Source organism: Clostridioides sp. ES-S-0108-01 (assembly GCF_020662285.1).
Lineage (GTDB): Bacteria > Bacillota > Clostridia > Peptostreptococcales > Peptostreptococcaceae > Clostridioides.
The window spans coordinates 1-57671 of the sequence record NZ_JADGMN010000021.1 but is presented as its reverse complement, the minus strand read 5'-3'; the positions used below and the strand labels follow the sequence as shown (position 1 = coordinate 57671).

68 protein-coding genes and 1 riboswitch (1 of these 69 running past the window's edge) are annotated in these 57671 nt (G+C 25.2%); of the genes, 14 read left to right on the top strand and 54 right to left on the bottom strand.

Annotated features, from left to right (window positions below):
* From IR152_RS16100 to IR152_RS16055, 10 genes are all read left to right on the top strand, one after another.
* On the top strand, positions 1-306 hold the 3' portion of the coding sequence (locus tag IR152_RS16100) for a hypothetical protein (RefSeq protein WP_227452928.1). The gene continues 12 nt to the left of window position 1, outside the view; only the last 306 of its 318 coding nucleotides appear in the window; the start codon falls outside the window, past its left edge; it ends in the stop codon at positions 304-306.
* Positions 307-1001: 695 nt separating this feature from the next.
* Entirely contained in the window at positions 1002-2882 is a 1881-nt protein-coding gene (gene ltrA, locus IR152_RS16095; protein WP_227452927.1) for a group II intron reverse transcriptase/maturase, read from the top strand.
* Positions 2883-2973: 91 nt separating this feature from the next.
* Complete coding sequence (locus IR152_RS16090) at positions 2974-3582, top strand: forkhead box transcription factor (protein ID WP_227452926.1); 609 nt, start codon at positions 2974-2976, stop codon at positions 3580-3582.
* A 150-nt stretch (positions 3583-3732) separates the two neighbouring features.
* Complete coding sequence (locus tag IR152_RS16085; protein WP_227452925.1) at positions 3733-4083, top strand: helix-turn-helix domain-containing protein; 351 nt, start codon at positions 3733-3735, stop codon at positions 4081-4083.
* 307 nt (positions 4084-4390) lie between these two features.
* On the top strand, positions 4391-4723 hold the full coding sequence (locus tag IR152_RS16080; RefSeq protein ID WP_227452924.1) for a BlaI/MecI/CopY family transcriptional regulator: 333 nt from the start codon (positions 4391-4393) through the stop codon (positions 4721-4723).
* A 428-nt stretch (positions 4724-5151) separates the two neighbouring features.
* The gene (locus tag IR152_RS16075) at positions 5152-5673 is read left to right on the top strand and encodes a hypothetical protein (RefSeq protein ID WP_227452923.1); all 522 of its coding nucleotides are present in this window, start codon (positions 5152-5154) and stop codon (positions 5671-5673) included.
* A gap of 79 nt (positions 5674-5752) precedes the next feature.
* Complete coding sequence (locus IR152_RS16070) at positions 5753-6022, top strand: hypothetical protein (protein ID WP_227452922.1); 270 nt, start codon at positions 5753-5755, stop codon at positions 6020-6022.
* A gap of 50 nt (positions 6023-6072) precedes the next feature.
* Positions 6073-6309, top strand: coding sequence for a hypothetical protein (locus tag IR152_RS16065; RefSeq protein ID WP_227452921.1), 237 nt, complete (start codon positions 6073-6075; stop codon positions 6307-6309).
* An 86-nt stretch (positions 6310-6395) separates the two neighbouring features.
* The gene (locus tag IR152_RS16060; protein WP_227452920.1) at positions 6396-6563 is read left to right on the top strand and encodes a hypothetical protein; all 168 of its coding nucleotides are present in this window, start codon (positions 6396-6398) and stop codon (positions 6561-6563) included.
* Entirely contained in the window at positions 6563-6943 is a 381-nt protein-coding gene (locus IR152_RS16055) for a type II toxin-antitoxin system death-on-curing family toxin (protein ID WP_227452919.1), read from the top strand. Before IR152_RS16060 ends, IR152_RS16055 begins: the two co-directional genes overlap by 1 nt.
* A 67-nt stretch (positions 6944-7010) precedes the next feature.
* On the opposite strand, the gene IR152_RS16050 is transcribed toward IR152_RS16055, so the two are convergent.
* The 45 genes from IR152_RS16050 to IR152_RS15835 form a co-directional block, all read right to left on the bottom strand.
* Positions 7011-12332 carry a cell wall-binding repeat-containing protein gene (locus IR152_RS16050; RefSeq protein WP_227452918.1) on the bottom strand — a complete coding sequence of 1774 codons (5322 nt, stop codon included), beginning with the start codon at positions 12330-12332 and terminating at the stop codon, positions 7011-7013.
* A 42-nt stretch (positions 12333-12374) separates the two neighbouring features.
* On the bottom strand, positions 12375-13748 hold the full coding sequence (locus IR152_RS16045) for an ImmA/IrrE family metallo-endopeptidase (protein ID WP_227452917.1): 1374 nt from the start codon (positions 13746-13748) through the stop codon (positions 12375-12377).
* Positions 13735-14040 (bottom strand): hypothetical protein, encoded by a 306-nt coding sequence (locus IR152_RS16040; protein ID WP_227452916.1) that lies wholly within the window; start codon positions 14038-14040, stop codon positions 13735-13737. The genes IR152_RS16045 and IR152_RS16040 overlap by 14 nt, the downstream gene beginning before the upstream one ends.
* Before the next feature lie 121 nt (positions 14041-14161).
* Positions 14162-14365, bottom strand: coding sequence for a hypothetical protein (locus tag IR152_RS16035; RefSeq protein ID WP_227452915.1), 204 nt, complete (start codon positions 14363-14365; stop codon positions 14162-14164).
* A gap of 30 nt (positions 14366-14395) precedes the next feature.
* The gene (gene mobP2, locus IR152_RS16030; protein ID WP_095905019.1) at positions 14396-15550 is read right to left on the bottom strand and encodes a MobP2 family relaxase; all 1155 of its coding nucleotides are present in this window, start codon (positions 15548-15550) and stop codon (positions 14396-14398) included.
* Positions 15550-15942, bottom strand: a complete 393-nt coding sequence (locus IR152_RS16025) for a hypothetical protein (RefSeq protein ID WP_095905020.1) — start codon at positions 15940-15942, stop codon at positions 15550-15552. The genes mobP2 and IR152_RS16025 overlap by 1 nt, the downstream gene beginning before the upstream one ends.
* A gap of 9 nt (positions 15943-15951) precedes the next feature.
* Positions 15952-16227 carry a hypothetical protein gene (locus IR152_RS16020; protein WP_021424742.1) on the bottom strand — a complete coding sequence of 92 codons (276 nt, stop codon included), beginning with the start codon at positions 16225-16227 and terminating at the stop codon, positions 15952-15954.
* Between the two features lie 376 nt (positions 16228-16603).
* Positions 16604-17551 carry a hypothetical protein gene (locus IR152_RS16015; RefSeq protein WP_227452914.1) on the bottom strand — a complete coding sequence of 316 codons (948 nt, stop codon included), beginning with the start codon at positions 17549-17551 and terminating at the stop codon, positions 16604-16606.
* A 63-nt stretch (positions 17552-17614) separates the two neighbouring features.
* Positions 17615-18802 (bottom strand): DNA topoisomerase, encoded by a 1188-nt coding sequence (locus tag IR152_RS16010; protein WP_227452913.1) that lies wholly within the window; start codon positions 18800-18802, stop codon positions 17615-17617.
* Between the two features lie 63 nt (positions 18803-18865).
* Positions 18866-19222: a single-stranded DNA-binding protein gene (locus IR152_RS16005; protein ID WP_227452912.1), complete on the bottom strand. Its 357-nt coding sequence runs from the start codon at positions 19220-19222 to the stop codon at positions 18866-18868.
* Between the two features lie 62 nt (positions 19223-19284).
* The gene (locus IR152_RS16000; protein WP_227452911.1) at positions 19285-19896 is read right to left on the bottom strand and encodes a hypothetical protein; all 612 of its coding nucleotides are present in this window, start codon (positions 19894-19896) and stop codon (positions 19285-19287) included.
* A gap of 74 nt (positions 19897-19970) precedes the next feature.
* The gene (locus IR152_RS15995; protein ID WP_227452910.1) at positions 19971-20408 is read right to left on the bottom strand and encodes a hypothetical protein; all 438 of its coding nucleotides are present in this window, start codon (positions 20406-20408) and stop codon (positions 19971-19973) included.
* Positions 20409-20516: 108 nt separating this feature from the next.
* Positions 20517-20768 carry a hypothetical protein gene (locus IR152_RS15990; protein ID WP_227452909.1) on the bottom strand — a complete coding sequence of 84 codons (252 nt, stop codon included), beginning with the start codon at positions 20766-20768 and terminating at the stop codon, positions 20517-20519.
* Between the two features lie 61 nt (positions 20769-20829).
* Complete coding sequence (locus IR152_RS15985; protein ID WP_227452908.1) at positions 20830-21939, bottom strand: NlpC/P60 family protein; 1110 nt, start codon at positions 21937-21939, stop codon at positions 20830-20832.
* Between the two features lie 83 nt (positions 21940-22022).
* Positions 22023-22577, bottom strand: coding sequence for a hypothetical protein (locus tag IR152_RS15980; RefSeq protein WP_227452907.1), 555 nt, complete (start codon positions 22575-22577; stop codon positions 22023-22025).
* Between the two features lies 1 nt (position 22578).
* On the bottom strand, positions 22579-24519 hold the full coding sequence (locus IR152_RS15975) for a VirB4 family type IV secretion system protein (RefSeq protein WP_227452906.1): 1941 nt from the start codon (positions 24517-24519) through the stop codon (positions 22579-22581).
* Positions 24520-24542: 23 nt separating this feature from the next.
* Positions 24543-25139, bottom strand: a complete 597-nt coding sequence (locus IR152_RS15970; RefSeq protein WP_227452905.1) for a hypothetical protein — start codon at positions 25137-25139, stop codon at positions 24543-24545.
* A 36-nt stretch (positions 25140-25175) separates the two neighbouring features.
* Positions 25176-25457 (bottom strand): DUF5592 family protein, encoded by a 282-nt coding sequence (locus IR152_RS15965; RefSeq protein WP_227452904.1) that lies wholly within the window; start codon positions 25455-25457, stop codon positions 25176-25178.
* A gap of 37 nt (positions 25458-25494) precedes the next feature.
* On the bottom strand, positions 25495-27429 hold the full coding sequence (locus IR152_RS15960; protein ID WP_227452903.1) for a pLS20_p028 family conjugation system transmembrane protein: 1935 nt from the start codon (positions 27427-27429) through the stop codon (positions 25495-25497).
* 50 nt (positions 27430-27479) lie between these two features.
* Positions 27480-29669, bottom strand: coding sequence for a VirD4-like conjugal transfer protein, CD1115 family (locus IR152_RS15955; RefSeq protein ID WP_227452902.1), 2190 nt, complete (start codon positions 29667-29669; stop codon positions 27480-27482).
* A 168-nt stretch (positions 29670-29837) separates the two neighbouring features.
* Positions 29838-30074 (bottom strand): hypothetical protein, encoded by a 237-nt coding sequence (locus tag IR152_RS15950; RefSeq protein ID WP_227452901.1) that lies wholly within the window; start codon positions 30072-30074, stop codon positions 29838-29840.
* Positions 30074-30256, bottom strand: a complete 183-nt coding sequence (locus tag IR152_RS15945; RefSeq protein ID WP_227452900.1) for a hypothetical protein — start codon at positions 30254-30256, stop codon at positions 30074-30076. The genes IR152_RS15950 and IR152_RS15945 overlap by 1 nt, the downstream gene beginning before the upstream one ends.
* A gap of 459 nt (positions 30257-30715) precedes the next feature.
* On the bottom strand, positions 30716-31357 hold the full coding sequence (locus IR152_RS15940) for a hypothetical protein (RefSeq protein ID WP_095905031.1): 642 nt from the start codon (positions 31355-31357) through the stop codon (positions 30716-30718).
* Positions 31358-31370: 13 nt separating this feature from the next.
* Positions 31371-31532 (bottom strand): hypothetical protein, encoded by a 162-nt coding sequence (locus IR152_RS15935; RefSeq protein ID WP_158221808.1) that lies wholly within the window; start codon positions 31530-31532, stop codon positions 31371-31373.
* 6 nt (positions 31533-31538) lie between these two features.
* Entirely contained in the window at positions 31539-31820 is a 282-nt protein-coding gene (locus tag IR152_RS15930) for a hypothetical protein (RefSeq protein WP_021424723.1), read from the bottom strand.
* Positions 31821-31839: 19 nt separating this feature from the next.
* The gene (locus IR152_RS15925; RefSeq protein ID WP_227452899.1) at positions 31840-32004 is read right to left on the bottom strand and encodes a hypothetical protein; all 165 of its coding nucleotides are present in this window, start codon (positions 32002-32004) and stop codon (positions 31840-31842) included.
* Positions 32005-32052: 48 nt separating this feature from the next.
* A complete protein-coding gene (locus tag IR152_RS15920) occupies positions 32053-32241 on the bottom strand; it encodes a hypothetical protein (RefSeq protein WP_021424721.1) in 189 nt (62 codons plus the stop codon).
* Between the two features lie 92 nt (positions 32242-32333).
* Positions 32334-34130, bottom strand: a complete 1797-nt coding sequence (locus tag IR152_RS15915; RefSeq protein WP_227452898.1) for a hypothetical protein — start codon at positions 34128-34130, stop codon at positions 32334-32336.
* Between the two features lie 69 nt (positions 34131-34199).
* On the bottom strand, positions 34200-35234 hold the full coding sequence (locus IR152_RS15910) for a cell wall-binding repeat-containing protein (protein ID WP_227452897.1): 1035 nt from the start codon (positions 35232-35234) through the stop codon (positions 34200-34202).
* Between the two features lie 44 nt (positions 35235-35278).
* Entirely contained in the window at positions 35279-35800 is a 522-nt protein-coding gene (locus IR152_RS15905; RefSeq protein ID WP_102815139.1) for a hypothetical protein, read from the bottom strand.
* A 27-nt stretch (positions 35801-35827) separates the two neighbouring features.
* Entirely contained in the window at positions 35828-36076 is a 249-nt protein-coding gene (locus tag IR152_RS15900; protein WP_021424717.1) for a MerR family transcriptional regulator, read from the bottom strand.
* Positions 36077-36164: 88 nt separating this feature from the next.
* The gene (locus IR152_RS15895; RefSeq protein ID WP_227452896.1) at positions 36165-36710 is read right to left on the bottom strand and encodes a hypothetical protein; all 546 of its coding nucleotides are present in this window, start codon (positions 36708-36710) and stop codon (positions 36165-36167) included.
* On the bottom strand, positions 36701-37117 hold the full coding sequence (locus IR152_RS15890; RefSeq protein WP_227452895.1) for a DUF4320 family protein: 417 nt from the start codon (positions 37115-37117) through the stop codon (positions 36701-36703). The genes IR152_RS15895 and IR152_RS15890 overlap by 10 nt, the downstream gene beginning before the upstream one ends.
* A 10-nt stretch (positions 37118-37127) precedes the next feature.
* Positions 37128-37991: a secretion protein F gene (locus IR152_RS15885; protein WP_227452894.1), complete on the bottom strand. Its 864-nt coding sequence runs from the start codon at positions 37989-37991 to the stop codon at positions 37128-37130.
* 11 nt (positions 37992-38002) lie between these two features.
* Positions 38003-38950 carry a hypothetical protein gene (locus IR152_RS15880; RefSeq protein WP_227452893.1) on the bottom strand — a complete coding sequence of 316 codons (948 nt, stop codon included), beginning with the start codon at positions 38948-38950 and terminating at the stop codon, positions 38003-38005.
* A gap of 13 nt (positions 38951-38963) precedes the next feature.
* Positions 38964-40337 carry a CpaF/VirB11 family protein gene (locus IR152_RS15875; RefSeq protein WP_227452892.1) on the bottom strand — a complete coding sequence of 458 codons (1374 nt, stop codon included), beginning with the start codon at positions 40335-40337 and terminating at the stop codon, positions 38964-38966.
* A complete protein-coding gene (locus IR152_RS15870; RefSeq protein ID WP_227452891.1) occupies positions 40337-41122 on the bottom strand; it encodes an AAA family ATPase in 786 nt (261 codons plus the stop codon). The genes IR152_RS15875 and IR152_RS15870 overlap by 1 nt, the downstream gene beginning before the upstream one ends.
* A gap of 11 nt (positions 41123-41133) precedes the next feature.
* Positions 41134-41916: a Flp pilus assembly protein CpaB gene (locus IR152_RS15865; protein ID WP_227452890.1), complete on the bottom strand. Its 783-nt coding sequence runs from the start codon at positions 41914-41916 to the stop codon at positions 41134-41136.
* 16 nt (positions 41917-41932) lie between these two features.
* Positions 41933-42481: a prepilin peptidase gene (locus tag IR152_RS15860; RefSeq protein WP_227452889.1), complete on the bottom strand. Its 549-nt coding sequence runs from the start codon at positions 42479-42481 to the stop codon at positions 41933-41935.
* Positions 42482-42489: 8 nt separating this feature from the next.
* A complete protein-coding gene (locus tag IR152_RS15855; RefSeq protein WP_227452888.1) occupies positions 42490-42780 on the bottom strand; it encodes a hypothetical protein in 291 nt (96 codons plus the stop codon).
* Between the two features lie 905 nt (positions 42781-43685).
* A complete protein-coding gene (locus IR152_RS20115) occupies positions 43686-43814 on the bottom strand; it encodes a hypothetical protein (RefSeq protein WP_255624912.1) in 129 nt (42 codons plus the stop codon).
* A gap of 129 nt (positions 43815-43943) precedes the next feature.
* Positions 43944-44300, bottom strand: coding sequence for a hypothetical protein (locus tag IR152_RS15850; RefSeq protein ID WP_227452887.1), 357 nt, complete (start codon positions 44298-44300; stop codon positions 43944-43946).
* Positions 44301-44650: 350 nt separating this feature from the next.
* Positions 44651-45298: a hypothetical protein gene (locus IR152_RS15845; RefSeq protein WP_227452886.1), complete on the bottom strand. Its 648-nt coding sequence runs from the start codon at positions 45296-45298 to the stop codon at positions 44651-44653.
* Positions 45299-45471: 173 nt separating this feature from the next.
* Positions 45472-45556, bottom strand: a riboswitch (cyclic di-GMP riboswitch).
* Between the two features lie 4 nt (positions 45557-45560).
* Positions 45561-45770, bottom strand: a complete 210-nt coding sequence (locus IR152_RS15840; protein ID WP_021424700.1) for a helix-turn-helix transcriptional regulator — start codon at positions 45768-45770, stop codon at positions 45561-45563.
* 89 nt (positions 45771-45859) lie between these two features.
* Complete coding sequence (locus tag IR152_RS15835) at positions 45860-46042, bottom strand: hypothetical protein (protein ID WP_109277234.1); 183 nt, start codon at positions 46040-46042, stop codon at positions 45860-45862.
* A 181-nt stretch (positions 46043-46223) separates the two neighbouring features.
* Between IR152_RS15835 and IR152_RS15830 the strand changes: the two genes are divergently transcribed.
* Entirely contained in the window at positions 46224-46625 is a 402-nt protein-coding gene (locus tag IR152_RS15830; RefSeq protein ID WP_227452885.1) for a helix-turn-helix domain-containing protein, read from the top strand.
* 5 nt (positions 46626-46630) lie between these two features.
* Here the strand turns inward: IR152_RS15830 and IR152_RS20110 are convergent, their stop codons facing one another.
* The gene (locus IR152_RS20110; RefSeq protein WP_021424697.1) at positions 46631-46762 is read right to left on the bottom strand and encodes a hypothetical protein; all 132 of its coding nucleotides are present in this window, start codon (positions 46760-46762) and stop codon (positions 46631-46633) included.
* A 377-nt stretch (positions 46763-47139) separates the two neighbouring features.
* Here IR152_RS20110 and IR152_RS15825 point away from each other — a divergent pair, with 377 nt between their 5' ends.
* Positions 47140-47364 (top strand): helix-turn-helix domain-containing protein, encoded by a 225-nt coding sequence (locus IR152_RS15825; RefSeq protein WP_227452884.1) that lies wholly within the window; start codon positions 47140-47142, stop codon positions 47362-47364.
* 534 nt (positions 47365-47898) lie between these two features.
* Here IR152_RS15825 and IR152_RS15820 read toward each other — a convergent pair.
* Positions 47899-49104, bottom strand: a complete 1206-nt coding sequence (locus IR152_RS15820; RefSeq protein ID WP_227452883.1) for a hypothetical protein — start codon at positions 49102-49104, stop codon at positions 47899-47901.
* Positions 49105-50910: 1806 nt separating this feature from the next.
* Between IR152_RS15820 and IR152_RS15815 the strand changes: the two genes are divergently transcribed.
* A complete protein-coding gene (locus tag IR152_RS15815) occupies positions 50911-51156 on the top strand; it encodes a hypothetical protein (RefSeq protein WP_227452882.1) in 246 nt (81 codons plus the stop codon).
* A gap of 16 nt (positions 51157-51172) precedes the next feature.
* Positions 51173-51400: a hypothetical protein gene (locus IR152_RS15810; RefSeq protein ID WP_227452881.1), complete on the top strand. Its 228-nt coding sequence runs from the start codon at positions 51173-51175 to the stop codon at positions 51398-51400.
* A 282-nt stretch (positions 51401-51682) separates the two neighbouring features.
* Here IR152_RS15810 and IR152_RS15805 read toward each other — a convergent pair whose 3' ends face one another.
* The 7 genes from IR152_RS15805 to IR152_RS15775 form a co-directional block, all read right to left on the bottom strand.
* Positions 51683-52318 (bottom strand): recombinase family protein, encoded by a 636-nt coding sequence (locus IR152_RS15805; RefSeq protein WP_227452880.1) that lies wholly within the window; start codon positions 52316-52318, stop codon positions 51683-51685.
* A gap of 325 nt (positions 52319-52643) precedes the next feature.
* Positions 52644-53345, bottom strand: coding sequence for an ADP-ribosyltransferase (locus IR152_RS15800; RefSeq protein WP_227452879.1), 702 nt, complete (start codon positions 53343-53345; stop codon positions 52644-52646).
* A 44-nt stretch (positions 53346-53389) separates the two neighbouring features.
* The gene (locus tag IR152_RS15795; RefSeq protein WP_227452878.1) at positions 53390-54280 is read right to left on the bottom strand and encodes a Fic/DOC family protein; all 891 of its coding nucleotides are present in this window, start codon (positions 54278-54280) and stop codon (positions 53390-53392) included.
* A 3-nt stretch (positions 54281-54283) separates the two neighbouring features.
* The gene (locus IR152_RS15790) at positions 54284-54499 is read right to left on the bottom strand and encodes a hypothetical protein (RefSeq protein ID WP_227452877.1); all 216 of its coding nucleotides are present in this window, start codon (positions 54497-54499) and stop codon (positions 54284-54286) included.
* A 159-nt stretch (positions 54500-54658) separates the two neighbouring features.
* The gene (locus IR152_RS15785; RefSeq protein WP_227452876.1) at positions 54659-55201 is read right to left on the bottom strand and encodes a helix-turn-helix domain-containing protein; all 543 of its coding nucleotides are present in this window, start codon (positions 55199-55201) and stop codon (positions 54659-54661) included.
* Between the two features lie 63 nt (positions 55202-55264).
* A complete protein-coding gene (locus IR152_RS15780; RefSeq protein ID WP_227452875.1) occupies positions 55265-56632 on the bottom strand; it encodes a ParB/RepB/Spo0J family partition protein in 1368 nt (455 codons plus the stop codon).
* 18 nt (positions 56633-56650) lie between these two features.
* Positions 56651-57406, bottom strand: a complete 756-nt coding sequence (locus IR152_RS15775; RefSeq protein WP_227452874.1) for a ParA family protein — start codon at positions 57404-57406, stop codon at positions 56651-56653.
* Between the last annotated feature and the right edge of the window lie 265 nt (positions 57407-57671).

Here is a 57671-nt window from a genome sequence, read left to right as displayed (position 1 = left end):
GTAAATTATAAAGATAGAGGTTATTTTGGAAAAAGCAATTATAGAGGTAATACAAGTGGAAAAATTATTTTAGACTTACATAAAGTATATAAGTTTGATGAAGTTAGTGATTATATGTCTGGTTCTTTTACAACAAAAGATGTAGCAAAGTATTTAAATATATCATCAAATTGCTATGATTTAAATAGTGGATTTGATTTAATTGACAATGACATTAAAGAAAGAAATGAATTTATTTTCTGGCATCCCCCATATTGGGATATGTGCGTTTTGTTTCTGCACAACACTCTTGGAAACAAGAACTAAAAGCAGACATGAAATTCTTAGAATAGAAGTTCATGAACTCTATAATTGAGATTGCAGGTGAAAAACCTGAATGGTGTAAATGTAGGTACACTAGAACCTAATCCTCCGACATGCTGACCATTTCTATTAATAGTTGGTATGAAGCTCGGTGAAGTCACATAAAAATCGACCTGAGATGGTAGTTAGTAATGTGGGGTGCTATAAAATTACTATGTGTATTGGAGCTATCTGCTCGATAGCTAGGAAAAATCGTGGGAGGCACGCTTCGTAAAGTAGGGTAAATCGAACTGAAGATTTATAGTCCCAAAAGGGATTTCAGTCACAGTAAAGGCTTATGTTCTCCTTGTTACTGTTTATATCCAAAAAGGATATAAGTTCTTAATCCACCTACAGAGGATAAATGAATGGCTGACGGAGTAGACACGGACACTAAGGTAATATGCAAAGCTAGATTGTAGGGAACAAAAGAAGCCTGATAGATAATGTTAAACATAATAGAATGTGATGTATCTAAATAGTAGGAAATGACTATTGAAATTGGGTGGCAGCAGCCCGTAGTAGTCTGAGATGGGGAAAGCCTATTACATGGCGAAGGGGCATAGTCAATTTTATTATTTATCAATTAGTAAGTTTTGAGGAAGCCGTTGTGCGTACCTGACTAAAACCTAAACAAAAATCCGAAAGGAGGAATGTTTATGGCTCAAAAATTCAAAGCACCTGAAAATGAAACAGAATTAAAGAAAATTCAAGATATAATGTATAAAATAACATCTAAATGCATTGAAGCTAAAGAAATACCTAAGTTTAAGGGTCTAGTAGAAATAATGTCTAGTGAAGTGGTCATAATGACTGCTATCCATAATATTAAAGCAAATAAAGGTTCTAAAACTCCAGGAGTTGACCGAAAGGTTATTGATAAAGATTACTTGCAAAAAGATTACTATAAAGTTATAACTGATATTCAAGATAGTTTTACAAACTATAAACCTGATATGGTAAGAAGAAAATGGATTCCTAAACCAGGAAAACAAGAAAAACGACCACTTGGTATTCCAACTATTAAAGATAGAGTCATCCAGGAATGTGTAAGATTAATCATTGAACCAATTCTCGAGGCTCAATTTTTCCAACATTCTTATGGATTTCGTCCTTGGCGAGATGCTCATATGGCTCTAGAAAGAATTAAAGACCAAGTTAATAGAGTTGGTTACTACTGGATAGTTGAAGGAGATATAAGTAAATTCTTTGATAATATTAACCATACAATATTACTTAAAAAATTATACCACATGGGTATAAGAGATAGAAGGGTACTAATGATTATCAAAGAAATGCTCAAAGCTGGAATAATGGATGAATGTAAGAAAAATAAACTAGGAGCACCACAAGGTGGCATCATAAGTCCTATTCTTGCAAATGTCTACTTACATCAAATGGATAAATGGATTACTAAGGAATGGGAAAACAAAACTACTAAAAATAACTACTCTAGTAAACGTAATCAATATCAATCTTTACGTAGATATTCAAAACTTAAGCCTACATATTTAATAAGATATGCAGATGATTGGATACTCTTAACTGATAGTAAAGAACATGCTGAAAAATGGAAATATAGAATTTCAAAATTCTTAGAGACTAATTTAAAGCTAAAACTATCAGATGAAAAAACACTAATAACTAATATTAAAGAGAAACCAATACATTTTGTTGGATTTACCTACAAAGTAATTAAAGAGCCTAAAATGCGAAAAGGATATAAGCCAGTTGTAAAACCAAAGCAAGAAAGAATTGATAATAAAATGCTAGAGATTATTCAAGACATTAAAATATTAAGACTATCAATGCATAAAGAAGATTTAATTGTACGTATTAGCAAAATAAACAGTAAGATAAGAGGTATTATAAATTATTACAGTGCAGCCAATATGGTATATTTCAGTTTAGCAAAATACCATAGAAGATTAACAACAGTTGCAATGAATTCACTAAGGCGAAAAGGAGTTATCCTTAAGCCTGCACATGAAGTAAATAATTTAATAGCATTGCATTCCAATTATTCAACATGGATACCAGCAATAAAACTACCCAATGAACAATTCATAGGTATAACATCACCAGCATTTTGTAAATATCAGAAAATTTATAATAAGAATCAGGATGAAACACCATTTTCTAGTAAAGGAAGGGAGTTGCATTTCAAAAGAACATGTAAGCAACTGCCTTTGGCAAGAATGGAAGAAATCTTACAAGCTCCTGATATTCTTAAATTTAATAAGTATGGTAAGTCCAAAGAAATCTATAATTATGAGTATTTCATGAATAGAATGTATGCTTTCAATAGAGATAAGGGAATATGTAAAATTTGCGGAGAACCTATAATAAATGGAGATAATTTTCACTGTCACCATATAAGCAAAAACCTTCCTTTATCACAGATAAACAAAGTTCAAAACCTATTATCTACACATAGTAAATGTAATAAGCTAATACATGAAAATATAAGCCAAGATGGATTTTCAGATAAAGCAATCAAAAACGCAATAAAATTTAGGAAAAAACTAATTGTTGATTAAATAAAATTGATGGAACGCTGGATGCGATGAAAGTCGCATGTCCGGTGTGAAACAGGGGAAAACAACTCTTAACAGGTAATGCTGAAGATGATTGTTACCTATTGTTATAATAAAATATTCAGGAAATGTATATGGAAATGAAATACTAAAAAATGATTTATCTCATATAGAAGATTATTATGAGTTTATAAAAAAACTAAATTTTTGTTTAACAAAACAGTTTAATACACTTGAAAAAGGTGGTAGGATAGCTATTTTAATGGCTGATGTCAAAAAAAACAAAAAACTTTACTCTATGTTATTAGATATAAATAGAATTGGTACTACAGAACAAATTATTATAAAACAACAAAATAATTGCATGAGTGATAATAAGATATATTCAAATAATAATTTTATAAGAATCTCACATGAATATATTTTAGTATTAAGAAAAGATAACCCTCTTATAATTCCATTTAGCATAGTAAAATCTGATTACTTTGACATAAGAAATAGTCTCAAAATCACATGGAAAGATTTAGTTGCTAATGTACTGGAAAGTTTAGATAAAAAAGCTTATTTAAATGAAATATACGCTAAAATAGAGGGACATAAAAAATGTAATTCAAACAAAAATTGGAAAGAAAAAATTAGACAGACTCTTCAAAAAAATAAAATATTTCATAGAATTGATAGAGGTTTATGGAGTCTAATATAATAATTTAAAATGTCTCCAGGGGACATTTTTTCAGAACCTATAGCATGTAATCTGTATAATTACTATTCATTAGGGAACACTCATAGTATACATAGCATATTATTAAAAGAAAACATTCTTTATAAATAATGTGATATAGGAAGGGTGCAAATGGATTTAGATAAAATATACAGTATAATTGGTAAAAGAATAAGAAATTTTAGAAAAAGCTTAGGGTATAGTCAAGAAACACTAGGTAAAAAAATCGGGGTAGCTTACACATATATAGGTCAAATTGAAAGAGGAGAAAAAAGAGCTTCTTTTCATAGTCTTTTAAAGATAGCTAATGCACTAGAGTTACCATTAGAAGTTCTATTTGAAAATATTATATTAAATGAAAAAGAAGTTGAGACAGTATCTTCTGAGTGTTATGAATTAATTGATGCTTTAACAGTGAAAGAACAAAAAATTATGCTTAAATTAATAAAAGAAATAATTGAATATGGAGAAGTATCAAAGTAGAAATTTAATAAAAAAAGATGTCATTAGATTAATTTAGACATCTTTTTTTATTTTATGATAAAATATATATAGTATATATTTTATCATTTTAATATCTATAAGTGGTATAAAAGGAGTCCATATGATAAAAATTGAAGCAAAAAATGGTAAAAAATTTATAAAAAAAACAATAGAAGTTGAATACATAGACTGTATTTATATTTACGAAAAACATAGTTATATGTAAACAATATATAAATAAACATCAAAATTATATATATAATTACTAGCTTGGAAATATAGGTATAGAGGAAAGGATTATAATTATATGCATATACAAAAAATACCAAAATCGGAATTTAAAGTAATGAAGTTTATTTGGGAAATAAATGATATAGTTACATCTAAAATGGTAACTGAAAATATGAGAGAAAAATATAGTTGGAAAACAACAACTACACTCACTTTTTTAAAAAAGCTTGTTGAAAAGCATTTCCTAAATGCAGAAAAAATAAATGGATTGACACATTATAGAATATTAATAACTAAAGAAGAATATATAAAATTTGCAACAAAAAAATTTTTAGAAGATATACATGATAATTCAATAGAAAGCTTAATTGATTCTTTACTTGTTATTCTCAAAACTCAAAAAAAATAAGAAAAAGGGTGTCTCAAAATGAATTTTTTAATTCATGGGACGCTTTTTTTGTATGAAATCAAACATATTTTTATCATTTCAACAATGAAAAATAGGCTTATATCTATTTTGAAACAGCTCTTTCTTTATTTTAGAATGACACCCCCTTTTTATAGAAATAATGTAATGTTGAAAATCTATGTAAAGATATTTTTTATTATAAGTAAAATACTTCACTCTGTTTTTTTTTCGCAACAGCATAGACTATATTTTTTTTATTGTCAAAACCGACTAAAAAAATATTAATATAAACAGCATCTTAATATTTTTTTAGTCTAGTAAACTTTTTGACAAACAAAAAATATAGTCTATTTAATGCTCAACAAAAAAACAACTCACGTTTGTATATCACAAATTATTAGTTTTAAAATTTAAAGGGGGAAAATAATATGAGTACAAGAGGATTAATAGGTTATAGAACTACAAAAAGAAGAGATAATACAAATAACGTATTTGGAATTTATAATCATGAATCAAGTGAATTTATCTATAAGGGGCTTGATGTTTTAGAAATATATTGTGACTATTCAAAAAAAGATTTTATTGATATGTTCAAATCAAAAACATGGGATAATTCAGTAGATGCACATGTTAATGATACATTAAGTATTTTTAGTTTAAAAAAAGAAAAATTTAAAAATTATTCAAGTTTCTTACTAAAAGGTGTTTTTTGTGAATATGCTTATATTTATAATTTACAAACTGATGAATTAGAAGTCTATGAAACTATCAAAAATAAGCTTTATTTTAAAAATCAATATAAATATGAATCAAATTATTATTTAAATTTAGCTTTTATAGTAAATAGGGAAAATGTTCATTTCATTTTAAATTTATTTTATCATTCTTTGATACTTGGTGATGATGCATTAATTAGAATGTATATGAGAGACCTAAAAAATAAAAAGTAATCTATTATTATATAATATTCAACTGAAATATAGTACATATTTCAGTTGGATAAATAAAATAATTATTCTGGAGGATAAAATGATATATCATAATAAAAAAATTGAGACTTATTTCATTGATGGAATTGAATATTATAAAAGCAATCACAGAATGTTATATAATAAAGAATTTCATCGTAGACATGGAAAGAATTGGAGTATAAAAGAATTAAGCTATTTATGTAAAATGCGTCCTTCTATGAACTGGAAGAATTTAAGTATGGCACTTGAAAGGACTCAAAGCACTTGCATGAATAAATATAATGAATTGAAAAAAATTAATAAAATAGATTTTTACAAAAATATATAAATATGTGAAATTTAAATTTAACAAATTAAATATTTTAGGAGGTATTAATAATGGAAGTATATATTGTATCTGAAACTTTTGGAGACTCTTCTAATGAGTCTAATATCATTGGAATAGCTTCATCAAAGCAAGAATTAAATAAATGTATTATAAAAATGAAAAAAGAAAATCTAATTGATACAAATTTAGAGATAAATCTTAATTCAAATATAAATATAAAAACATTAAATAAAAATATAGACTTTATTAATATAGAGAAAGTAGAGTTAAATATATTTAACTGCTAATAATAAACATAGATAGTTTTAATACAATTTTTAAATGATATAATTATGATATAATAAAAATAAAGGCATAAAAAGGAGTGATAGTTGTGGCTACAGCAAAAAATATCATAAATGAATTCTATAATTTGAATGAAAATGAAAAGGAAGAAGTAATAAAAGAACTTTTAAATTTTAACGCCAAAAAAAATCTTGATAAAATGATGGATGATACAATAAATGATAATATTGAAGCTCTAAGAAAGTTGGCTGAATAATGTATATATCATTAAAATTAGATGAGATTTTAAAATATCATCAAAAAATAATAACTGAAAGTGGTGGCTCTCAGGGTGTCAAAGATATAAAATTATTAGATAGTGCTCTCAATAGGGCAAATGCAACTTTTTCTGGAGTTGACCTATATAAAACAATTGAAGAAAAAATATCGGTTACAACACATAGTTTAATAAGTAACCATTGTTTTATTGATGGCAATAAAAGAATTGGTATTTCTACAATGGTTTTATTATGTAAATTAAATGAGATTTCAATAGAATATTCTCAAAGTGAACTTATTACATTAGGATTAGAAGTTGCTTCTAACATTGCTGATGAAACATATATTCTTAATTGGATAAAAAAACATAAACAATAAAAAAGATGTCCCCAGGGGACATCTTTTTTATTGTTTACAATACTATATACATACTATCTCTTAATACTTATCTTTCGTTAGACTTTAAATTTATAATTTCATTAAAAACATTTTCATTTTCACCTTCTCCAATCCTAGTAATGCATTTAAACTCTTTATTAATAATAAAATCTTTCTGATATTTATCTAAATCTAATACAGTCCCTACTAATAAAACAGGTGATTCTTCTTTAACACCAGCGATACTAATTAATAACGCATCAATTAAATGAGATTCATTTGTAATTCCACTTTTAGCAATAAATATATTATTTAAATGTTTATTTTTATAAAAATAGCTTATTATTTTTACATTTGTTTCAATTCTATTTTTACCTGAAAACCTATAGTCTGAAGCAATTTCATTTTCAATATTTTTTGAAATTGAGTTTATATCACCTAAAATATATGAGTTTAATTTATTAGAATTAATAAAATTACTTATATTTTTGTCCAAAAAATCTTTATCTGTGAAAAGTATTGACATATTATTTGTAGCAGATGCAGAAGCTATGCTTACAGCATCTGCGAGACCTGTATATGCATTTACTAAAGCCACATTCTTTATTTTTTTATTTTTTTGTATTTCTTTTGCTACTAACAAACTTGTCTCAATTCTATCAGTTCCTCCTATCCTAATAACATTTATTCCCATTTTTTCGATTTCTTTTTCTACTTTTATTCCGATTACTTTTAAACCTCCAATTATATAGATGTTTTTAGTTTGTAATCTATTTATTTCTTTTTTTACACTACTGTCTAAATTATTTTGTGAAGACAGTAAAATAGGTGCATTTTTAATGCTTGCAAATGGTGTTGAGCATAAAGCATCTGCCATTTTTTCTGAATTTATTAATACTACATTTTCAGCTTTATCAAAATACTTTTCGCTAATTTTTATAGATGTCTCATATCTGTCTTTTCCACTTATTTCATTTGTAGTAATTTGTGTAGAACTATTATTGTTGGAATCATTATAAGTACTATTTATAACTTCAACCTGTATAGTTTTTTCTGTTGACAAATTATCATCATCTGTTACTTTATAAGTAACTTCATACATACCAGTTTTATTTATATCAACAGTGTTTTTTATTACTTTAATCTTATCCGTTATATCTTTTCCATTTTTATCTATAGCAGTTACTCCGTTTAGGATGCTAAATACAGAGTCTTTTTTTAGTATAATTACATCTTTTGCAAATATTACTGGAGCAATAAGATTATTATTTATGACTTCAACTTGTATAGTTTTTTCTGCTGACAAATTGTCATCATCTGTTACTTTATAAGTAACTTCATACATACCAGTTTTATTTATATCAACAGTATTTTTTATTACTTTAATCCTATCTGTTATATCATTTCCTTCTCTATCAACTGCAAATATGTCGATGTTAAATGGATTAAATGAAGAACCTTTTTCAATCATAATATCATTAGCTTCAATAATTGGTGTAGCTATAGAATTTAATAGAATATAGACTTCACCATTAAAACTTGTAGAATTAAATTCGTATTTGAACACAGAAAGATTATTCTTTTCCCATTTTATTTCATTTTCAATTTCATTATATTGTCCATCTATTACATTTATGTTCAATTTAGACTTAGATTTACATATATTTTTTACAGTTACATATCTATCATCTTCATTAATTCTATCACCTATAACATCTATTTTTTGATTATTTAGAGATATAGTATTTTTACTTAAATCAATATTACTAATATCATAAATCTTGTTATAATCAGAGTCAATTGTGCAACCTGACAGGGCATTAAGGGGTTCTATGCTAGTTACATTATTATTATTAATTCTTAAATTCTTCAAATTTCTAAGATTCTTAATTTCCTCTATACTTTTTATCTTATTATATGAAAGATTAAGTGTTTCTAAATTAGTTAACTCTTCAAGATTTTTCAGTTCTTTAATTCTATTTGAATTTAATTGTATTTGTACTAAATTTCGCAAATTTTTCAAATCCGATATGTCATCAATAATATTAAATGATAAATCTAATTTTTTAAGTTTAATTAAATTTTTTATCTGAAATATAGAGCTTATACTATTGCTATTCAAATTTAACTCATTCAAATTAATTAAATTTTTTAAACAATTGATATTATTAATATTATTTTGAGAAAGGTTAAGAACTTCTAAATTTTTTAAATTTTCAAGAGCATCAATATTATTAATATTTGTTCCTGTAATACATAGCTTTTTTAAACTCAACATATTTTTTAAAGGATTAAGATTATTTAAAGTACTCTGATTATCTTCACTATTAAATGACATTATACTTAAAATTTCTAAATTTAAGTCAGCTAGAAAACTTATATCATTTAAACCATTGTTTGTTAAATTTAATTCTTTAAGGTTAAGTTCTTTTAATACATTTCCATTAATAAATTTCTTTCCATATATTTTTAGATTTTTTAATTTCTTTAGTTTTATTAAATTACTCAAATCTAAAAAATCATTTCCATTTCCAATGATTTCTATTTTTTCTAAATCTATTAGGTCTTTGATAGCATCTAAGCTACAATTTTCTAATTCACTAACATTTATACTTAGTTCTTTTAAATTTTTTAAATATTTTAATGACTCTATACTTGTCACTTCAGAATAACAGTTCAAATACATAATATTATCGCAATATTTTAGTATATCTAAATTTTTTACATCACCTGTTATTTTAAGACTTTTTATTTTATTTAAATCAGATTTTGTAATAGCATCACCTTTATTTATTACAGAATTTGATACCAATTCTTTTTCAATAATTGTCTTTAAATTTGTATCTTTGATATCTACAACATCTTCATCTGACCCTTCTACAAGTCTAATAATAAAAGAACCATTAAAAAATTTTTTAGAATCTAAATTACTACTAAAATCAACTTTTGTTTTACTGAAGTTTTTAAACTCCCATACAAATATATCCTCTAATGCATTATATGTTACGCCATCTTTATTTTTAAATGTTAAAACACCGTTAGAACGTATTGGATTTTCTAATTTTACAATATCAGAATTAATTTGTATTGTTTCCAAAATAATTTTTTGATTACTAATATTTATAGTATTATTTTTTAATTTATTAAAATCTAACATTGAAATATCACTAATAGCATTATTATTTAATGACATATTACAAGTTAGATTTTTTAAAAGTTCTATGTTCTTTATGTTATTATTATCTAAATTCAAGTTTTTAAGATTTGTTAAATTATCTATTCCAGTTAAATCTTCAAGTTTTACATTTTCAATTTTTAAATCTTCAAGATTTTTTAAGCTACTTATTTCTTTTATTTCATTTAAATTTATTTCATTTTCTGCATACTCATTTGAAGATATATAAAGCTTTTCCAAATTTTTTAAATCTTTTATACATTTTAGATTTGTTATATTTGTGTTATTAAGTTCTAAACTTGTTAAATTTACAAGTTTATTTAAATCATTATTATTTGATATATTTCTGTTTGATATTTTAATGCTTTTTAGATTACTTAAATCATTAAAAGAATCTAAATCAAATATATCTTTATTAATTTCAGATATATCATTATACTCGAGTGTTTCTAGATTTTCTAAATTTTTTAAAAAGCTTAAATCATATGTGTTAGTAGTATTTATAGTTAGTTTATTCAGTTTTTTTAGCATATTAACTTGACTTATATTATCTATACTTGTATTTAATACTAAATTATTTAGATTTCTACAGTATTGAATTCCTTCCAAACTTTTTACATTATCACTTATTCTTAAATATCTTAAATTTGCTAAATCTTCTCTTCTTATTGTATCAACATATATGTTTTGATCTCTTAAACTTTGTTTTATATCTTCTTCCAGAACTTTATCTTGTATATTAATTTTAATATCCGAATTCACTTCAATTGGCACAGTTAAAGTACCAGAAAAACCATTATTATTATTAAATTTTGCTGATACAAAAGTTTCATTACTTATTTTCCAAGTAAGTGTATTCTCTACTTTATTAAAAATACCATTAAAATCAAAATTTATATCATCATTAGATTTAACTGGATTTTCAATTTCTATTTTATCAAATTCACTTATTGACTCAAAAGGAAGTATAACTTCTTGATTATGTGCATTTATTTCACCTTTAATATTTTTTAATTCACTTATATCAAAGATATTGTTATAATTAATGCTTAAATTTCTTAAATTATTTAGACTTGATAAACTATTTACATTTTCTATATTATTACTAGATAAATCAAGTTTTTCTAAATTAATTAAATTTTTAAGTGACTCAATAGAACTTATATTATTGTTAGAAAGTTTTAATTCAGTAATATTGTTTAAATTAGATATATTACTTATATCACTTATGTTATTGTTAGATAGATTTAATACAGTTAAATTAGTTAAATTAGACAAAAATTCTAAATTATTAATCTTTAGGTTTGATAAAGTTAATTCTTCCAAACCTGGTAGATTATTTAAATTATCTAAATTTTTTAATACAATATGGTTTGAGATATCATTGCTAGAAACAATACTTAATTTAGTAATAGAAGTATCTTTAATTTCATTAATATCAATAGCTCCTGTATTATATAATTGTAATTCTTCTAATCCATTTATATTTCTTGTATCTAAATTACTTATATTAACTCTACTTATTTTCAAACATTTTAAATCCATTGAAATATTACTTAAATCAATTTCAGCATTACTTTCATCATTACTAAAAATAGTTAAGTACTTTAAATTTTTTAAAGTATTTAACTGAGATATATCAGCTGTTTGATCTATTATAACAGACATTTCTCTTAATAATTTAAGATCTGATATATAAGTTAAATCTAAAGAAGAAAAGCATGTAAGTTTAGCTAAGTTTTTACAATACTCTATTCCTTGAATACTATTAAAGTTCTCAGTAATTTTTAACTCTCTTATTTGTAGCATATCATGAGCTTTTATTCTATCGTTTATTACTATTCCTTGTTTGTTAAGTTCAGATTTTATAAAAGCTTCAAACTCTTTATCTTGTATATCTACAAATTCATCATCTTGAATACTTTTTTCATTATCTAATATATCTTTTTTAGAAACTTCAGAATCAGAAAAATTATCCTTTAAAGTTTCCTTGATTTCTGCAAAAGCAAAATTGCTTGCATTAAACAATAGCCCTAAAGACATAATAAAACTAATTATTTTCTTTTTATTCATAAAATAATTTCTCCTTTGATTATATTTTTTATTTTCATCTGCATCAGTAATATGATGTAGCTTTTTTAATTCAGAACTGTTTTGTAACTCCTGTAACAACATTTTTTGTTTCAAGTTTTCATCTGAAAATTTCATTTTCATATATTTCCTTCCAATAAAAAAAGTCCCCTGGGGACATATTTTTTACATTTCTCTGTCAAACTCTTTATTAAATTGCTTTGTACTATTATTGCATTTAAATTTTTTTAAAATATTTTTTCTTAAAGACATTTCTTTTATAACTTTTTCATCTTTTTTTACAGCCATAAAAATGTGTTCTGTTAAATCTCTTGCTTCTCCATCTCCTATATTAAATTCTAATTCTGAGGAAAGTAATTGACTACATTTCTCATTTTTATATAATTTAATTTTCACCTTATGTGTGATTTCATCTATATTATATTTCTTTTCCATCATTTCAATAAGTTCATTTGTTAAATTAAACTGCCATTTATCACCTCTTTCTATTTCCTTAGCTGTACTGCCAATAAATTTTACATATGTATCTTCTATCGTCAATTCTTTATTTTTACTATTATTGTTATCTTTTTCTAGTTCTTCATTATTGCTTTCTTTACCTTTAGTTAGTTCTCTTTCTCTCTCTAAAGTTAATTCAAGTATTTCTATATACTCTTTAACAGTATCAGACACCTCTTTTAGCAAGTCTTTTTTATGTCGTATATCAGTATCCTTAGTCCAGTGTTTTATATAATCTAAAGAGTATTCACTTGTATCTATTTTTAAATAACTACATGTTGTATATGCCACCATTTCAGCTTGAAATTCTCTTTCTTCTATTGTGTAGTTCTCATGTTTTTTGCCTCCATGAAGTTTTGCATGTGCAAGTTCATGTAATAAGGTTTTTACATTTTGAAGTTGAGAATTTCTAGGATTTAATGCAATTTCTTTATTTCCATATGTAACACCTTTTGCTACTCCAAGTTCTTCATATGGCTCTACAATCTTAGCACCTATTTTTTCAGCGATATTCTCCATACCTTTATACATTAGACTATAGTTGCTTATATCTCCCTCTAGCCATCTGTTAGGAAAAATCTTCGGTAAATCACTAGTTTTAGCTGTAGTTTGACTTATATCAAATACATTTCCTTCCATGTAATAACATAATTTTTTCTTTGTTTTTATTTCTCCTCTTTTAACTTTTTCTAGCTCTTCCTCTGATGCATACTTTATATTTTTTGTATCTCCATTTTCATACATTAAATATTTACTAAAATAAGGTACAAGAATCTTTACACCCTTTTCTCCTCGTTTTACAGCAAACCCTTTTTCCTTCCAAAATTCAAATGAACCTACTGCCTCTGCACCCCTAAATTGATTTTCAATTAAAATTCTATTACCATTTGAATAATCATAAAATTTTGCCATAAATTTAAGATAGTTTTCCACTTCTTCTTCTGTGTTAAGATGTAGTTCTAATTTTTTATCAACTAATTTTAAATGACCATCTATTTTAGATTTTAATGCTTCTATATCTTTCTTATTATATTTTTTCAATTTTGCTCACCTCATTATTTTTTAAAAATATTAATTGTCTTTTTCTAAATGTAGCATTATTGCAAAAATAATCTTTGTTATTTTCTATTACTTTTGAAACACATATTATTCCACTAATTGCTTTCATTACTATCTCACTTGCATTACAAATAAACACACTAATAATTTCTAGTGTATTACAAATTTCAAATATCTCATTTAAATTTTTTTCATAATTAATTTCATCTAATTTATCTAAAGTGCATATTCTTTCTAAAATATCCAAACCCTTGTTTATATTTTTTATTACCAATTCTTTATCTAATTCTATAAAATCACATCCTAAAAAAAGCCCTCTAAAGATATTTTTTTGAAATTATTAATCTCTATTTTTTATTTTTAAAATTAAAAAGATGTCCCCTGGGGACATCTTTTTATTCTATATCTTCTTGAATTATTATTTTTTTATATTTATCATATTCTACAAAACAACCAATTTCTATTTCACTTTCTTCAACAAACCCTTTTTTCGTAATTATTTCTGTAACATCATTACTTTCTATATCTTCTATAGTTAAAATATCTCCAGATACATTAGTAACTATCCCCTTATTATTATTTGACATTATAAAATCCATTCAAATCACTCCTCTTATATTGTTTATAATTTACATATTATACTCTTTTTCTTCTTGCAATCTATCATAGTAACTTTGATTTTTCAAACTATTAAATTCATCATTTAAAGATTTTTCTAACTTCTTTAAATTAGAAGCAAATATTTTTAAATTAATCTTTTTATTCCTCTTTTCCCTTAACTTCTTATCTTTAATTTTTAATAATTCTTTTTCTCTTAATTCCTCCATTCTTATATGTTCCTTGATTTCATTCAATATGCGATTTCCACATCTTGTATATAAATCTTGTATCTTATTATCTTTATAATGTTTATATTTTTCATTTTTACCTTTTCCATAAACTTCTTTCAATATATGTTCTTGCTTATCCAATTCTTTCATTAATAAACTCCAATCATTAGATTTTTTTTCATCTATATAAAGTGAAGTTATCTTATCTAAATAGACTCTAGCATCTGACATTGTATTATAATTATAATACCATTGTCGCCTATCAGCTGGTAAATTTTCTACTACTTTCTTATATAAATTCTTTAATTTATTTTTATTATAATTAATTGAATTTATATCACTTACAATATTTTCTCTTATTATATCATTTATCTTTTTATAACTTTCTTTTTCATTACATAAATTATTTACAAATTTACTTTTCATATTTTCAAGTGTTTTTAATGTTCTTTTACCACGTTGTTTTAGTGGATTAAGTTCACATGTAGCGATATGTATATGTATATTATCTGTATTATAATGTATAGCAGCACTCCATATTGCACTACCATCAAGCCCATCTTCTTCAAACCAATATTTCATAGAAGCCCTTACAGCATTTTTTATTTTTTCTTCATCAATATCTTTTGTTCTCCTATCATAAAAGCCAACTTTTTCTAACCATGCATTATTAAAACTAAATACATCTTGCCACATTATGCTTTTTTTTGATTGCGCTATTGAAAATAAATCTTTTACTTTTTCCTTATCTTTCTCTCTCAGAAAATTTCTATCTTGTGTAAAAAGAGCACTTGTTTTTTCAGGATTGCCCATGTAATCATTATAGGCTGAATATCTACTATAAGCATTATTTCTTATTGCTTCATCCCTATCAACATAATCAATATAATTTTTAAATTCTTCTGAAGTAGATATAACAAATCTTGACTTATGTATAACACCTGGAGTAGACATTAATATAATTTTCCTTCCTTTTTATATTTATTTAATATCTGTCTGTCTTTAACTATTTTTTTTGATGAGTCTAAAGCTTTAGAAGAAATTACATCAGTTGAAACTACATCAATATATTTTTCTTTAAGATAAATCCCATTTATTAATTCTATTAATATTTGAACATTTTCATCTATAATACTTGTTGTCTTTTTAGTACTAGATAAGTATATTTTTATTCTATCAAATAGTTTATCAGCTATAATATCAAATATCTCATTTTCATTCATATTATTCATATATTCTCTTATTATATCTGATATAATCTTACTCCTATTGCAGTTTTTTTCTTTCTTTAAAGTTTCTATAAATTCAAAACTTTTATCATCCAAACTTACATGTATTTTATGCATATTCATCTCCTAATTTTCATCTAAAGAGATCATATTTTCTATCATAAATAAATTCATCACTTCTCTATTTTTTTGAATCTCTTCTGAGTTTTGTTCAATTATTACTAAAGCCTTTTCTAAAATTAATTTATATTTATCCTCAATTTTAAATATCTCTTCTGATTCTACTAAATTCTCTAAATGTTTTCTTAAAAAAGTTTCTCTTTTCATTCCATTTTTTTTTGCCATTATATCTATTTTTTCTATAACAAAATCTGGTAAATTTCTAATTTTTATTTCTCCCAATATCTTTCACCTTCTTTTGTTTTGCAATATTATATTTCTTTACAAAGAATTTTAAAAAGATTTCTAAACCTGTATTTGTCATAGTTATATCTCTATACTTTTATACGCATCTTTATTTCTTAAAATCTATTATTGGTAGTTTTTTTTACTCGTTTCTCCTAAAAAAAAGAGCATAAGGAGTTTTTGTCCCCATATTACATAAATTTCATTTATTTCATAAACATGGGGAGCTAGGCAAAGCCTAGCAAAACTCTTTAATTAAGGTCAAAATACTATCTATTTTACAGGTCATTTTCTTTGGGGTCAGAAAATCATCCAAAAACACACTTTTAGACCACTCTTAGACCACCAAAAACACATGTTTTTTTGTATGAATTTAATGATTCTTTCTTGCATAATCTTTCACTTTTAATCTTAATTTACTAATCTTTTCTTGATATTCTTTAATCTGATTATTATATAATTCTACGTTTTCTTTAGAACCTTTTTTTGTACTTTCTAATGAACTTATTTCATATTTAGCATCTTCTTTTTCTTTATCTGTTCTATATATTTCATCACTTCTTATTTTATTAATTTCATATATCAGCTTGTCTTGTTTTTCTTTTTCAGCAGCTATTAATTTATTTTGCTTACCTATTTCACTTTCTATAAATTCAATTTTCTTATTTGTTAATTGAATTAAATACTCATATTTATTCTTTTCTTTCATTTTATAATCTGTTTCTATCTCTCTTGAATCTGTATAAATTCTTACTTTACTGTTATCTTTATTTGTAGTTTGTTTATCTAAATTGTTAATATTATCTATATAGTCTGTTTCTTTTTTTACTGAATCAATAGTATCCAAATAATCTTTTGTTTCATCAAGAACAGATAAAGATAATACTTCCCAATTTTTAGGAATTTTTGCTATAATAACATAGTTATCTTCATCTAATCTCTTACTTTCTAGAGGAATTGAAACGGTAGGATTCTTCTTCTCTCTTAGTTCAAATTTTAAATTACTTTCCTTTAATTTATCTTGTTGTTCTCCTGATACTATAAACTCTACTTTTTTATCTATAGGATTATATCTTCTATTCATTAGAGCTATATTTGTACTTCCTAGAGTTTGTTCAACATATAATGGTGTACTATTTATATCCTCTTTAGATGAGAAAATAGTTTTTGAATTAAAAAAAAATGAAAATCCTAGAATTATGCATACTGGAATAACATAATATATAAAGGCTTTATTTCTACTTATTTTTTTATATGTTACATCTAATTTTTGAAGTAATGTATTTAAAATTTTCATTACCTTTTCTTTTATTTTATCCATATAAAATCTTACCTTTCTATGCTTTATCTTTTAATCTTTTTACTATCAAATTGTAAACTAAAATTAACCCATTTCCCTTTTAAATCCATAAAATCTGTTTTTTATAATGTTGTATACACTAGTTTCAATACTATCTAAATCATCTTTTGGCACTTTCTCAGTTGGTATTATAGCACTATGACTTTCAATTTTTGTATCATCAAATATACTCTTTTTATCTTTAATCTCCAATATTCTATTCTCAGAATCATGTATATTTATAAGTTTTTCTATCTTTCCTTTTTCTGATTCTGCAAGATATTCAGTATTTGTTCTAGGGTAAGTAACATATCCTTTTTCATATAAATTTTGTATAATCTTTAAGGATTCGTCAGCACTTAATTTTAAGTCTTTTGATAATTTGTTTTGAAGTTTATCAAGTGAAAATAATTTTCTAGGACTCTTTTTGACCTCTTTTATGTCTATATTTTTAACTAATAAATTATACTCTTTTTGTTTCATTACTTCTGAATCACAATCACTTTTTGAATCAAATTTCAACTCATTTACATTACATTTTATTTCTTCTCCATCTTTCAATATAGTTAATTCAGGCTGAAAATAATCTTTAGAAATAAATTTTTCTATCTGTAAATCTCTTTTATAAATAACCTCTACAATTGGAATTATTACTCTCCCCACTGATAAAGTTTTACCTTTTTTTAATGTTAGAAATCTGGTTAGATTTATACCATAAAGCCAATCTACACGTGTTCTTAATAAACCTTCTAGATATAAATTATCGTATATATTAATATCTTTTAAATCATTTAATGCGTTTAATATATCATTTTCTGTCTGAGCTGGTAACCATAATCGTTTCACTCTTTTATCTGTTTTTATCTCATTTAATATTAATCTTATTATTACTTCCCCTTCTCTATCTGCATCACCACAGTTTATTATTTCATTTACATCTGATCTATTTACAAGTTCTTTTATTGTATCAAATTGTTTCTTAACACCATCATCACTTTTTAATTTAAATCTAAATTCTTCTGGGACAAAGGGTATATCATTAATGTTCCAAAAAGTTTTTTCTCTATTTAAATAATCATCTATATCAAATAATTCAAATAGATGTCCAAAAGCATATGTAACTATATACTTATTACTTTCATAATAACCATTTTTCTTACTAAAGTTTTCTTTTATTGAACCTACTATTGTACGAGCTAGGCTAGGTTTTTCTGCTATAATAACACTTTTCATATCTTTTCCTCCAATTTAAAAAAGTCCCCTGGGGACATCTTTTTTATTTCATTTATTATTTACTTAAAGTTTAAAGGGTATTTCATCATTCTCTTCAATTGGTTCTGGAGTATATTTTAAATCCTTTTCAAACCCCTTTTCATTATTTTTACTCAAATATCTTATATAATTAGTACTTACTCTAAAATAACCTTTATATGCCTTTATATAACCTTCTATTGCTACTAATTGACCTTTGAAAAGTTCACATGAATATCTTTCCACTAGTTTACCATTCACTTCTATAGGCACATAAGAAACCATATTTTTACTATATTGACTCTCTATAGCTATATCAAAATAAAGTACATAATTTCCATCTTCCTTACACTTTATATTTGGCTCTTTTGTTAATCTGCCGATTAAATTAGCATGATTCATGAATAATCTCCTTATCATTTATAAATTTTCTGTGAATCTCTTTTGCAAACTCTTCTGTTATCTTATACAATATATATCGCTTCCCTTATTGTATTTTTAGGATATGTATAAAACCCAGACATGTACGTGTCAACTACTGTGTATGGAACTACATATTTTTCTTTATAATACACATGAAAATCTAAGTATTTCTTTGTTTTTTCATTGTAAAAAACCATTATTATTACTTCTTCATCTTTATATGGTATCTCAAATAAATCCCAGCCATCAAAATCAAACTCTTCTGCTATAATTCTTTTTAAACAAAGTTTTAACTCTTCTTCAAACTCATTACCTCTATATATTGCTTCTCTTATTGTATTTTTTGGATACTCCTCATTTTTTATTGAAATATGAGGTATTGCATATTTTGCAGGTTCTTCTCTGCAATCTACATGAAAATTCAAATATTCCTCTGTACCATTATTATAAAATTTCATAATAATAATTTTTTCTTTTTCATCATAAGATACTGATTCTTCAAGTAAACTCCAACCATCAAAATCGAAATTTTCTGCTATACATCTTTTTTTACAAAGTTCTTCTGCTATACATCTTTTTATAGAAAAATTTAACTCTTTCTCAAATAACTTATTCTCTCTATTTTCTTCTAACTTTTCTATAATTTTACCCATATAATTAAATCTCCTATCATTATTAATATTATTTATAATTTTATAGATTCTAGCAACTTACTCTTATTATCAAATCAATCCAATTTATATATCTTATTTATATTGATTTTCAATGAATATTCATAATAAAAATCTTTTAAATTGGATTTTAATTCTTTTACTATTAGTGTTCTCATTACCTCTGTCTTTATATTTTTCAGATATATTTTCCATAGAGTTAATGCCATCCCCTTAATTTGTTCAAAATAAAGTTTAGATTTTTCTAAACTTATAACATTATCAGAATCTAATATTTTTTCTATTTCTTTAAATATTTTATATTCATCACTGTATTTATTTCTTTGTCTCACAAATCCATATAATGCTCCTATAAGTATTGCTCCACTTTTTGCATATACAATTTTTCTATTTAAAATATTCTCAGATAAATTTAAGTTGGTAGCAAATTTTTTATATAAAAATCTTATTTCGTCTACTTCTTCATCAAAAGATTTAGTATAGTATTCTTTCATAATATATCTTCCCCCTCATTTTTGTCCCCAGGGGACTCCTTTTTTGAATTTAATTTACTAGTTTAGATAAATCTTTTTGCGATTTTAAATCTTCTTGTATAATGTTCTTTATCTAAACTTGTTATTTTCACTATCTTCATTAAAACATTCCATATAGTTTATATAAGAAATTAATTCTATATTTAATTTTTCTATATCTTTTGGGGTTAGAATTATTGATACATATTCTGTATCTTCAATTTTTTTATAATCTATGTTTCTCTCTGCTCCATCATCCAATATTATTGTATTTCCACTTTTCCATCCCCCTTTACATATAAATTCACTACCATTAAGTTTTTCATTTATAATATTCTTCATTTTTTTTACCTCCTAAAAAATGTCCCCAGGGGACATCTTTTTTTGAATTTAATTTACTAGTTTAGATAAATCTTTTTGCAATTTTAAATCTTCTTGCATAATATTCTTTATCTAAACTTGTTATTTTCACTACATCACCTGTTTGTGGTGAATGTATAAATTGACGATTTCCAATATACATTCCAACATGAGTAATATCATTTACACCAGAACCAAAAAATACTAAATCCCCTGCTTGTAAATTATTTTTATCCACTGGTTTACCTGCATAAGACTGTGATTGTGCAGTTCTAGGTATTTGTATACCAATTTGTTTGTGGCAATACTGAGTAAATCCACTACAATCAAAACTATTCGGTCCTGTAGCCCCCCACACATAAGGTTTACCTTTTTGTTTAAATGCTACATCTAATAATTGCTTTGCTTTTGGGGAATTTGGATTGCCACTTATATCTGGTAAATTACTTGCACTTTCTCTAAATTCCATTGCATATTTAAAAACTTTATTTGGATAATTATTTTGTGCCTTATCTAAATTTACTTTTAAACCATATCCAGGTCCACCATTATAACATGCGAAGGAACGTCTTAGTATCTCTTTAAATGTTGCATCATTTTCACTTGCATTCCAATTAATTAAGTCCATATTTTCAGCCATTTTTTGATTATCTTTATATGGTACACTATCAATTATATTTTTACTTTTCAAAACTATATTTGTATATCTCATACATTCCCAAGAACCTGCTAAAACTTGTGCCCTTACATCATTGAGGTATTTTTGCCACATATTATCTGCACTAGAAAACGAATATCCTACACTTTTATATAAATCACCTAGTCCATTTGAGATATAATAGCTCCAGTCTGTTTTTTGAATTTGCATTATCCCCCAAGCACCACCATAGGCATCCCCTGGATTGAAATTACTTTCTTGTTTTGCAATTGCTGCTAAAGTCCAATTTGGAACATGAAATATTGTTGCTGCTTCATTAAAATAAGGCATATATTCTTCTGGGACACCCTCCAAAATGCCTCCTGAATAATACCCACCTCCACTAGAATTGTTTGCAATAAAGAATAGAGAAAGTATCAGCATGAATATCATTATAAAGGCTATAGATAGACTTATCACAGACAAAATTATTTTTTTCTTTATAGAATTTAACATCTTTAGTCCCTACGCTTTCCTCATATAAAAAAGGAAATTAAAAAACTACTATCTTTTAATTTCCTTTTAAAAGATAGTAGTTTTTAATAAAATTCTGCTGGACTTTCAAACACTTTCCAGCTATTATTTTCTTTTAATAATCCAACATGATATACTGTCATTAAATTACCTTCTTGTATTTTCTTATCTTTATCTAACCAATCATACCACACTTTGACAGTCCAATAGACTTTTCCATCTTTCTCTTTGTAGTCTACTGCAACTAGTTCTTTTATTCTTCTATAAGTATATTTATCTTTTCTAACATCATTATATTCAAGTTCTTCTTCATCTTTCAACTCTTTATAGAAATTTTCATTAATTAAATCTTTAGTTGAATCTATTCGATTTTTAGGATTTTCTTCAACCGTATGCCATGCTATAACAAATTTTTTTGCTATATCTTCAGTTTCTTCTTTGACACTTTTTTTCTCATTATTATTAGATTCGTTATCTTCTATTTTATCTTTATTTTCTATTACAAGTTCTTTATGCTCAATACCTTCATCGTTTTTATTATTTATACAAAAATAAAATATTGATATTATTAATATAGAGATAGCAATAATAATTCCAAATACTATCTTTTTGTTTATCATTTTAAGCACCCCCTGCAAATAAATCTAATTCACATTTACTAATGTCAATTTCAAAGAAAATATTTTCTTGCCCAGAAATAGACAGTAAACATTCTCTTTTAGACAAGTTTGCTATCTGTGCTAACTCGCTATCTGATAATTGACCTTCAAATACCTTATTAAAGACCTCTTTATCACTGTGATCTTGACGCATAATAAATTTGTACTGTGTAAGTGCAAATAGTTTTTTAATTTCTTGAAAGACTTCTCCAGTCACATCTTCTGGAACAAAATCCTTTATATTCTGAGAAGCAAATATTATACCTGCGAAATACTTCCTTGCTTCTCTTTCAAAATCAGTTAGGAATTTTACAGCCTTTATATTATTTGAATTTATAATTCTATGTGCCTCATCTATAATTAAAAAGAATTTTTTTGCTTCTTCTATTGATGAATCAAAAGTTTTTGTTTGGTCTTTATTATTTTTATCAAACTTATCTTTCTCTCTTCTTCCTTGAACTAATGCTTCATTCCAAAGAAGATTTAAAACACTAAAAATTTGTGCATTAAATATTCTCTCATCAAACTGTGTTAAGTTTCTAAGTTCAAAAGATACTACTTGTTCATTAGTAATATCTGCAATAGATGAATGTCCATTAAATAATTTTCCATAATCTCTAACTATACTTTCTAAATTTAATATTATATTTTCAAGTTTTTCTTGTCTATTTAATGTAATATTTTTTTTAGGAATTTTGTTGGCTATATCATCATACATCTGCTTTTCAACATAATGTAATAAATCTTCAACAATTGGATACTCTTCTGTTTTATATTCAGTTGCTTTTTCCTTTTCTATTCCATGATAAACATAAAACTCACTAAGTAGTTTTTCAAATTCTCTTTGTTCACTTGCTGAACACTCTGGCACTAAGAATTTATATATTGTACTAACTTTATCAAGGTGAGTTGTGAAAGACATTTCATTATTTACTTTATATGTATGTTTATCTGTTATTGTAGCAAAAACTTCTAATGGATTTATTATTCCATCAGTACCATCTAAGGATACTGTCTTTCCTCCTTCAGCCGTAACTGATTCTTCAAATTCTCCAGTGACATCAATAATTCTTGTTGTATTACCAACAATTGTATTATTGTGTGAAAGTTCTTTTAATAATGTTGATTTACCTTGTCCCATAAGACCTACAACCACAGAATTATAGAATATTCTTTTCTTTCCATCATTAGTAAATGGGTCAAAAACTATATCACCACCAGTAAAAGTTTGTCCAAGATAACAACCTGTTTTATCATTCAAACTAGTAAATCGGAAAGGATACCCACCTGCAAGAGTAAGAGCTTGAAGTGGTTTTCCTTTTCTTCTATTCCTAAAACTTTGTTGTTTCTCATATTTACAAAATAAGGACATCCACTCTTCTGTTTGTTCACTTAAACATATAGTTGTCCTAAATCCTATGCCTTCTAATTCTTTTGATATTTCAGCAACTCTATTTTCAACACCTTCTATTGTTTTATCAGATATATAGTATCTTACATGTATTGATTTCATTACTTCTCCAAAGTTCGTAATATCCTCTACTAATCCATATAAAGTATCATAAGCTCCTTGTGCTTCTATTTTGCTTACTATATCATGATCTTCATGAAACCTATGATTATACTCAGATAGAGATTTATTCATTTTTTTTAAGGTTTTTTCCTTTTTTTCTGTTTTTACATCTAGTGTAGTTATAACATTCCTAAAACTAAAAAGTTTCTCTAACCAAAATGTATCATTTTTTTTTGGATAGCCATAAACATGTAAGCATGTCTCAAAACCATCACCTTTTTCTATAATTCTTGTAGAAAATCTAATTCCTCCTTGTGGCTGAATTTCTTTTAAAAGATATGGATTGTACTCTTTTTTATTAAATTTATTGATTTTTACCAGTTTATTCATGCTAAATCTCCCTTTATATCTCTCTATATTTTTGTATTTTGATTGGATAATTTAAAAAGTATTTTTATTTTTTTATCTAAATCAATTTTACTAAATTTGAATTTTCCACCCGATAATCTAAATATCAAATTAATTTTATCATCCATTTCATCTTCATTATTTGCATATATAAAAATATAAAATTCTTTATTTTCCCTATTAAATTCTATACGTTCAAGCTGGTCTAATTTTATCTTTAAAAAATGTAAATATGTAGGATTAGAGGTTCTTTCTATAACTCTTTTAAAATATTGTTGTTGAATAGATGTATTTACTGGAAAATTCATTGATATAATTTTTATATCATCTTGATATGTTCTTAGAAACGTTGCAAAAGTGTAAATATGTGCATTTGTTTCTTCTTTATTTAATGTATATATATCACAAGAGGATATTTGAAATATATCCATAACACCATCTTTAGTTTCAAAGGCTTCCTTTGCTGTAACATCCAGAAAAGGAAGTAATTCTGTCACACCTTTATCAATTTTTTTATTTATCTTTTTTAACTCTTTTTTTTCTTGCTTTTCCAACTTTTTTTCTTCTTTACTTAATTCACTTATATCCTTTTTTCTAAGCATAATAACTCCTTTCAATATTAAATTCTCAAAATCACTTTATTCATCCCAATCTATAGAATGATACGTTTTTCTATCTCTAGTAATCAATAAATATATTGACATAAAGTTTCTCATTCCTGGATTTATCGGACTTTTTGCAACTAAAAATATTGCTACCACTGATGTATATATAAAATATGCAATTATTAAAGTTGGATAAACAATTGAACTTGTTAGCCATGCAAAAAACAAGGCTAACATAATAATTAAGAAGTCAATAATATATATTGATTTAAATACTTTAGTTTCTGAAGAAATTTCATTTGGAATATTATACATAAAAACATCCTTTCTAAATTATATTAATTGTTCTTTATTATTTTTTAGAACCCATTTTCTTATTTACACTATCTCTAAATTTTGCTCCTGTGTTTTTGCCTAATTGATAATGTTGAGATACTTTTTGTGATAGTGGACTTATTTTTTCCTCTATCTTATCTACATATGATTCATTTCCTCTGTCTGCTATTTTAGGAGAATCAACTTTAGGTACAATATCATCTTTACTATTTCTTAGATTATTATTTGGAGTATTTGCTCCTTCACTTTTACTATTGAATTTTTCTCCATCCCTATTCATACCTGTTCTAATATTATTATTCCTATCAAGACCTTGTGTTGATGTTCTATTTATATCATCCTTTCTCATAGGCTCTTTAACAGGATTTTTATTTATACTATTATCTTTATCAGATTTATTTTCCACTTTAGGTATTTTATCAATACTATCATTCTTCTTATTATTATTTAAGTCATCTATTGATTTATTGTCACCTTTATTTTCTATTTTATCTCTAATATTTCCTAAAGGAGAATCATCATTATCTAGTTTATTTCTCATATTTTCATCTTTTAATTTATTTGGAATTTGCTTATCTTGCGTTTCTTGATTATCTGGTTTCTTTATTGAAGAATTATCTTTATTAGATTCTTTTTCATTTGGTTTTCTCTTTTCTTCATCTATAGGTCTATTGGATTTATTATTCAAGCTTAAATCTGAATTAGCACTAGGCATTTTATCAATTTTACTAATTTTATCATCTTCATTTAAACCATTGCTTCCTGTTCTAAATCCATTAATAAATCCACTCATACCAGATGCTACAGTAGCTCCACCCATTGCAACCTTACTTGTCATATCTCTAATTGTTGATAAACCACCTTTAACCATTTCTCCACCATGATATATTGAAGATATAACATTTCCAGTACTCACTCCAGAATTTATTCCAAAAATTCTTTCAACAATATCTGGTCCAGAAATAACTGCTGATGCTCCACCAATTAAAACTATTAATTCTGCTATTCCATCTACTTTTGAAGATGCATATGAACTAAGTAATAGATATATTTTTATTAATAAAGATATTGAAAATAATATAGCAAAAGATGAAAATAAATCTTTTACAATGGTCTTTAATCCTTGACCTGTACTTATATCTGCAAAAGAGTACAGTGTTGCAAATATTCTTTTAATTCCTATTTCAACTATTATTTTTGCTATCCTTATTGATGAAAGCACTATGACTACAATAATACATGTCAAAGTTACTATTACATTAAAGTAGTCTAAATGCCATCTATAATAAGATTCTCCACCCATACCAAAAAAACCATCACTTAAATCTACTAATATTTTTTTACTATTTTCATCGAAACCAATTTTCTTTGAAAATAAATCTTTATTTTTCACCTTTGAGGTGTCTAGTTCATCTAAAACATTTACATTCATAACTGAACTTTCAGGTATATTATTTTTAGTAGACTTATTGAAATTATTTGCTTCAAATAAATATATATCTGTCAAGTTTTCCTTAATAACCTTATTAGCCGTTGTTTCATATTTACTATTTACTGCTGATATTGCTGTATCAGTTATTTTTGCTACTTGTAACATAAATGTAGGTAACGCAACTACAACTATTACTGCAAGTGCTATATTAGTAGTTAAACCTTCTAACTTAAATTTTCTATTAAGCATTAATTGGAATCCTAAATAACAAAGTGACACCATCAAAATAACGAATATAACTGGCTTAAACATTTTTATTAACTCATTAATTTCTGGGCTATTAAAAAATCCGTTCAAAGTGTATATTTGGTCAACTACACCTTCAACGGAATTAGAAATCATAACTAAAAATTTTATTAAGTACCATCCAACTACTCTAAATGCTCCTCCTATAAACTCTTTAATTACTATTATAGAATCATATTTGGATAATATATCTATCATTTCACTTTCTCCCAAAAAAAACACTCCTTTCTTTGGCTAAATTTATTTCTTACATAAGCAAATATCTAATCTAATACTTTCTTGATTGTTTCAATAAAATCTTCCCTTCCTATATCTTTTAAATAATCAAATATATCTTCTTTTGATGATAACTTTTCCAATTCTTTAATATCATCACAACTTAAAATTTTATTACCTATTTTTAAAATAATATTTTTTTGATACTCTGATATTTTTTGATTTTCTGTATCTATTTTTTCATTTTCATATGATAATGGATTTATTTTAGTTTTCATTATTGACTCTATTCGTTCTTCTATTTCTCTTTTCACCTCTTCTTTTGTCTTTTCATGAAATAAACTTAACTCCTCTAAATTTACATCTTTATGTACAGTATTAACTTGAATATCACAGAATGATTTCTTATTTCCAAAATCATCATTAAGATATTCATATCTATATCTAAATGCTCTTCCATCTCTTACTCGATTATATATTGGATATGAAATTATTTTTCTTCCTTTTAAATCTCTACGTTTTATAACCCTTACGACTACAGTTTCTCCTTCTTGTAGTTTGGTTAATTCATCTGCCTTCAATAACCTTCTTGTATCTAAGTTTTCAGTTTGACTTTTAGATAAAGAAAGTACCTTTCCTGACCTTGAACGTGTTATTACTGTTTTCTCTCCAACTAACTTTGAAAATTTTTCTGCCGTAGTATCATCATTCGTAAGTAAATATATTTGATTACCACAATTCGCAACTATTGTATTCATATCTTTCCCATATATTTTTTCTAATTGTGAATATGCTTGTACTATTAAACTAAATCTAATATTTCTACCTAAACATACTGTCATTATATTTGCAAATGACTCAATTGGTGGCATATTTCCAAATTCATCTAATATAAACTCAACTCCTATTTCGCATTTTCCATTTTTACTTAAAGATGCATTTTTTGCTAATACATAATATAGTTGTCTTATAAAAAGACTTGCTATTTTATGATTGCTAGAATCATAATCTGGAGTTACCATAAATATTGCTTTTGGTTTATGTTCTTTTGCTAGAGGATTCTTAAATCCTACACCTTTCAAATCAATTGTATTTTTAGATGTCAACTTTGCCATCTTATCCATAGTAAAAAGTTGTAATTCACTCATAGCTGTTGTAAATATACTCGCTCTAGTGTTACCTTCTGCAAACCTACTTGTTGCATATTGTAATTTAGCCGCTGAAGTATTTGGTAGTTTTTTAAAATATTCATCTAAAGCATTTATATTATTACCTTCATAATCTTTTCTATTTTGAGAACCCAATGTTGAAAGCATATTCGCAACTGTATACATAGTAACTTTATGTTCTTCACCTTTTTCTATACATTCATCACATATCGCTAGTATCATTGCATTAACTAGGGCTGATGCAGAATTTTCCCAAATTGGGTCTTTTGAATGTGGATTATGATATAAGGTGTAAGTCAATGTCTTGCATATTAATTGTGCTTCATCAATTCTTCCACCTTTATATGACTCTAAAACTAATTGAAGAGGATTATATGATGAAGAATTTAATGGGTCTAATAGATTAAGCATTAAAACCTCATATCCTCTATTTTTAAGTGTATCAGCACACATTGCAATTAACTCACCTTTTGGATCATTTATAACCAGTGATGGTTTTTCTCTCGCCCTAGAAAAAATATCTATAGTTGGTACAACATATGTTTCTCCTTTACCACTTCTAGTTGTACCTATTATTAAATTATTTACTGAACTATCATCAACATATATTTCCTTTGTTTCTGGATTCCTTGAAATAGGAACACCACCCTTGCCTTCATACAGTTTATCTTTTTCTGGAACTGCTTTATATTGTTCATGTATTTCTTGATTTGTCGCAAATCTTACTGTCCCTTTTTGACCTTCTTCAAATTCTGCATAAGAAGTTTTTATATTCGCTATCATCTTCAAATATGCTACTAAAAATATTACATAAACTATTATGTATACTGGAAAACAGGTTAAAAATCTCGGAATAAATATTCTCCATAAATTAAATTCTCCTCCATTGAAGATTTTAGTCAATGATGATATTGATTCTAATACTGTATTTAAAAAAATAGTTATTACTATAAACATAAATAAGCCTATTTTTATTAAATACTCTTTATTCACAAGTTTCTTTGCGAACTTAAACTCTGCATTTCTAGTTTCAAAAAATGAATTAATTAAGTCCTTTATAAGTTCCAACTTAATACTCCTCTCTGTAATTTTGATAATTAGCAAGTTGTAGGAATTGCACCTACTCATTTCTTTTAACTTGCATAGATATAAAGTGCTCATAAAGAGCACTTTTATAATTTGAAAATCAAAAACTTTACGTACTTATAAGTAGAATTTAAAAAAATGAATATTGCATCAAAATGTTATACGACCTTGTAATAACTCTGCAAATGCTTTAGCACCTAATACAAATAAGAATCCTGTACCAGCCCCTACATACCATCCTTTAGATTTATCAATACCTTTAGGTCCTCCAAAAATTTGAGTGATTCCACCTATCGCAAGGGCAATCGCACAAGCAGGAAATCCCAATTTCTGAAGCCATGTAACAACTTCTAAGCCAAGATTACATAGAGAATCAATAACACCCATTATAAGTCCCCTCCTTTTCTATTTTCTTGATTTAATTTATCTAATCCACTACTTAACAAATTAACATTCTCAATGATAAAATTATTGTGGGATTCATTTATCCAATCATCATAACTTGTTCCTTTTGATAAAAGAATCTGTTCTACCAACTTTTTTCTTTCATCTGTCTTTCTATTAGCCAATATTCATCACTCCTTTTTAATGACATAATAAAAAAGCCCCCAGGGGACTTTTTCTGATATAATGAATTTCACGTTTTCAGTTGTAACTAAACACTATTACAAAACATTTGCAAACACCTCCCTTCAAATCTTTCCAATAAAAAAAGCCCCCAGGGGACTTCTTTTTTTATTCCTATTTGATTTTCTTATCCATTTTTTCTGTTTTCAATGACTTTTCTAATTTCAAAAATAACTCCTATTAAAAAATTTACTATTGGTATAACTCCCATTGCCATTTCTCTTACTATATATATATATAATGCTTTTTACATTGTTTTAGTAATTCATAATTTTCTTTATTGCTTTTTATTTTTATACTAACAGAATAAATACCTATTAAATAAATACAAATGGAAAATAGATATAATAAAAATATAATTGAGTTAATAATCATATAATCAACCCCTTCTCTTTTTTACTTTAAAAATTTGCTACTTTTACATACTTATATCCAAGACCTGTTATTTTTAGTACATCTTCTATCCATGTAGGCGTATTTATTTGAACAGATTTAAATTCATCTCCACTTACTTTATAGAAATAACCTTCTGGTATCTCTTTATATCTATCAATATATAAAATAAGACTTTCATCAATATCTTTTATATGTTTTCTAAATTTCAATGTATTCAAAAGTTCAATCGTCTCTTTTTCTATTAAAAGAATGATTGTTACACCTGTTTCTTTTACCAAATCTTTTAATTTTTTATAATTGACTTTAATACTAAAGCTAGTTCCATCTACAAAAATAATATCAATATTATCAATTGATTTTATTACATACCTTAACATATCTTCTAGTCTGTAAAACGATAATAAACTATAACCATAAAAATTATCTTTAATACTTACTTGAAACTCCAGTTTTTCATAATCGTAATTTATAAAAATAGTTTCTTCACATATGTCTTTTTCTGATAAGTATAAAATAGTATTATCTCTTGATAATTCATCCATCACTGATAACATGATTTCAATTTTATTGCAATCCTTGTCACTCATAACAGAGATCAATTTACCAGATTCTTTTTTCCCATTTTTATTCATAGAAATATATCTCATGTCAATTTCTCCTCTATTTATTGTTTAATACTTTTAGCAACTCACTTACATTTACTTCTTTATCCGATTCTTCATTAATTATTCTTTCATATGTTTCAGGTTCTATATATAAACCTACACTCCATTTTCTTCCTCTACTGACTAAGTCTACAAACACTGATTCTATATCAATCATCTATGGTCACCCTTCTTTTAATAATTCTTCTGATATGTTTTCTTTCGTCCAATCTAGGATAATATTTTCTAAAAGTTCAGATCTAGAATTTTCTTTTGCCGATTCTGTTTTCGTATAATATATAAGTGCATCAGCAACAGAAATTGGTAGATTTGTACTTACTCTTACTTTTCCTTCTTCATATTCACCCATAAGATAAATTCCTTTTTGTATTTCTTTTTGTTTTTTTCTTTTTTCCAGCCTCTTCTCATCAACTTTTGTGAATTTTATATTTTTATCTCCATTCATAATTATCCTTTCTAATGTTTTAATTCAGACTTGTTTTGATAATAGTTATGCCTAATAAAAACATTATAAAAATCCCTAGTATTAAAGTATATTTTAATCCTCCAAAATAGTAACCTATTAGCAATAATATAGTTACAAACTGAATTATACCTAATGAAACAACTTTTTCAATATTATTTATCATAGTGTTCTCTCCCTCTAAAAGCCCCCAGGGGACTTTTTCATAAAAGTATTACATTTTTGAAATTTTCTTATTAATTTTTTCTAGTTTTATTTGCAAAGATTCTAATATCTTTAATATATCTTCATCATTTAAATTGAATTGTTTTTTTAATTTTTCTTTAGATTTAGTAATGTAATCTATTTTATATTCAATCTCTTTTTTCTCTATATAAAAATATCTTTTACCAGTACATTTCATTTATTGTATCACTCCAATATTTGTACACTAAAAAAGTGCCCCCAGGGGACACCTTTTTAAATCAACATAATTGTTCAAATTTACCTCTTAATCTATGAAATATTTTTTATCGGACCAAAATGATAATCTTGATATAAATTACCTTTTATATTAATAAAGTCATTTACATTTAAACTCAACATGCCTTCTGGTGTCCATACATCCATAACATTACCATATGGAACATACTTACCATCAGTAAACCATAAAGTAGTAAAATGTACTTTATCATTAAAAGGACAGTACTTATTATTTTTCAATTCAAAGCTAGAACTATATCCTTTTTTAATGCTTTGTAATACCCTATTGTACTCTTTATAATAAAATTCTGGATAATATGTAACTACATTTTGTGCACCTGTAACACTCCCTTCTGGAGCATTATATGATACATTCGCATCAACTTTAAGATTTATGCCATAACCTGATTTTATTTCTTTACCATCTGATTTTGCTGTAAGGGTTTTGGAATCTGCTTTTATATTCATAATAGCACTTAAATTTACAGTGTATGGTATCCATTTCCATTCCCACCAGCCCTCGTCAACCCATTCTCCACCACCTTCTCCATCTGAATAATATACCCAATGAGCAACCCAATAACAATCCCATTCTCCATAAGTTGAAGTTATTTTTCCCTTATCATCTGGTAGATTTGGTATTTTAAATTTACCATTATTATCAGTATACTTTGACTCTGCTTTATCTTTAGCCTTTGGGTCTGGTGGAGTTTTTTCTTCCAAGTTACTTACATTAGCAATAATTTTAGACGTTTCACTTGTTGCATTTGATGAAACAGTAATAATTATTTTTTCTGGTGTTTTCGGTGTATGCCACTTCACCCATGCATATTGTTCTCCACCTTCTTTTGGTAAGTAAATGTCTTTCATTGTATATGTTTTATCTTTTATTTTAAAACTTACATTCACAGGATGATCTGGAGTTCTATTTCTACCACTAATTAATACAGATGATATAACATCTGTATCAGTTCTGTATTCATACTCTTTTGTATCTGTATTTCCTTCATCTTCATTTGGTTTAGGTGGTGTAGGTGTAGGGTCTGGTTTTATATCAATATCTGGTGGTTTTTCTTCTTCACTTTCATTTCCAAAGTAAATTATACCTAAGCCTAGTTTATCTTTTATAGTAGAGTTCAATTGCTTATTGTTAGTAGTTCCCTTCCAAGCAGGAAAGCCTAAGTCTGCATTTTCTAAAAATAAAGCAAAAGGTAAATTTTTATGAGTAAAAGAAGGCATTTTTGATCTTAAAGTACCTTTTAATTGTTCATCATATAATGCTGCTTCATGTGCTGTAAGTGCATATCTTTCGCCTTTTATTGTACAATATCCGACTGGCTCTATTAAAAGCTTATATTTGCCACCAACTAACTCTTTATAATCCATACTTGTTAACTTTGCTAATGCATGTACAAACACTTCATCACAAAAATAAGCCTTTATCTTTTTCATATCAGGTTTACGACTATTACTTTTAATTATCACAGGAATATTTTTACTAAGTTTTTTACTTTCATACTCTTTCGTTGATGTACTATATCGTATCAATTTAGTTCCATTTTTATATTCTATTTTAGATACTTTTCCAAAATGATACTTTACATTTGGATTTTTTACATTTGTAAAATCTATTGGAGTTGATACAGATTTTCTAGTTTCATCATCTATAATAGTTACTCTGACACCTTCTTCTCCAGGTGTCCATTTGTAACCTTTAATTACACCTCCCATATCACCACCACCAGTGTCTACATTTCCACCTCCTGCTCCAAAAATAACAACTGGTGTTATAAGAAAAATACATAATAAGATTATTATTATTTTTTTCAATATTTTCACTCCTTAAATCAAAAATAAAAAGAGTGTAAAAATTTACACTCTTTAAAACTTTATATCAAATTACATATCTGCTACTATATTCCCCCACTCGCCTTCCATTTCTACATATTCTTGAATGTTTCCATTAGAAGAGGTTATATTTTTATCATCTCCTTGATAATTATTCTTTTCCTCTTCTCCATTTAAAACATTTAAACATCTATCAATTGTAGTATTGTTTACACCACCGATTACATCAAACTTATTCATTCCTTTTAATACACTTTTATCACTAATTTCATCAGCTAATACTATTGGTTTATTTTTTGCAATTGTAGAACCTGTTAATGCATCAATTAATGTATATGCTTTTGTTATATAACACTCTTTCACATCTTTATAGAAATATGATATTACTTCTTTATTTGTTTTAAATCTATCTATACCACTTATTCTTACTGATTTTGTCTTACTTACTAAATTATCACTCATACTAGATTTTCCACCAATTACATAGGTCTTTAGTCCTTCTGTATTAAATGGAATATTATTTCCATCAGTAAGTATAATTGGAGTTTTATCTCTTACTGCTACAGATGCAACACTCATTGAATCTGCTTCTCCTTTATAGGCATTAGTAAGTATTACATTTTTCACCTTATTTATAGAATCTATTGCTTTTGCCACATTATAACTTGTTTCTATTCTATCTTTTCCACTAATTCTTTTAACTTCCATTCTTCTCATAGTTAGCATTTGTTCTACATCTGTACTAATAGAATTTTCCCCACCAATTATGTACAGTTTAGTTACTGTGTTAAGTCTTTCAAGTGTTTCATCTGGAACATTATCCTTTTGAGTTAATAGAATTGGTGCATTTTCACTTCCAGCTAAACCACTTGCACTAAGTCCATCAGCAATACTTTTATCTGAATTTACAATTATAGCAGTAGTATATTTCTGTTTATCTGCAATAAGACCTGCTGTTTCATATCTGTTTTTCCCAACTATTTTATCAATATCTTTAAGTTGCATTGCATTTGAAACTAATGTACTACTTCCAACTAAAAATGTTACAGTCAACCCTAATGATAATATTCTTTTCATAATTTTCATAAATTTTCCCCCTCATAAATAACTTAACTTTATTATATATTAAACTATCTCATATTTGCTATTATATTTCCCCATTCACCTTCCATTTTAACTTCTTCTTGTATATTACCTGGATTCAATACTTCTTCATTATTATTACTTTCTTCATTCTCACTAATATCCTCAGACCCTTGATTATTAGAATTATGTATCACTTCATCTTTTGCATCACTTGGTCTTTTTATTGGTCTTGTTTTCTTTTGTATCTCTTCCTTTGTACCTTCTTTTCCTTTTGAAGTATTGTTTATTTGACCATCAGTATTATTTTTCTTATTAACAGTATTTTTTAAATTTTTTTTAGGTTCATTTATTTTTGTACTTCCGTTTGATATATCTACAGTTGGAATCTCTATATAATCATCTTTTTTAACATTAATAATTTGTTCTTTTCCTTTATTTTCATTTTTAGTTATTTGAATTTTCTCTCCTGGTTTTTTTAAAGATAAAAAAAAACCTACACTAAGCATTAATACAATAATTATAGAGAAAATAATTATTATATATTTATTTTTATTTAGTTTTTTCATACTGAAAATCCTCTCTAAAGAATTTTATTAAATTTCCTCGCATCCAATAAATCTAGCATAGTCTCTTATACTTTGTCTTTTTTCCTCTGACTTACAATTAAAAGCTATTATATACTTTTCATTTTTTCCCATGAATTTTATATAATGTTCCTCAGTATAATACATCCTATTTGTTACTGTTCTAAAAGCCTTTAATTTTCCGCTTTTATCCCAGTTTTTAAGTGTTCTAACTGTTACACCTATTATATTAGCAAATTCTTCAGGTTTATAATTCAATATACTCACTTCCTTCTATAAGTATATTATATCATATTTTTCATATTTTTTCATTATATAATAGTCTTTTTTTTCACCTTTTTTCCAATCAAAATTTAGTAGAACATGCACTATATACCTGTATTTTAGTTTCTAAGGGTTTTACTTTCTCAAAACCAAAAGATGAATAAATCTTTACACTTAAAGTACCTTTAACAGTAAATTTTTCAGCTTTGCTAATGTCTTTTGGATTAATTTCTCTATTTATAATTTCTAAATTTATATCCTTAATCTCATATTCAGCTCCATCACCTTTAGGCTTTATATATTTATTTCCTTCTTTTTTAAGACCAAGCTCTTTCTTCAAGCTCTCTTCTATATTCCCTTTATCAATATTTACTTCCCATGTATCATTTTTTCCCAATTTATAAGCAGTTCCATAAGAACGTCTCAAAAATGGATATAATTCATCATAGTTTTCTATTGTAATTGATGTTATTGACCGTTGAAAACCATCTCTTACACTTTTTAAAAGAAGTGGGTTTCTCATATATTCACAAATAGCAGCAAACAATATTATAATTATTAGAACAGTTGCCAAACCAATTATAAATGAGTTTCCATCTTTATTTTTTAATATTTGTTTTACTTCCAATATTGCTCACTCCTTCCTGTTGCTTTGGAAGGAATATCTATTGGTATAGAACCAAATTCAAAGAAACCAATATCAACTGTCTTTTTTAATGTAAGCTTTATTTCTTCATTTATCTGAATCTTATGTGTTCCATTTATATATGTTGTATCCCATTTTATTTCATCTGGTTCAACACCTGTTTGTTCTTTTAATGTTTGTATCCTTTTATCTATATTCTCATTAATCTCACCTGTCAATTCTGCTTCTCTCATGAGAGAACTCGAAAATTGGTCTAACTGATATTTAGTAGTAAACACAGGTAATACATTAATTGTAAATGCAATAATAAGAAATATTATAAATAAAATAATAGGAGTTCCTAATGCCAAATCCCAAAAACCATGATTATTTTTCAATACATTCTTCATCTTCATCCTCCTAGAACATAGTTTTTAGTGAATCAACTAAATTTATTCCTAATACTCCAAATATACATATAAAGAAACTTAATCCCATATATCCAATATATTTATCAAACTCCTTTGCTTCCTTTTCTATTAATTCCTCTAGTTTCTGGTATCTGAATTTTTCCAATTTATATCCTAGTGTTTGAAAATATATTACCTCATCATTTCCTGTTATGACACCTATTAACCCCCTAACAATCTCTGTTAAAGATTGAATACCAATCCTAGAATCAAATCTTCTAAGTGCCTCTACATAGCTTCCAGAAGTCATATCAGCTAATGTTATCTCTAATTCTTGTCTAAACTCTTCATTCGCACTTTCTTTATAGTTTTTGATTATACTTACAACATCTCTACTACATTTTAATTCTTGTGTAATTGAGTATACAAACTCTGGTAACTCATACTCTATTATCATTTTTTTAGTTTTAATAATTCTGTTTGCTTTCGTTATTTCAGTATAAAAATAATATATAGATAATATAAGACACAATGCTTTCAATTTTGGAAAAATCATAGCTATTGGTATAATAGATACCAAAAATACAATTAAAGCTTTTATAATTGAACTTGCTATATATGATTCGGGAGATAATTTTATATTTGCTGATTTTAATGTAGATTTCATCATCTCTCTTCTATAATTATTCAGCTTTATGAATTTAGATAGTTTTATAGCCCAATCACGAACAAAATCATCCAAAGATTGACTTTTTCTGTTGATTTTTAATACTTGTGATAATGCTCTAGAATAAACTCGACTTGGTAATTTTAAACTACCTTCTAATATTTTATAAACTCCAAAAGAAATTAGTATTATAATAATGAATATCAAAATGTCACCTCCTATTTCTTGATAGTATCTTTATAATTTGATGGCTCATATAGTTTAAATAATTTTAAAACACCCAAAAAAGTTGTAAAAACAACTAAAGTAAATAAAAGTTTACCTATAGATGTAAAATATAATATATTTGCCCAATCTTCATTTATAAATTTCAAGAAAAACATTATAAAGTATATTAAGACATTAATAATAATAAACAAAAATGTACGATTAAGTATTTTACTTTGTTTCTTCTTATTTAATACTTCTACTGATGCAAACCTCTCTATAGTGGATGATAATGGAGCTTTTAAATTTTGATTGGATTGACAAGCAATTACTCTTGTTATCCATTCTTCAAAAACATCATTATCAAACTTTGATTTTAAGTTTCTTAAAGCTAATTCAACACTTGAATTTACATTATTTACTTCATTTAAAAAACATTCAAATTCTTTTCTTATATGCAAACCTGTATTACCAACACTTTCTTCTATTGAATTTACTATATCACTATTTCTCATATATGAAGTTGTTATCATTGATAAAGCTACACTAAGTTCTATATCAACTTTCTTCTTATATAAAATAAAAGCAAATTTTACATATTCAAATGGAAGAATTAAAAAACCAATCATTAGTACTGGTATTAAAAAATTATTATTTATTGAAACTGATAAAAATATACCTAATATTGATAAAAATAGAGAAATTATGCATATTGTTGAAAATACACCTATCTTATTTGTAGACTCTAATATGTTTTTAGCATCTTTGATTATTTTTTTTAATCCTTTTTCCTTCTTATTTTTTGTTTCAATTGCAATTATATCTTTCAAATTATGTTTTTCTTTATCTTTTGTTAAAGAATTTATCATATCTTCATATAATTTTATTGGTGATACATCACACATTATTAAAATCCCTACAGAAATTCCAATAAATGAAATTAAACTTATCAAATCCATATCATCACCCTTATTAATTTAATATTTTATCTAGTTCTTCATCTGTAATTCCATTTTCTATTAATCTTTTAATGAGATTCTCTGAGATATTATTTACCTTTTCAAATCTTCCCTTAATTTGAAGTTTTCCATCAACCTTGATTTGTTTCTCTATCTTATATTCAAATAATGTTTTAATTTCTCTCTTTCCATCCAAATTTATAACACATTCTGTTATCTCTAATATTTTTCTAGAGAAATCTTTTAATCTTTTTTGAAATACCATAATTGGAAAAGCTTTAGTCACATTATTATATAAAGTTTCATCATCCATATTAGATTTATACTTACATAAATCTACTATTCTTGAATATCCATCTCTACAAGAATTGGTATGTAAAGATGTCATAAATGGATGTCCTGTATTTGCTGCTTTTTGTGCTTCATAAGCTTCTCTACCTTTCATTTCTGATATAACAAAATAATCAGGGTTCATAGTCATAGATATTTCTAACAATTTTTCTTGGTCTATATCTTGTCTTGAATCTTCACTATGTTTTGTTACCAGATGAATTGCCTCATTTATTACTTCTCCATTTTTTCTTTTAACTAAATCAAACTCTCTAACTTCTTCTTCTATAGTTACAATTCGATCATCACTTGAAACGGCTTCACTAAGTACACCAGTTAAACTTGTTGTCTTTCCACTATTTGTTGGTCCTGCAAAACATTCACTAATGCCATATTTATAACATAAAATAAGAGTATCAAACATTTGTCTTGTTCCAGTACCTTTTTTAACAAAATCATCTATAGTAAGATTTTGTGGATTTATAATACGAATTGAGACTGCTACACCTCTATCAGAATCAACACAGCCCATTCCAACTGCTGTAATTCTTATATTCTTTGATAAATGCCCTCTTACAATTGGTTTAGAATTATCAAAAGTTATATTGGATTTTCTAAGTAACTTTCGTATTACGTTAACTGCATGTTCTGGACTACTAAACTTCTCTTTTGTAAACTCTTTATGTCCATCTCTAAAAGTTATTCTTGTTGAATCCCATCCATTTATATTTATTTCTTCTACATTTCTATTAAAGAGGTATTTATCTAAAAAATCAAATCCTGATGTTGCAGAGATTAATTCTTTTACCAAATCTTCTTTAGACTTGTCTTTTATAATTATCCCATAATCATCTATATATTTTGATATATAAGCTCTTAATTGTTCTTTTCTTTGTACATCATCTTTATTTATTAAACCAGAATATTTTGTAGTTATAAATTCTCTAATTTCTTCTAAAACATCTTGATACTCCCTATAATCTAAATCAGAATTATTTTTCAAAGATATAACTTTTTTGTTTGAATTAGAATTTCTAAATTCTGATGTAAAATCCATCAATTTTTTCCTTTCCTAAAAAATTTATTTTTTTCTTTTAATTCTTGATTAGATATTAAGGATACTATATTTTTAATTTGATTATTATATATTTTTTTTCTTTTAGAAAATAATTCAGAAAATAATTCACCACAAAGAAGTTGTTCTCTTACTTCTTCTAAATAATATATTTCATTCTTTATATTATAAACTTCTTCAATATCATTTATTGCATCTGACTCTCTGACACTTGATAAAACTGGTATATGTTTGCTTATATCAAAGGCTTGGTCTATTAATAAATGTAAACTTGAATCAAAATATGATATTGATTTAGGGTCTGGAGTAATAGTTCTAATGACATCATTAGCAATTTCTAGTGCAATTGTAGTCAGTTGGTCATTTAAAAAATAACTTGAACAATCAACAATTACATAATCAAAACAATCCATTTTTTTTAGCATATTAAAAAATGTAACTACTCTTTCACTTGAATATTCTGGATATGAATATAAATTTTCTGACTGTTTGTATCCTAATGTCGCTATATATTTATTCTTATCCACTGTGACAAGATTTTCAAATATGGTTTCTCTTTCCAAAGAAATTGCAGACAAAACATTTCCTATAGACTTATCCTGTTCTTTTGAATATGGTAAAACAGTATTAACTACTGGACATAAATAGTCACAAAAGATAATAAGGACATTTTCTTTTTTCAAAGAAAATTCTCTAGCAATCTTTATACTTAATGTTGTTTTACCACTATTTGGGCTACCCCATATAGCAATAAATTTCTTTGCCATTTTTCACACTCCTACTCTTCAGTTTTTGATGTATTTACATCTAAAGTTTTAGTTGTAAGTGATTTTATTGCTTTATCTTGTTCCTTTATAAATTTTTCTGCATAATAATCTGTTCCTCTATAGATTAGAGAAATGTGCATTTTGCTTTCAACTTCCAACTTAGCTAATAATTTTGTTTGTTCTTCATTAGCCATGACTGTTATTGTTGTTGGTAAATCATTTTCATTTTCGTTTTCATCTCCTTTTATAACATCATTTTCTTTATCAGCTCCTTTAGCATTTGTTACTGCTAAAACTCTTACATATTTTAACTCTGGTGGTTCTATAGTCTTTTTATCATCACCAAAATCAGTAGCTATTATAGAAATTATATCTCCTGTTTGTAGTTTTCCAGAAAGACCTGATGCAAAGTCTTTTATTGTTATAGAAATAGCTCTTTTTTCGCCATTTAAACCATATAAATACTCGTTCTCGGCTACAGGTTGCATTGATACTTTTGACTTTAAGACAAGATCATCTTTTTCCATATCTACAATTGCATATTTACCAACCACATCCCTTTTTTGTTTTAAAGATGATGATGGTAAACTTTTTGAGTCTGATGTATTTATTTCTCTAACTTGACTATCATTTATTTTTTCTCCTCGCTTTATTGTTTTTAATACTCTTACAAAAGTCGTTTGAGATTTTATTTTCTGATAAGTAGGTGAGATAAATGCTATAGAACAACCTATTATCAATGATAATAAACCAATAAACTTTTTATTTCTAAACAACATTTTTATACTATCCATTTCTTACCTCCACTTATTATATTAGACATGATAAAAAGCACCCTATGGATAAATAAGGTGCTAATGCAATTTGTTTTTTAAATGCCTTTTTATTAATTATTAGCACTATAAAATTAATTAATAATGCTAGTAACAAACTTCCTGTAATAAATTTAAATGTTTCAATCCCTTTAAAACCAATAAAAAATCCATTACTAGCCATAAATTTTATATCTCCTCCTCCGATACCTCCTGTTATATATGCAGCTATGAAAAATGGTAAAGATAATACAAATAAATTTAGTACAGATGAATAAAAATCAATATTTATTATACCTAACAAGAATATTAAAATATGAATTTCATTAGGTATAATTTTAGTTTTAGAATCTACATAACTTGTATACAATAATATCTGTACATAAATAAAATATTTAATAATCAAAACAACGTCTTTAAAAAAATCAAATATTATAACAGACAATATTATTTCAAGTAATATTAATAGAATCCAATCTTTTAAACTCAATCTTATTTTTTCACCATTTGGTAAAATACTTATCTTCGATAATATATAATGTTTCATATTTTCATCTATATACCAAACATATTAATAATAATAGATTTAAATTTTGGGAACAGATCATCATTAAGAAAACCTGATAAGAACTTTAACAAAAGTCCTGCTACAACAATAAGTAGTATCCCTACTAGTATATTTTGAAGAGTAAATTCAATAGCACCATTAGAATCACATAAGATTTTTTTATGTTTCACTATTATTCTTTTAAATTTACCTTGTACTCTTAAAATAAAAGAATTAATTGCTAACATAAAATTACTAGATTGAGTTATCATTTTAGTACCTAATAACAAATTTTTCATTGTTTTTCCTCCTTTTTAATTTTATCTATATAAAAAAAAGTACCCCTAGAAAGTACTTTTTGTAATCAAATTAAAAAGAGTCCCCAGGGGACATATTTCTTTTATCTTCTACTTAAATTTTTCTATTTTTTTAATTTTATACTCTAGTATATATTTTATTAAAGACAATATTCCTACAATAACTAACAATATTCCTACAAATACTAATAAAAACAGATTAGAAACTAGTATAAATTCTATTTGTTTAATACAGTTTAGTTCATTTAAAAGATATATAACTAAAAACGTAACTAATGTATACATAAATATGTAAATCAAAATTTAAAAATGTTCGATAAAATTAAAATTTCTTTTGTATAATTTATATAATGAAATTCTAAGTAATTATTCATTAGTTCCATTATCCAAACAATTAAAAATAACACAATACTCAATCCTATTAAAATAAGTCCTGATGATCCTATGTCAATTTTCCTAGTTTTACCTCTTGATATATTGTTATTCATAAAAAACCTCCTAGATTATATTATAAATTTGATTCGGAAATCACATTTATAACTAAAAGAAAAGTTAACATTAATAAAGATAAGGGTACAACAACAAGCATGATTTTCAACTCCTTTCAATTTATTCTCATAAATTTTACAATCAAAAAAAGAAGCCCCCAAGGGACTCCTTTCTTGAATTATTGATTATTTAACTTTTTCTACGGAATTTTCTAACATATAAGTTTTTATATTTGACTCTCTAAATTTAAAAACTGTAATTTATATATTTTCTAATCTTTCTCATGTATAAATTCTAATTTAGAATTAAATAAGTTAAGTAAATAAAAGAAACCCCTAGGGGACTTATTTTCTAGAGAATTTATTAAATAAAAACTACTTTAATTTATAAATTGTTTTTTATCCAATTTCTTTTGTTTCAAATTCAAATATTGTATTTTCATTGTTATATTCTTTAAAATTTGTATCTAATATTTCATAATCTTTATTTAATGGAGCAAACCTAATTACTTCATTATTTTTATTCATGAATACTAAATAATTACAATCTTTATCATTATAAGGAGATTTACTATCTAAATCCTCTTTAGTCTTTTCACCTGATTTTCGTTCTATATAAGATATAAATGATACATCTTTTACTTTTTCTTTTACTATTTATCTAAGAGTTCCTAGACTATCATATGAAGAATAAACACATATTCTAGAAAATTGAATTTTATTTAATTCTTCTAAATTCACAAAACCTTTAGATTCTATATTTGTTACTATGTTATTTTCTAATTTATAATCAAATTTATATATCTTTTCTTCTTCTCTATATTCATTATTCTTAACGTTCCCTAAATGCATAAAAAGTAATAAAAAACATATAATAAACCAAATTGATACTGATAATAGAAAATCACATAACTTCTCATTTTCATTTTCACTCAAAACTATAAAGCTACAGAAACTTACTAAAGTTATAACTAAAATCCCTAGTAAAAACATTGCTAAAATCGAGGTACTCATATAAATCCTCCCAACAAAATATACTTAATATATTTTAAATTTAATCTGTACTTTAAGTTCCCTAGAAACATTTTTATCATGTAATAAAAGATTTATTTTTCTTTGATAAATTTATCTCTATTTTAATTAATTTTTCAACTAGTATAAATGATATGAAAATTCTTACTGTCTGTAAAAAAGAGGGGGAAGGAGACAAATATCTGTCTCCCAAAATCTTTATTTGAAACTGAACCTGTATATAAAATCTATTTAATAAATTCCATATATAGATTCAGTTTCATAGAGCTACTTACACATAATCTCTTTAACTTTTAATATCTAAGTCCCCAGGGGACTTTTTTAATTAGATACTAAAATATATTTTTTTTATATCTTTTAGGTATATCATATGGTTTTGAACCTCTTCTTTCATCAAATTTCAAATTACCATTTCTATCATTTTCATAACTTTGTCTATTATATTTAAGAAGTGAGCTATCATTTATATGAGTCTTATTCTGCCTGTCTAGTAATTTCAAAGTATCTCTTCTTATTATTCGATTTTCTTTATGTATCTTTTTTAAATCCATACAATTTCTATAAATGCATAAATTAACTGTATTTGCTTCTTTATTTAAAATGTCTGCTATTTCTTTTGCTTTATATCCTTTTGTATATAATCTTTTTACTGTTTCTATATCTACTACCTTTTCATTATTCTTTTTATGTATCTTTTTTAAATCCACACAATTTCTATAGATGTATAATTTAACTGTATTTGCTTCTTTATTTAAAATATCTGCTATTTCCCTCGCATTATACCCTTCTGAATATAGTTCTTTTACCTTATCTACAGCAGAATCACTATTCTTTTTATGTATATCTTTCAAATGAGCAAAATTTCTACTTATGCATTTTCTTACACTTTCAAAGTTTACTTTTAATAAAATTGAAATTTCTTTTGCATTATGTCCTTTTAAATATAGATGTCTTATTTTTTCTTTATCTAATTCTCTCAATTTACTCCTCCTTAAAAAAGTACATAAATATAGAGTTATTTAATTTTTATTACATTTGTTACATTTTGGGACATTTTTAGTTTGTTAACATATTTTTTGCCAATTCAATTACAAACTAAAAAAAAGATACCTTAGAGCATCTTTTATATTAAGTTACAAAAAGACAATCTCTTTTCGGCAACTGGCTGACTTAGCTAATTAGCCTTAGTCCCTATAGTTTTGCGTCACTAAATTTCTCTAGCTTTGCCCTTATATTTAGTTTTTATGCTTCCATAAATTCTCTACTCGCATTAAAGATATCATAAATAGAAACACCGTATATTTTAGATAGTTTTATAGCTTTATCTAAACTTATTTTTGTAGACCTCTCAATTCCTGTAATTCCAGATGTTGTCATGTTTAGAAATATAGCAACATCAGTTTTTGTAAGACCACTTTTTTCTCTTAATACAGATAATTTATTTTTTTTCAATTAAAAATCACCTTCTTTGTTTTTTTATTTAAAATAAATAATATATTTTAAAAATTAACACAATAATTTTTATTGTGTCACAAATTAAGCTATAAATTATTTACATCTACATTAGTTTTCTCTTTTTCATCAGATTTTTTATTATTAGTAGATGAATTTTGTAATGAATGAAACCAATATGCTAATTTTTCTATATTATCCAAATCATTTACATCTTTTACTTCATATAAATGACTTTTTATTCTTGCTATTAAATTCTCTTTATCTTTCATAAAACCACCTCTTTGCGCGTGTATATATACAATTATATAGCCATATTGGTGTATATATACACATTATACCATTGCTTATTATTTTTTTCAATAGATAAATGTAATAATATACACCTTTAATAAAATAGTTGTGTAGCCTAACACATAATTCAATGGTATAATAATCTAAAGAGGTGATTTTATGTGCGAAATAGATAAAGATACAAAAACAAGATTTGTTGAAATAAGAAGAGAAAAAAATCTAACTCAAGAGCAACTCGGAGAAATATTAGGTGTCACTAGAAATGTAGTTGCAAATATTGAAAACGGTCGTATGGTGGCTAGTAAATTATATGTTAACCACTTTTGTTCTAAATTTAATATAAATAAGGACTGGCTTCTTTATGGAGTTGGTGATAAAGATAGAGATTATTTAAGTGAATCAGAAGAAAAATTATTGCTACAAATATTACCAGATATTTTTTCAGATATAGCTCTTGATAACAAATCTAAAATGAGAAATATTATTGAGTTATTACCAGAGTTAGATGATGAGTATTTAGAAATAATAGAAAAACTTATTAAAGGTATCATAAAAAAATAACCCTGTTAATGGGCTATTTTTTTTTCTATTCGTTTTAAATATTGATAAGTAAATTCAAGAACTCTTTCATTACGAATAATTTTTATAATATGAATCATTTCTTTTTTCATTTTTTCTTCAAGTTCTTTTTCTATCATACCATTTCCCCCTAAGAATAATCTTTTACCCTATAATTAATCTTTTAACTTATTTACATTTTAGCACAAAAAATTACTTCAAAAATATTGGTACGACCCATATTTCAGTTGTTTTTTTACATATTTTCATATATATTTCATAAAATATAATTTATTCTACACCAATACAATATATTTTCATTTTAAATTTATAGAATTATGATATTTTTAATATTTTCCAGTATTTACTAAATATGTATTATAGAAAAAATTATTTATTTTTCTATTTTTCGACATATAATGTAAATGGAGGTGATTAATTGCTGAACAAAATATTGACCTATAATTAAAAAATATGTATATATACAAACTTAAATGTGTTTTTTCAGCATAATGATATGAAAAATGTGTTAAAATCTAATCGTAAATTAAAAAATCTTACTCAAAATGAGTTGAGTAAATTGGCTAATATAAGTCAAAGTTATATCTCTGATTTGGAGAAAGATTACTTCGTACATAGTCCAACTATAAAACGAATTATATCACTTTCAGAAGCCCTTTCTATTGAGCCTCGTGAACTTGCAGAATATTTTATTGAAAAAGAACTTGAATCAAAAGAATAATTATAGAAGGGGTAGAAATATTATAATTAGATCAATATATTATTATATTTTGTTAAAGAAGAGAATTGTATTTTTTGGTTCTGTTCCAAAACATTTCTATGCAAAAAGAAACTAAAAATAGTACTTTAATCAGTGCTATTTTTTAATAAATATAAGTAAACAACATTATTTTTTTATAACAGAAATTAATACAGAAATTAATACAGAAATTAAATACAATAATTAGTGAATAATTATTGTACGAAAAATATAGTAATTACAATATTCTTAAGAAATATAACTTTAAATTTTTTTTAATCTGTATATAAATAACTTTTACTTATTAATAAAAAATTTTCTATTATTAATAAAAAACTTTCTATTGTGTATAAGATTTAACCTAAAAAAGCATAAAAAATAGAACTAATAAGGTGTTTTATACTCTAAACAGTTCTATTTCTTTATATATGAGAAGTTGAATACAAACACTAATAGGAGTAGCCAAAACTAAATTTTTTGAACTACTCCTTATATTAGATTTTTATATTTTTAATATTATATTACTATTTTTAAACTTCCATTTTCATTTATATTTTCAAGAATGATGGTTCTTACAAATGCACCTGGATTCTTTATTTCATTATAATTTGTATCATTTTTATTAACAGTATATTCATTAAAAATATAGTTTAGAGTTTTTAGGACTCTATTAATACTATACTGTATAGATAAATCAACTAAATCATTTATAATAAGTTCTTTTTCTAGTTCAAGTTTTCTGATTAAATCTTTTTTAAATAATCCATATTTATCTAAGTCAATCTGTGAAAGAACTTTACTATAGTTATTACTTAAAGAGCAACCAGTATCATTAAAGAATGTTACTATCTTTTCTTTAATAATATTAATATATTTATTTTTAATCTTTGCTTTCGTTTCATAACAACTTGTATCTATTCTATTGTTACTTATATCAAATAAAGTCTTAGAAGCTTTTAGAAAAGCGTCTAAACGCTTACTTGATTTTTTTAAATAATCTGGAAGAACAGATATAAGATTTTTTTTATTAAATTTAATTTTTTTAAATTTTGTATTAGCATCAGCATAAAGTAATTTTTTTATTTCTAATTTTAACTCATTAACATTATCAAATTCAAATAAATGTTTTAATGTATCTAAAGACATAGTTACATAACCTTGTCCACCCTCAGATTTTTTTAAATGACTTTTATATTCATTATCTATAACTATATCAAATCTACCTCTTTTAACTTCTGTAGAATAAACCAATCCAGCATCAATTAAAATAGAGTGATTATATCTTGCAGTTACAACAGAAATATTACATATATCAGCTATATTTTTAAAAGAAACAGATTTTCTTACTAAGCTTTGATTGCAAGGTATAAAGTGATATGCTATAAATTGTTTAATAGCTGCTTTACTTAAAGAGATATTTTTATTTCTATCTGTTATGATCTCTACTATATCTTTACGTTTACCTTTATTAATTTCTTTTTCAATTACATAAGAAAACTCTGTAAAAGTTTTTATTTTAGGACAATTTGAACAAAATTCATCTAATTTATCTTTATGTAAAGAATAATTTTTTCTAATATCACATGAATTACAAACAGAGCTATCTGTTTTCTCTATTTTTCTTGTAGATATTTTAAAGATACCCAGTATATCTTTAAGGGTAGATTTTGATATTCTAGCAACAGGTTTTAAATTATGTATTACTGCAAACTGTCTATCCATTTGAAATACCTCCTTTATATGTGTAAAACATATAAAAAAGCCTTAATATTGTTATATATCAAGGCTTTGAGACATCAGATTTACAGTAACTTCCATCAGATTTAATCTAAAATAAGCATTAAAAGTATTGCAAGTAATCATAAAATATGATATTATAATCATAAATTATGAAGTAAATAAGGTCTACATAGGCACATGATAATTAATATTTCCTTTCTACTTTAAGTATTAATTGTCAGATTGGTAAGTGAATTGGCGTTCCTTATCAATCCTGTGTTTGTAGGCTTTTTTTATTTGTTTTCTTATATTATATTTTATATTTTAATTTTTTGCAATTATTTTTATAATAATATTTAATATTATCAGTTTTTGTAATGAGGTTATTTAGTCATTCCGAGTAGAGAAACCATTCAATTCTTTTGAGTCTATTTTTTTTTTAATAGACTTAATTTCTTCTTTATCTTAATGATTTAAATGTTTAAAACGATTTGCAAAAGCAAAAATCAACTCTTTTTCATCTTTATTTAAATCAGTAGTATTTATTTTTACCTCAGTTGCAGAATGAAGTATAGACTTCTTTAATTGATTTGTTTCATTTTCATTTAAATTATATTCTTTTACTATTATATCTTACCATTTTTTATACTACCATTATTACAATATAAATTCAACAATAATTAATTATTTTTTTTGCAATAGGAGACTTTAACTTTTAATACTTTTATTGACCAATGAAGATTAGCCATAAAAATATTTAAAATAATTGTTTCTATATATAGAAGAGTAGTCATTATGGTATAATAAGTAAAAGAAAATTACTTTTTATGCAAATTTTAATAATTTACTCATTTTAGAAACCACTTTTTATTAGATATAAAAAAGTGGTTTTTAAAATAATATTTCTATATTTAATTTTTAAGTCATTCTGATCTAAAGCCGATTATTATTTAAAGTAATAATAATCGGAAATAAAGTGAAAAATAATTTCGTTTTTTAATTGAAAATCTTTTTTATAAGTTTATTTTTTGTATGTGAATATTTTAAATAATTTATTCCTACTAGGATATATTAAATTAAACTGACTTTATCTATGAAAATAAATAAAATAAAAAAAGTACTAATGATTGACACTAGTACTTTATAGCTACTTTTACATGTTTTAACTGTATAAAACAATGGGTACAGTTCACATCGCACAGAGTGGCTTTTTACTTTTTTGTTTAACTTACTAATTAAGTAAATTATTACACTAGCTGCTAAACTTGCTAAAACACTAAGTAAAAACTCGTTCATACTTCCACCTCCTTCCTTTTAGGAAGTTGGTTTTTATCTTTAGTATGAACTCCACTCTTAAAATATAGTTTTAATCTTCTTGCTTCTATAATTATATCATATAGTTTTGGAAATTAATAACTATAGTTCATCCATATAATAAAAATCTCCTTATTTCAATTTCAAGCCTTATAAATTAAACAAGTAATGTAATTATACTTTCACAACCTAAAGGTCTTTACAATCTAATCTAAGAGCTTTTATGAATATAATGTATTTATTAAAGTCAAAATCATTAAACCATTAAAATAAGTAATGTATTTATTTTTAGTCGTTTTTTTCTCGCAATAGCTTACCATATTTTTTTATTTTGTCAAAACCAGTATAAATTTTTTTTAGCCTAAGAACGTTGGCCAAAAAAATTATACTTAGCAGAGCTTTTTGACAAACTAATGCAAATATGAAATCTTCAGCTCAACAAAAAAACAACTCGACTTTTTAATTCTTATAATTAATTTTTATGGAGGTAAGATAATGATAAAATTCTTAGTTGGTAGAACTTATGAAACAAGTAGTATTTGTGATAGAGATTGTAAATTCAAAATCAAAATTATAAGTAGAACAGAAAAGACACTTGTATATGAAGATGAAAATGGAAACAGAAAAAGAACTAAAATTCACAAATTAGAAAATATAAACACTGAATTTATAAGACTAGGTAATTATAGTATGGCTATTACATTTAAAGCTGATAGTAAATTAATTAATGATTGTATATAGTGGGGGAGGGAATAGTATGTATAATTCAAATACAAATAATATATTAATGGAAATAGATACAAATAAATATATTTTAAAAAATATAGAAATCGTATTAATGGAAAGTTCAAAAGACTATATCAAGAACTTTAAAATAATATATTCTAAATTGTTATCCTTACAATTGCAATCTGTATTATTACAATATTTTGATAATAATATTATCAAAATTACTGACAGTAGAATTATATCATCCAGAAAATAATTTTAAAGAAATAAATTTGAATGAAGTTACAGATATTAGATTTAACTAATATAAAATGAAAATATACATTATAAAAAACCATCCTTTATTTTGGCTTTTAACACCTTTATAATCATCCCCCTTTATGATTATGCATTTATTAAATCCAACGTCTTAAAGCAACCATTAAATCTTTTATTTTAAACAAAGAAATTATTTTAAATTTAAAGTCAAAATTCTAAGTAATGTAGTCACTTTCAGTCTGTTTTTTATCGCTATAGCTTATCATATTTTTTTAGTTGGTCAAAATTTTTTTCTTTTTACTTGTCCACCTTCATATATTAATATCCATTCATATAAGGTTGTTCTACCTATTCCTAAAATTTTAGCTACTTCAATTTTATTCATGCTTTTATCTTTAATTTTTGAATAATATTTAACAAATTCTTTCTTATTTTCTAAATCTTCTTTAGTTATTTTTTTTCTTCCAAACCACTTACCACTTTTTGTATTTATTTTACCTGTAATTTCTTTATCTTCTTTCAATTGATTTATTTTTTGCTGAGTTCTCTCTTGAATTGTTTCTCTCTCCATTTCTGCAACTGCCCCAAAGATACCTAATAATAGCTTATAGGTACTGTTTCCTGTGTCTATACCTTCTTTTAATATTTTCACTCTTACACCTTTTTGAACTAATACATCTATAATATCAATTAAATCTTTTAAATTCCTTCCTAACCTGCTTATAGACTCACAGTAAACAATATCTCCCTCACTCACTTCTGCTAACATTCTGCTTAATGCTTCTCTTTCTTTTGTAGCTCCTGTTGTTTTATCTCTATATATTTTATTGAATTTTATTCCTTCTTCTTCTAGGACTCTTTCTTGTCTACTATTGTTTTGTTTTTTAGTACTTACTCTTTCATATCCAATTATCATATAAATTTTACTCCTTCACTATTTTTACTATAGTTAGAGTATAGCATTATATTTTTGTACGGTTAAACTATTTTTCTTGTTTTTATATTGTCGAACATATTTTTTTGTTAATTTCCAATGATTTTATGTAAAAATAATACAAATATTGTGCGTACGGTTAAACGTTGGTTTAACCAAACTAATAATTATCATATTTTTCTTAATATATCTAATAAATATATAATTCTTAATATTATATAATATTAGTGCAGTAAATTTTTATCTTGATTATTTATAAATTACTATATAAAAAACCATGTAAACTAATTTCCACTTTTATAAACTTCTAATAGTCATATAAACATTCTGGATAGATTAATTCACATTCATATATTCTCTTGTTCAATATTATATTTATATATGGATACCTTATTAAAGCTAAGTGACCTCCTGGATATAATAATAATTCTTGTTCTTTTCTAATAGTAACGGTGTTTACATATACACCAATTGAATTTTTCCTAACATAGATTTTTAATAAGTTCTCATAATCAGCATATGGTTGACTAGATTTCACTATATTAGTAGAAAGACTTGTACTCAAAAAACCTTTTTCTTGGATTGCTGAATACGGATTTTTTTTGTTGTTTATAATTAATTTTTTAATAAAATTATCATCAACTAACCTATAAGTAATTATATTATCAGGAATTTTAGGTGCACTACTCAATACCATAGTTAATATATGAGATAATTCATGATATATATAATCACAATCCTTTTTCCTATCTTTTACATTTCTTAGGTAACTATTTATTTCTCTGTACCCTTCACCACAATAGGTTTCTATAGGTTTAAGAAAATCTGTTCTTGCAATCTTAGTTATTTTTATAGTTTTTAAATACTTTTCTGCCCATGACTTGTAGTAAGTATTTCCCCAGTTATCTGCTTCCTTTACAGAACGAAATCTTTTATATTTCGATTTATTACTTAGTGTTCTATTAATATATCCATATCTCTTTACTCGTTCATTAAAAAAATTATTCAACATATATCTCCTCAAATATTGCTATTATAGTTTAATTACAACCTCTATCTTTCTAATTCTTCTATTTTTACTACCCTTTTGTCTTTTTTGATGATATACGATAGTTTTTCTTTACAATTTTTCAAATCAATACACCCACTAATCAGCTCTTTTTTACATCCTTTGTCAAGAAATATTGATAATTTTATTTGTTCATTAACATTATATTTTTCTGATAATGCCATAATTAATTCTTCTGCATGTCCAAAATCATATACATCATTTTTATTAATTTCATTAAATGATGAATTAAATTTTACATATGTATTACTTCTTAAAAATTTTCTTTCTCCTATTTCCATAGAGTCTTTTATTATTGTTATTAGATGCTTATGTTCAGAATACTCACCAATTGAAGCTAACACTAGTGAATCTCTTACATAATCAGAATATGTTCTAAATATTTCTTTATCCAGATAAAATCCATTACGTTCTGCAAATTGAACAGCAAAAGTCATTATAGTTCTAGAATTACCTTCTCTAAAAGCATGTACTTTCCATAACTTCGATATACCCTTAGAAAATAACTCTGCTCTTTCAGATAAATCTAATTCGGACCATTTAATATTTTTCAGCTCTTTTAAAGCGAGTGTTGCTTCTTTTTCTACTGATTTATAATCGCAATACTCTACACTTAAACCATTCAAGACTTTCTCTGGTTTCTCAATATTAATTTGTCTTGGCTCTCCTGCCCAACTATAAATATCATCAAACAAATGCTTATGTAGTTTTTTTAGATATTCAAAGTCAATTCTTTCATTTTTCATTATCCCATCAACATTAACAAATCTTGGATGTGTCATTGCAGCTTCAAATCTTTCTAATGTTTCACTATCCTTTATTCCAAATTTATTTTTCAATACAGGAGCATCATCATATAAATATATATCCTTCATATTCTAATTCTCCTTTTTTACATTATATTTTCTTTCATACAATTTAATTATTTCAATTCTGACATCTTCAAGTTCTTTATTTCCATCCACATATTCATCCATTAATTTTTTCACATCTAATTCTGGTTCTCTTGAATCAATCGAACCAATCGCTAAAGCCCCATCAACAAATTCTCTTCTTCGCTCTTTAGTTGTATTTTTGATTAAGTATTCCTCCATAGTATCCTCCTAATATATGTCTTTTCACCTGTCGGCAACTTACAAGTGATTTTTTTTATTTTTCTAATAGAACCATACTTATATTATAACAAATATTATTGTTACATCTATTAGAAACACTATGCTACGCATAACGTTAAATAAAAAAATTAACTTGTATCATTTTAATACTTTATCAGCTTTTTTTAGTATTATTTTATCCTTGCATAAATTCAAAGATACATAAGATTCTTTTTCACTTATGTTCATCTCTCTTAACCAATTAATAGGTATGGTTAATTTCAATGTATTACTAAAAAATATTGTTTTAGTAGCTTTATCAATCAAATTTACATCTTCAATATACTTTTCCCTATGCTTCTTTATCCAAATTTCATCTTCATAAAAAAATAAATCTACTTTTGGGTATTCTTTTGATATTCTCAAATATTCAATCCATTCTTCATAAATATATACTCTAGTGCTCTTACCTCCATTCCAACTTAAAAATTGGATTTTTTTTACTTGAATATCAGCATACTCATGATAATCTACATCTAAATCTAAAGATTCAACTATTTTTTTTAATGTCTTTGATGCTACTCTTTCACCATTTTCAAGTCTTTCAATAGTCCTAATTGATACTCCTATATATCTTGCAAACTTCACTCTACTTAAGTTCATTTCATTTTTTTTACTAATTATTTTTTTTACTAAATCCATCTATTACACCTCTTTTTAAAGAGAGGTGTCCCCTGAGAACACCCCTCTTTAATTTCTATATTTTTATTTACCATGTATTTTTAACGTTGATTCTAATGTATCAAATAAGCTCTTTAAAACATCAAAGTCCTTTGTCATTTTTTCATCTAAAGGTACATTTTTTATCAAAGTTGTAATTCTTATTACATCAGATTTGACTGTATCTAATTTTGTTTTTACTTCATAAATAGCTTTTTTCTCACTTTCATCAATATTTTTATTTTCTAATTCTTTTTTTAGTTTTTCATTCTCTAATTTTATTGCTTCATTTTCTTTTTTCATTTTTTTCTGTTCTTCTTCAAAATCTCGTATTATATTTTCTGCTTTAATCTTTGCATCTTTATCAGCTTTAGATATAATTTCAAGTTGTTCTTCTTTTATCTTTTCTAATTCTTTCCTATGTTCCTCTGTTATTTCTTCATATTTATTCTCTAATACTTTTCTTTCAGATTCAAGGTGCTCTATTTCTTTATAAAATTCTTCTATTTCTTTTTCATTCTTACCCTTCATTTCTTCTTTAACTTTATCTATTTTTTCATTAATATCATTAGTTGCTTCTTTTAATTCATTTTCTTTTTCCTTGTTATCTTTTTCAAGTTGTTCAATCTTACTTTGATATTTTTTTTCTATTATATTTTTTTCTTCCTCTAACTCTTTGTATTTATTTTTTAAATCATTTGCTTCTTGTTTAGTGATTTCTAATTTATTATCTCTATCTTTAATTGCTTGATATAGAACTTTTTGATTTTCTTCTGATAAATTAGAAAATTCACTTGCACTTGCGATAGATAATCCATTAGTTTCTAATAGCTTAAGTAAATCGGGAATTAATTTACTTGCTATTGACATATATCTTTGAGCTTGTGTAGATTTTATATTTAATTTTTCAGCTACAGATTCTCTCATATTTAATTTTTCACCATTACGTTTTTTCTCTCTATATAATTGAATTAATCTTTTTGTTTGTGTAACTTTCTCAAAATCAGTTAATGTTCTAGTGTATGCATTTGCTTCAATTAGTGCTATCTCTGCATCCACTTCATTCAAAACCTTCACTTGACATGGTACAAGAGAAAATTTCTTATATCCTTGCTCTACTAATCTTTTATGTGCAGTATATCGTTTTTCACCACTTACCACTTCATATTTCCCATTTTCTAACTTTCTCACTATAAGATTATGAAATAATCCATTTTCAAGAATACTATTAGCAACATCTTCTACTTCTTTATCATTAATACTATAAAAGTTTTTTGGACTTGGAACAATATCATCTATATGTATAAATTCTATTTTAAATTGTTCTTGCTCTTTTAATTCAACTTTTTGAACCTCATTCTTTATATTTTCTAACTTAGTTACTGTATTATTTTTCATGAAATTTTTAGCCATATATGAAGTCCTCCATTTTTATAAATTTAATTCCCTTACTAAACTATAATAATCTTTACTTGCATTTGAATTTTTCTTATAAAAGATTACTGGTTTACATTCGAAAGTTGATTCTGGAACAGATACATTTTTTCTTATGCTTACCTTCAAAAGAATGTCTCCTAGAAATTCTTTTAAGCCTTCTTTTACTTGCTTATTTACAGTTGTGGGTTCATCTCTCGTTACAAAACAACCCATTATATTCAAATTCGGGTTAAATTCCTCTTTAATTTCATTAATTTTTTGCATTAAATCATTTACACCATCAATTGCATATCGGTCAACCACAAGTGGAATCAACACTTCATCACTTGCATGTAAAATATTTGTTGTTATTAAATTCCAAGCTGGAGGACAATCTATAATACAATAATCGTAAATATCCTTAACTTGTTCTAAGGCTTTCTTTAATCTATCGTGTTGCTTCCTTCCCATGTCAAGTAATATTTCTCTTTCTGAATAAGAAAATCGTATATCTGATGTTATTAAATCAATATTATCAAATTCTGTTTTTATTATTACTTCATTAGTAGACATACCTTTCTTAGTTAGTAACTCTGCTATTGTATAATCTTTATAATTATAATTTTCAGATGTATTTGATAAATTAGCCTGTGGGTCTGCATCTACCATTAATACTTTATATCCTTTTTCAGCTAAAATTGCTGAAATATTTATAGTTGTTGTAGTTTTACCTACTCCACCTTTTATATTATAAACACATATAGTTTTCATTTTTAAATCTCCTTTTTATATCTCGTGTATATCTCAACACAAGACTTAATCTTACTTGTTTTATACATAGACTACATATATTTTATGTAGTCTATAATTTTTCATATAATTTACCTCTAAGAACCTCTAATTGTTCTCTGAGTTTTTTATTTTCTTCTTCTAATTCTTTTATCTTCTTATCTTTAGCCATTATGATAATGTCCTTTGATTTTGAAGTCTTATCATACTTGGCTCTTTGATTTATAGTTTTACTTACTTGTTTATC

Bases quoted from the DNA above. Each gene is read 5' to 3' on its own strand.
- ltrA (WP_227452927.1), top strand. From the start codon at position 1,002: ATGGCTCAAAAATTCAAAGCACCTGAAAATGAAACAGAATTAAAGAAA.
- IR152_RS16085 (WP_227452925.1), top strand. From the start codon at position 3,733: ATGGATTTAGATAAAATATACAGTATAATTGGTAAAAGAATAAGAAAT.
- IR152_RS16080 (WP_227452924.1), top strand. From the start codon at position 4,391: ATGCATATACAAAAAATACCAAAATCGGAATTTAAAGTAATGAAGTTT.
- IR152_RS16075 (WP_227452923.1), top strand. From the start codon at position 5,152: ATGAGTACAAGAGGATTAATAGGTTATAGAACTACAAAAAGAAGAGAT.
- IR152_RS16070 (WP_227452922.1), top strand. From the start codon at position 5,753: ATGATATATCATAATAAAAAAATTGAGACTTATTTCATTGATGGAATT.
- IR152_RS16065 (WP_227452921.1), top strand. From the start codon at position 6,073: ATGGAAGTATATATTGTATCTGAAACTTTTGGAGACTCTTCTAATGAG.
- IR152_RS16055 (WP_227452919.1), top strand. From the start codon at position 6,563: ATGTATATATCATTAAAATTAGATGAGATTTTAAAATATCATCAAAAA.
- IR152_RS16050 (WP_227452918.1), bottom strand. From the start codon at position 12,332: ATGAAAATGAAATTTTCAGATGAAAACTTGAAACAAAAAATGTTGTTA.
- IR152_RS16035 (WP_227452915.1), bottom strand. From the start codon at position 14,365: ATGGATTTTATAATGTCAAATAATAATAAGGGGATAGTTACTAATGTA.
- mobP2 (WP_095905019.1), bottom strand. From the start codon at position 15,550: ATGTCTACTCCAGGTGTTATACATAAGTCAAGATTTGTTATATCTACT.
- IR152_RS16025 (WP_095905020.1), bottom strand. From the start codon at position 15,942: ATGCATAAAATACATGTAAGTTTGGATGATAAAAGTTTTGAATTTATA.
- IR152_RS16015 (WP_227452914.1), bottom strand. From the start codon at position 17,551: ATGGATAAAATAAAAGAAAAGGTAATGAAAATTTTAAATACATTACTT.
- IR152_RS16010 (WP_227452913.1), bottom strand. From the start codon at position 18,802: ATGAAAAGTGTTATTATAGCAGAAAAACCTAGCCTAGCTCGTACAATA.
- IR152_RS16005 (WP_227452912.1), bottom strand. From the start codon at position 19,222: ATGAATCATGCTAATTTAATCGGCAGATTAACAAAAGAGCCAAATATA.
- IR152_RS16000 (WP_227452911.1), bottom strand. From the start codon at position 19,896: ATGGGTAAAATTATAGAAAAGTTAGAAGAAAATAGAGAGAATAAGTTA.
- IR152_RS15995 (WP_227452910.1), bottom strand. From the start codon at position 20,408: ATGAAAGAATACTATACTAAATCTTTTGATGAAGAAGTAGACGAAATA.
- IR152_RS15990 (WP_227452909.1), bottom strand. From the start codon at position 20,768: ATGAAGAATATTATAAATGAAAAACTTAATGGTAGTGAATTTATATGT.
- IR152_RS15985 (WP_227452908.1), bottom strand. From the start codon at position 21,939: ATGTTAAATTCTATAAAGAAAAAAATAATTTTGTCTGTGATAAGTCTA.
- IR152_RS15980 (WP_227452907.1), bottom strand. From the start codon at position 22,577: ATGATAAACAAAAAGATAGTATTTGGAATTATTATTGCTATCTCTATA.
- IR152_RS15975 (WP_227452906.1), bottom strand. From the start codon at position 24,519: ATGAATAAACTGGTAAAAATCAATAAATTTAATAAAAAAGAGTACAAT.
- IR152_RS15970 (WP_227452905.1), bottom strand. From the start codon at position 25,139: ATGCTTAGAAAAAAGGATATAAGTGAATTAAGTAAAGAAGAAAAAAAG.
- IR152_RS15965 (WP_227452904.1), bottom strand. From the start codon at position 25,457: ATGTATAATATTCCAAATGAAATTTCTTCAGAAACTAAAGTATTTAAA.
- IR152_RS15950 (WP_227452901.1), bottom strand. From the start codon at position 30,074: ATGGGTGTTATTGATTCTCTATGTAATCTTGGCTTAGAAGTTGTTACA.
- IR152_RS15940 (WP_095905031.1), bottom strand. From the start codon at position 31,357: ATGAGATATATTTCTATGAATAAAAATGGGAAAAAAGAATCTGGTAAA.
- IR152_RS15935 (WP_158221808.1), bottom strand. From the start codon at position 31,532: ATGATTGATATAGAATCAGTGTTTGTAGACTTAGTCAGTAGAGGAAGA.
- IR152_RS15930 (WP_021424723.1), bottom strand. From the start codon at position 31,820: ATGAATGGAGATAAAAATATAAAATTCACAAAAGTTGATGAGAAGAGG.
- IR152_RS15925 (WP_227452899.1), bottom strand. From the start codon at position 32,004: ATGATAAATAATATTGAAAAAGTTGTTTCATTAGGTATAATTCAGTTT.
- IR152_RS15920 (WP_021424721.1), bottom strand. From the start codon at position 32,241: ATGAAATGTACTGGTAAAAGATATTTTTATATAGAGAAAAAAGAGATT.
- IR152_RS15910 (WP_227452897.1), bottom strand. From the start codon at position 35,234: ATGAAAATTATGAAAAGAATATTATCATTAGGGTTGACTGTAACATTT.
- IR152_RS15905 (WP_102815139.1), bottom strand. From the start codon at position 35,800: ATGAAAAAACTAAATAAAAATAAATATATAATAATTATTTTCTCTATA.
- IR152_RS15890 (WP_227452895.1), bottom strand. From the start codon at position 37,117: ATGAAGAATGTATTGAAAAATAATCATGGTTTTTGGGATTTGGCATTA.
- IR152_RS15880 (WP_227452893.1), bottom strand. From the start codon at position 38,950: ATGGATTTGATAAGTTTAATTTCATTTATTGGAATTTCTGTAGGGATT.
- IR152_RS15875 (WP_227452892.1), bottom strand. From the start codon at position 40,337: ATGGATTTTACATCAGAATTTAGAAATTCTAATTCAAACAAAAAAGTT.
- IR152_RS15870 (WP_227452891.1), bottom strand. From the start codon at position 41,122: ATGGCAAAGAAATTTATTGCTATATGGGGTAGCCCAAATAGTGGTAAA.
- IR152_RS15865 (WP_227452890.1), bottom strand. From the start codon at position 41,916: ATGGATAGTATAAAAATGTTGTTTAGAAATAAAAAGTTTATTGGTTTA.
- IR152_RS15860 (WP_227452889.1), bottom strand. From the start codon at position 42,481: ATGAAACATTATATATTATCGAAGATAAGTATTTTACCAAATGGTGAA.
- IR152_RS15855 (WP_227452888.1), bottom strand. From the start codon at position 42,780: ATGAAAAATTTGTTATTAGGTACTAAAATGATAACTCAATCTAGTAAT.
- IR152_RS20115 (WP_255624912.1), bottom strand. From the start codon at position 43,814: ATGAATAAAAATAATGAAGTAATTAGGTTTGCTCCATTAAATAAAGAT.
- IR152_RS15850 (WP_227452887.1), bottom strand. From the start codon at position 44,300: ATGAGTACCTCGATTTTAGCAATGTTTTTACTAGGGATTTTAGTTATA.
- IR152_RS15835 (WP_109277234.1), bottom strand. From the start codon at position 46,042: ATGAAAGATAAAGAGAATTTAATAGCAAGAATAAAAAGTCATTTATAT.
- IR152_RS15830 (WP_227452885.1), top strand. From the start codon at position 46,224: ATGTGCGAAATAGATAAAGATACAAAAACAAGATTTGTTGAAATAAGA.
- IR152_RS20110 (WP_021424697.1), bottom strand. From the start codon at position 46,762: ATGATAGAAAAAGAACTTGAAGAAAAAATGAAAAAAGAAATGATTCAT.
- IR152_RS15825 (WP_227452884.1), top strand. From the start codon at position 47,140: ATGAAAAATGTGTTAAAATCTAATCGTAAATTAAAAAATCTTACTCAA.
- IR152_RS15820 (WP_227452883.1), bottom strand. From the start codon at position 49,104: ATGGATAGACAGTTTGCAGTAATACATAATTTAAAACCTGTTGCTAGA.
- IR152_RS15815 (WP_227452882.1), top strand. From the start codon at position 50,911: ATGATAAAATTCTTAGTTGGTAGAACTTATGAAACAAGTAGTATTTGT.
- IR152_RS15810 (WP_227452881.1), top strand. From the start codon at position 51,173: ATGTATAATTCAAATACAAATAATATATTAATGGAAATAGATACAAAT.
- IR152_RS15805 (WP_227452880.1), bottom strand. From the start codon at position 52,318: ATGATAATTGGATATGAAAGAGTAAGTACTAAAAAACAAAACAATAGT.
- IR152_RS15795 (WP_227452878.1), bottom strand. From the start codon at position 54,280: ATGAAGGATATATATTTATATGATGATGCTCCTGTATTGAAAAATAAA.
- IR152_RS15790 (WP_227452877.1), bottom strand. From the start codon at position 54,499: ATGGAGGAATACTTAATCAAAAATACAACTAAAGAGCGAAGAAGAGAA.
- IR152_RS15785 (WP_227452876.1), bottom strand. From the start codon at position 55,201: ATGGATTTAGTAAAAAAAATAATTAGTAAAAAAAATGAAATGAACTTA.
- IR152_RS15780 (WP_227452875.1), bottom strand. From the start codon at position 56,632: ATGGCTAAAAATTTCATGAAAAATAATACAGTAACTAAGTTAGAAAAT.
- IR152_RS15775 (WP_227452874.1), bottom strand. From the start codon at position 57,406: ATGAAAACTATATGTGTTTATAATATAAAAGGTGGAGTAGGTAAAACT.